Source organism: Ligilactobacillus sp. LYQ135, assembly GCF_053711055.1.
Map to the genome: position 1 here is coordinate 163,618 of NZ_JBSJYT010000003.1, position 41,902 is coordinate 205,519.

General features: G+C 31.2%; 38 protein-coding genes, 2 tRNA genes, 4 pseudogenes and 1 riboswitch. Of the genes and pseudogenes, 29 read left to right on the forward strand and 15 right to left on the reverse strand.

All coding sequences use genetic code 11. The features are described from left to right. The first annotated feature begins 15 nt into the window (after positions 1–15). The 5 genes from ACWCL1_RS04390 to ACWCL1_RS04410 all read left to right on the forward strand — a co-directional run bounded on the left by ACWCL1_RS04390 (position 16) and on the right by ACWCL1_RS04410 (position 10,367). Positions 16–3,924 carry a PD-(D/E)XK nuclease family protein gene (locus ACWCL1_RS04390; protein ID WP_454545702.1) on the forward strand — a complete coding sequence of 1,303 codons (3,909 nt, stop codon included), beginning with the start codon at positions 16–18 and terminating at the stop codon, positions 3,922–3,924. Positions 3,925–3,926: 2 nt separating this feature from the next. Beyond that, positions 3,927–7,952: a helicase-exonuclease AddAB subunit AddA gene (gene addA / locus ACWCL1_RS04395; RefSeq protein WP_454545703.1), complete on the forward strand. Its 4,026-nt coding sequence runs from the start codon at positions 3,927–3,929 to the stop codon at positions 7,950–7,952. 162 nt (positions 7,953–8,114) lie between these two features. Continuing rightward, on the forward strand, positions 8,115–8,300 hold the full coding sequence (rpsU, locus tag ACWCL1_RS04400; protein ID WP_003694124.1) for a 30S ribosomal protein S21: 186 nt from the start codon (positions 8,115–8,117) through the stop codon (positions 8,298–8,300). A gap of 35 nt (positions 8,301–8,335) precedes the next feature. Next, a complete protein-coding gene (locus ACWCL1_RS04405) occupies positions 8,336–8,779 on the forward strand; it encodes a GatB/YqeY domain-containing protein (protein ID WP_454545704.1) in 444 nt (147 codons plus the stop codon). Positions 8,780–8,933: 154 nt separating this feature from the next. Further along, on the forward strand, positions 8,934–10,367 hold the full coding sequence (locus ACWCL1_RS04410; protein WP_454545705.1) for a C69 family dipeptidase: 1,434 nt from the start codon (positions 8,934–8,936) through the stop codon (positions 10,365–10,367). A gap of 89 nt (positions 10,368–10,456) precedes the next feature. Here ACWCL1_RS04410 and ACWCL1_RS04415 read toward each other — a convergent pair. The 10 genes and pseudogenes from ACWCL1_RS04415 to ACWCL1_RS04460 all read right to left on the reverse strand — a co-directional run. Beyond that, a pseudogene (locus tag ACWCL1_RS04415) lies at positions 10,457–10,600 on the reverse strand (tyrosine-type recombinase/integrase); the annotation flags it as partial. Between the two features lie 839 nt (positions 10,601–11,439). Then, positions 11,440–11,820, reverse strand: coding sequence for a transporter (locus ACWCL1_RS04420; RefSeq protein ID WP_454545706.1), 381 nt, complete (start codon positions 11,818–11,820; stop codon positions 11,440–11,442). 111 nt (positions 11,821–11,931) lie between these two features. Beyond that, positions 11,932–12,240, reverse strand: coding sequence for a hypothetical protein (locus tag ACWCL1_RS04425; protein WP_454545707.1), 309 nt, complete (start codon positions 12,238–12,240; stop codon positions 11,932–11,934). 244 nt (positions 12,241–12,484) lie between these two features. Continuing rightward, a complete protein-coding gene (locus tag ACWCL1_RS04430) occupies positions 12,485–12,940 on the reverse strand; it encodes a hypothetical protein (RefSeq protein WP_454545708.1) in 456 nt (151 codons plus the stop codon). 136 nt (positions 12,941–13,076) lie between these two features. After that, complete coding sequence (locus ACWCL1_RS04435) at positions 13,077–13,472, reverse strand: HsmA family protein (protein WP_454545709.1); 396 nt, start codon at positions 13,470–13,472, stop codon at positions 13,077–13,079. 76 nt (positions 13,473–13,548) lie between these two features. Continuing rightward, positions 13,549–14,019 (reverse strand): hypothetical protein, encoded by a 471-nt coding sequence (locus tag ACWCL1_RS04440; RefSeq protein WP_454545710.1) that lies wholly within the window; start codon positions 14,017–14,019, stop codon positions 13,549–13,551. Positions 14,020–14,061: 42 nt separating this feature from the next. Further along, positions 14,062–14,442 (reverse strand): hypothetical protein, encoded by a 381-nt coding sequence (locus ACWCL1_RS04445; protein ID WP_454545711.1) that lies wholly within the window; start codon positions 14,440–14,442, stop codon positions 14,062–14,064. Between the two features lie 12 nt (positions 14,443–14,454). Continuing rightward, the gene (locus ACWCL1_RS04450; RefSeq protein ID WP_454545712.1) at positions 14,455–14,781 is read right to left on the reverse strand and encodes a helix-turn-helix domain-containing protein; all 327 of its coding nucleotides are present in this window, start codon (positions 14,779–14,781) and stop codon (positions 14,455–14,457) included. 972 nt (positions 14,782–15,753) lie between these two features. Next, on the reverse strand, positions 15,754–16,164 hold the full coding sequence (locus ACWCL1_RS04455) for a hypothetical protein (RefSeq protein WP_454545713.1): 411 nt from the start codon (positions 16,162–16,164) through the stop codon (positions 15,754–15,756). 210 nt (positions 16,165–16,374) lie between these two features. After that, the gene (locus ACWCL1_RS04460) at positions 16,375–17,661 is read right to left on the reverse strand and encodes an FAD-binding oxidoreductase (RefSeq protein WP_454545714.1); all 1,287 of its coding nucleotides are present in this window, start codon (positions 17,659–17,661) and stop codon (positions 16,375–16,377) included. 144 nt (positions 17,662–17,805) lie between these two features. Between ACWCL1_RS04460 and ACWCL1_RS04465 the strand changes: the two are divergent. Further along, positions 17,806–18,072, forward strand: a pseudogene (locus tag ACWCL1_RS04465) (TMEM175 family protein). A gap of 178 nt (positions 18,073–18,250) precedes the next feature. Then, on the forward strand, positions 18,251–18,376 hold the full coding sequence (locus tag ACWCL1_RS04470) for a hypothetical protein (RefSeq protein WP_454545715.1): 126 nt from the start codon (positions 18,251–18,253) through the stop codon (positions 18,374–18,376). Between the two features lie 42 nt (positions 18,377–18,418). Here ACWCL1_RS04470 and ACWCL1_RS04475 read toward each other — a convergent pair whose 3' ends face one another. Beyond that, the gene (locus tag ACWCL1_RS04475) at positions 18,419–18,607 is read right to left on the reverse strand and encodes a hypothetical protein (protein ID WP_454545716.1); all 189 of its coding nucleotides are present in this window, start codon (positions 18,605–18,607) and stop codon (positions 18,419–18,421) included. Positions 18,608–18,806: 199 nt separating this feature from the next. Between ACWCL1_RS04475 and ACWCL1_RS04480 the strand changes: the two genes are divergently transcribed. Beyond that, positions 18,807–19,055, forward strand: a complete 249-nt coding sequence (locus ACWCL1_RS04480; protein WP_454545742.1) for a GlsB/YeaQ/YmgE family stress response membrane protein — start codon at positions 18,807–18,809, stop codon at positions 19,053–19,055. Positions 19,056–19,107: 52 nt separating this feature from the next. Here ACWCL1_RS04480 and ACWCL1_RS04485 read toward each other — a convergent pair. Then, positions 19,108–19,698, reverse strand: a pseudogene (locus ACWCL1_RS04485) (sugar O-acetyltransferase); the annotation flags it as partial. A gap of 211 nt (positions 19,699–19,909) precedes the next feature. On the opposite strand from ACWCL1_RS04485, the gene ACWCL1_RS04490 reads away from it, so the two are divergent. The 5 genes from ACWCL1_RS04490 to ACWCL1_RS04510 all read left to right on the forward strand — a co-directional run bounded on the left by ACWCL1_RS04490 (position 19,910) and on the right by ACWCL1_RS04510 (position 24,360). After that, on the forward strand, positions 19,910–21,883 hold the full coding sequence (locus tag ACWCL1_RS04490) for a SpaA isopeptide-forming pilin-related protein (RefSeq protein WP_454545717.1): 1,974 nt from the start codon (positions 19,910–19,912) through the stop codon (positions 21,881–21,883). 150 nt (positions 21,884–22,033) lie between these two features. Beyond that, positions 22,034–22,288: a hypothetical protein gene (locus ACWCL1_RS04495; protein WP_454545718.1), complete on the forward strand. Its 255-nt coding sequence runs from the start codon at positions 22,034–22,036 to the stop codon at positions 22,286–22,288. A gap of 144 nt (positions 22,289–22,432) precedes the next feature. Next, positions 22,433–23,848 (forward strand): amino acid permease, encoded by a 1,416-nt coding sequence (locus tag ACWCL1_RS04500; protein WP_454545719.1) that lies wholly within the window; start codon positions 22,433–22,435, stop codon positions 23,846–23,848. A gap of 236 nt (positions 23,849–24,084) precedes the next feature. Then, positions 24,085–24,176, forward strand: a tRNA-Ser gene (locus ACWCL1_RS04505). A gap of 96 nt (positions 24,177–24,272) precedes the next feature. Beyond that, positions 24,273–24,360: transfer RNA gene (locus tag ACWCL1_RS04510), tRNA-Ser, on the forward strand. Positions 24,361–24,450: 90 nt separating this feature from the next. Here ACWCL1_RS04510 and ACWCL1_RS04515 read toward each other — a convergent pair. Both ACWCL1_RS04515 and ACWCL1_RS04520 read right to left on the reverse strand, forming a co-directional pair. After that, positions 24,451–24,775, reverse strand: a pseudogene (locus ACWCL1_RS04515) (tyrosine-type recombinase/integrase); the annotation flags it as partial. A 71-nt stretch (positions 24,776–24,846) separates the two neighbouring features. Then, a complete protein-coding gene (locus ACWCL1_RS04520; RefSeq protein ID WP_454545720.1) occupies positions 24,847–25,599 on the reverse strand; it encodes a CPBP family intramembrane glutamic endopeptidase in 753 nt (250 codons plus the stop codon). Positions 25,600–26,056: 457 nt separating this feature from the next. Here ACWCL1_RS04520 and ACWCL1_RS04525 point away from each other — a divergent pair, with 457 nt between their 5' ends. The 7 genes from ACWCL1_RS04525 (at position 26,057) to ACWCL1_RS04555 (ending at position 30,683) form a co-directional block, all read left to right on the forward strand. Beyond that, positions 26,057–26,512 (forward strand): DUF441 domain-containing protein, encoded by a 456-nt coding sequence (locus tag ACWCL1_RS04525; protein ID WP_454545721.1) that lies wholly within the window; start codon positions 26,057–26,059, stop codon positions 26,510–26,512. 15 nt (positions 26,513–26,527) lie between these two features. Next, positions 26,528–27,397 carry a CvfB family protein gene (locus ACWCL1_RS04530; RefSeq protein WP_454545722.1) on the forward strand — a complete coding sequence of 290 codons (870 nt, stop codon included), beginning with the start codon at positions 26,528–26,530 and terminating at the stop codon, positions 27,395–27,397. Positions 27,398–27,484: 87 nt separating this feature from the next. Further along, positions 27,485–27,862 carry an N-acetyltransferase gene (locus ACWCL1_RS04535; protein WP_454545723.1) on the forward strand — a complete coding sequence of 126 codons (378 nt, stop codon included), beginning with the start codon at positions 27,485–27,487 and terminating at the stop codon, positions 27,860–27,862. Then, positions 27,834–28,595: a segregation and condensation protein A gene (locus ACWCL1_RS04540; protein WP_454545724.1), complete on the forward strand. Its 762-nt coding sequence runs from the start codon at positions 27,834–27,836 to the stop codon at positions 28,593–28,595. Before ACWCL1_RS04535 ends, ACWCL1_RS04540 begins: the two co-directional genes overlap by 29 nt. 1 nt (position 28,596) lies before the next feature. Next, positions 28,597–29,181: an SMC-Scp complex subunit ScpB gene (gene scpB / locus ACWCL1_RS04545; protein ID WP_454545725.1), complete on the forward strand. Its 585-nt coding sequence runs from the start codon at positions 28,597–28,599 to the stop codon at positions 29,179–29,181. Between the two features lie 2 nt (positions 29,182–29,183). Beyond that, positions 29,184–29,915, forward strand: a complete 732-nt coding sequence (locus ACWCL1_RS04550) for a pseudouridine synthase (RefSeq protein ID WP_454545726.1) — start codon at positions 29,184–29,186, stop codon at positions 29,913–29,915. A gap of 64 nt (positions 29,916–29,979) precedes the next feature. Further along, a riboswitch (FMN riboswitch) is annotated at positions 29,980–30,096 on the forward strand. A 53-nt stretch (positions 30,097–30,149) separates the two neighbouring features. Beyond that, positions 30,150–30,683: an ECF transporter S component gene (locus tag ACWCL1_RS04555; protein ID WP_454545727.1), complete on the forward strand. Its 534-nt coding sequence runs from the start codon at positions 30,150–30,152 to the stop codon at positions 30,681–30,683. Between the two features lie 64 nt (positions 30,684–30,747). Here the strand turns inward: ACWCL1_RS04555 and ACWCL1_RS04560 are convergent, their stop codons facing one another. Continuing rightward, positions 30,748–32,304: an Nramp family divalent metal transporter gene (locus tag ACWCL1_RS04560; protein WP_454545728.1), complete on the reverse strand. Its 1,557-nt coding sequence runs from the start codon at positions 32,302–32,304 to the stop codon at positions 30,748–30,750. Positions 32,305–32,475: 171 nt separating this feature from the next. On the opposite strand from ACWCL1_RS04560, the gene ACWCL1_RS04565 reads away from it, so the two are divergent. The 9 genes from ACWCL1_RS04565 (at position 32,476) to ACWCL1_RS04605 (ending at position 41,805) form a co-directional block, all read left to right on the forward strand. Beyond that, positions 32,476–33,516: a helix-turn-helix domain-containing protein gene (locus tag ACWCL1_RS04565; protein ID WP_454545729.1), complete on the forward strand. Its 1,041-nt coding sequence runs from the start codon at positions 32,476–32,478 to the stop codon at positions 33,514–33,516. Next, the gene (locus ACWCL1_RS04570; protein ID WP_454545730.1) at positions 33,494–34,939 is read left to right on the forward strand and encodes a RecQ family ATP-dependent DNA helicase; all 1,446 of its coding nucleotides are present in this window, start codon (positions 33,494–33,496) and stop codon (positions 34,937–34,939) included. Before ACWCL1_RS04565 ends, ACWCL1_RS04570 begins: the two co-directional genes overlap by 23 nt. 79 nt (positions 34,940–35,018) lie before the next feature. Beyond that, complete coding sequence (locus ACWCL1_RS04575) at positions 35,019–35,621, forward strand: SAG1386/EF1546 family surface-associated protein (RefSeq protein WP_454545731.1); 603 nt, start codon at positions 35,019–35,021, stop codon at positions 35,619–35,621. Positions 35,622–35,694: 73 nt separating this feature from the next. Next, the gene (gene cmk / locus ACWCL1_RS04580; protein ID WP_454545732.1) at positions 35,695–36,372 is read left to right on the forward strand and encodes a (d)CMP kinase; all 678 of its coding nucleotides are present in this window, start codon (positions 35,695–35,697) and stop codon (positions 36,370–36,372) included. A gap of 80 nt (positions 36,373–36,452) precedes the next feature. Beyond that, on the forward strand, positions 36,453–37,652 hold the full coding sequence (gene rpsA / locus ACWCL1_RS04585) for a 30S ribosomal protein S1 (protein ID WP_454545733.1): 1,200 nt from the start codon (positions 36,453–36,455) through the stop codon (positions 37,650–37,652). 88 nt (positions 37,653–37,740) lie between these two features. Then, positions 37,741–39,051, forward strand: coding sequence for a ribosome biogenesis GTPase Der (gene der / locus ACWCL1_RS04590; protein ID WP_454545734.1), 1,311 nt, complete (start codon positions 37,741–37,743; stop codon positions 39,049–39,051). A 183-nt stretch (positions 39,052–39,234) separates the two neighbouring features. Further along, positions 39,235–39,510, forward strand: coding sequence for an HU family DNA-binding protein (locus ACWCL1_RS04595; protein WP_454545735.1), 276 nt, complete (start codon positions 39,235–39,237; stop codon positions 39,508–39,510). A gap of 92 nt (positions 39,511–39,602) precedes the next feature. Next, the gene (locus ACWCL1_RS04600; protein ID WP_454545736.1) at positions 39,603–40,865 is read left to right on the forward strand and encodes a tetratricopeptide repeat protein; all 1,263 of its coding nucleotides are present in this window, start codon (positions 39,603–39,605) and stop codon (positions 40,863–40,865) included. Positions 40,866–41,475: 610 nt separating this feature from the next. Continuing rightward, a complete protein-coding gene (locus ACWCL1_RS04605; protein WP_454545737.1) occupies positions 41,476–41,805 on the forward strand; it encodes an IS3 family transposase in 330 nt (109 codons plus the stop codon). Positions 41,806–41,902: the final 97 nt, after the last annotated feature.

The following is a 41,902-nucleotide window of genomic DNA, read 5'->3' on the forward strand; positions in this document are numbered from 1 at the left end:
AGAGAGGGTAAGTTTATGGGTGTTCAATTTATTTTAGGAAAAGTATCTGCTGATCATGAAAAAGCATCACTTGATCAATTAAAGCAGTGGCAAAGTGAAAATCCCAATGGTAACTTTTTTTACTTAGTTCCTGAACATATTAAATTTGAATCGGAAGTAAGTGTATTAAAAAAATTACAAGATGAACAACAAACTAATTTTTTTGCAACTACTAATGTTCAAGTACTTTCCTTTACTCGATTAGCATGGTATTTTTTAAGAGATTCAACAGTTTTAAATCGGCAAAGTTTAAGTGAAACGGGGTTAACAATGATTATTGCGCATTTATTGAACAAATTAAATGCACAAGATTTAGTGATTTTTAGTAATGAACAAAATCAACCTGGATTTGCACAAAAATTAGCTAAGCAGTTATTAGAATTAAGACTAAGTAACTTTGAACCAGAAGATTTAGAAAAATTGAAGGAAGCTGCTTCAAAGCGACACCAAGCCAATTTAGCTGATAAACTAAGTGACTTAGCAACAATTTATCGCGAATTTTTAAATTATAAAATTGATGAACAAAATATTCTCGATGTATATTTAGATTCAGCGAAGTTATTAGAATTATTAGAAGAAACATTAAATAAATGCGATTTAAGTAATGTATATTTCATTATTAATGGTTTTCAAGAATTTAATGCACGAGAATTAAAAATTATTTCTGCATTAATGCAAAATGCACACGATGTTTCCATTAGTTTATATTTAGACGATGAAGCTTCTAAAAAAATGCCTCGAACTAATGAAATTTTTTATCAAACTGCCAAACTATATCGTCAATTAATAACAGCAGCAAAACCTCAGAAAGTACAATTACGGTGGGCTACAGATAATCGGGTAAATTCAAGTCTACAAAAATTTGAACAATACTGGATCGATTCACATAAAATTTCCGCAATCATGAATGATCATGAGTTAACACCAGAAGAAAAAAATGATATTAAAGTTACTCAAACGATTGATCGTATTAGTGAATTAAAGTGGGTTGCAGGTCAAATTAGACGACTAATTGCTGAAAGTGAACAAACGGATCATCCTTACCAGTATAGTGATTTTCTGATTTTAACACCTGATACTGATAAGTATCAAAATATGTTGGAACCTATTTTCGATCAATTTAAAATTCCAGTATTTACAGATTTAACCCAAACGATGGTTTCGCATCCTTTAGTTGAGTTTATTTTAGCGGTATTTGATATTCAAAAATATGGGTTTAACTACCAGTCAATGATGCGCTTTTTAAAAACAGAACTATTTGTTCCGCTTCAAATTATTACGGGAAAGACCTTGGAACGAATGAAACAAAAGCAAAGTGACATTCAAATTGATAAAGATGCAACTGAAATTAAAATGCGACAAACAGCAACATTTCGAAATACATTAGATGTTGTTGAAAATTATATTCTTGCAAATGGAATTCAAACAAAAAAGCAATGGGAAGAAGAATGGATTGTTTCAAAACTACCACTTAAACCTAATGAAAGCCAAGCGCAGTTACTTCAACGCGAGCGTGAATTAGTAATCAATCGCAATGCAAACGAGTTAAGACGGCAAGTTCTAGATTTATTTGATAGTTTTGATCATGAATTTAAACAAGTTAAAAGTGGACGTGATTTTGCAATTGTTCTTTTTAACTTTATGGAAAAAGCCCATGTAGCTGAATGTTTGCAACGCTGGCAACAAGCAGCGGTAAATATTCAACAAGAATATGCTCAAGAAAAAGAAGTTACTTTACATGGAAGTGCTACTGATCCAACGCGTTCACAACAAGTATGGGATGGATTTTGTCAGTTACTAGATGAATACGTACTTGCATTAGGTGATGAATCATTTGATCGTGAAATGTTTGTAAATATTTTTCAAAGTGGATTTGAAAGTGCAAAGTATAAAAGAGTGCCATCAACTCTAGATCAAGTTATTTTTTCAAAAACAAGTGTTTTACAAATGCTTAATCGAAAAATTACTTTTATTATTGGAGCTACAGATGATGTCATGCCAATGAAACTAGATTCCTCAAAGCTACTTTCAGAAGATGATCGTGACATGATTAATAGTGTTGCTGATAAAGTAAAAATTAGTGATGACAAGTATTTGCCAGAAACTTGTGAATTAAAGATGGCAGCCGAACCGTTTACAAATTATCTTGCATTTTTAAGTGCAAGTGAAAAATTATATTTCGTATATCCAATTAATGATACTGATGGGACAGACTTGAAAATTTCACCATATGTATCATCAATTTGTGATGCACTAAATTTACCAGTTACTAAATTAGGAATAATTGCACCAAATTATGGACCTGAAATTATTAATTACGTTGGAAATTATGTCACTACTGCAAGTGAACTTTTAAATGTATGTCGTGAATTAAAGCGAAATCATGAAGAACTTTCTCCACAGTGGCAAGCAATTTATCAGTATCTCACAGAAAAAGATCCAGAAAGAATAGCACAAGTTTTTTCAAGTTTGTCATATCAAAATGAAGTTTTACCGCAACAAGAAGTCAGTGAAGATGGTCACAAACAACTAGATAAAGTTTTAGTTGATCAACTTTATGGTCAAGAAATTTTTGGTTCGATTTCACGGTTAGAAACATATTATAAAAATCCATATGAATACTTCTTGAAGTATGGTTTAAAACTAAAACCACGTTCATTATATGAACCTACAAGTGCAAATGTTGGAGATTATTTCCATGAAGTAATGGCAGGGATTATTGATGAATTACAACAAAATGGACAAACATTATCTGAGATGAGTTCAGCTGAGTTTGATCAAATTTTAAGTAAGGTTTTACAAACGACAGATTTACTTCCTGAATTTAAAGTATTTGCGCAAAATGCACGGAATCGTTATTTACAAGGAAGACTGAAAAAATCAACGCGCAAAGTATCTCGTGCCATTTATCGCCAACATCATCATCGAAAAGTCTTTTCATTAAAATCAGAAGCTACATTTGGCTTTGGAAATGATGCAGTCTTGCGTGGAAAAAGATTTTATGCAATTGATGTTGGTGAAACTATTCATCCGCAAATGAAATTGCAAGGAAGATTAGATCGAATTGATTTAGTTGAAGATGAAAATAAGCAATTATACTACAATGTTGCAGATTATAAATCAGGTCCAATTAGTGCTAAATTGGATAAATTTTTAATTAAATCATTAAGTGGAATTTCATTGCAATTATTAACTTACTTAGCAGTTTTACGGGATAATCAACACCAACTTTTAACGTTACTTGATAGTAATCAAGCATTAAAGAAGCAGTTAGATGATAGTAATAAAAAATTATCATTAGGAAGTGCAGTTTACTTCCATTTAGGAACACCTGCATACAAACAAATTGATTACCAAAAGGTCAATACTGTAAATAAATCAAATGAATTCTCAGATCGAAAGTTTATTTATGATGGGATTTTTAGAGGCGGAGAAGAAGGTTTAGATTATATCAAGGCCTTAGGCTCAATCTATCAAAATTCACAAAAAGAAATTGACTTAAATAATTATAATCTTGGATTATTGAAGAGTGGTAAATTAGATAAGCGAAGTCAAAAGAAAGTATATGACATTAAGCAATTTAATGATTTGCTAAATATGGATCTATATAAAATTAGTCAAGCAACAAATGATATCTTTGCAGGCGTAATTGATTTAGCACCTTATAAACTCAATAATTTATCTGGATTAGATTATTCAGACTATTTGCCAATAATGACATTTGATACTTTAATCGGAAATCAGTATCGTGATTTAAATGATTTAACGCATTATTCAGAAGAGCAAATTTGGGATGAAATTTATGAAGAAAGTAAATTGTGGAATCAAATTAAAGCAAAAGTTGATCCTGAAAATAATGATGATAAAAGTGAAGGAGCGAAATAAAAATGGCGGATTTTAAAGATTATGCAACTTCCAACCAGTTAAAAGCAGTTGTTAATCGTGGACATGATATTTTAGTTTCAGCTTCTGCTGGATCGGGAAAAACTAAAGTATTAGTTGAACGGATCAAAGACGAAATTATTAATGAAAATGCTAATATTTCTCGAATGTTAATCATGACATTTACAAATGCTGCAGCTAAAGAAATGAAGGAACGTTTGACTAATATTTTGCAAAAAGAATTGGATACGCAACTTAAATTGCAAAAAAATCCACATTTAATTGAGCATCTTCAAAAACAACTTACAGCTGTAAATATTGCCGATATTAGTACGATTGATGCATTTTGCTTACGTTTCTTAAAAAAATATTATTATGCAATTAATCTTGACCCTAATTTTCGTGTTCTTGCCGATGAATCTGAACGAGATGTTTTACGTGAAGATGTTTGGGAAAATGTTAGGGAACGTTTCTACCAAAATTATGAGGATCTAACTAACAAAGAAGAACGCACGATTCAAGAAGAGGAATTATTAACTAAATATAATGACTTACTTCAATTATTTACAGGCGATCGGCGAGATGATGCATTAACTGAAGTAGTCTATCAATTAAATGATTTTGCAAGTGCAAATGAAAATCCGGATAAATGGCTTCAAAGTGCAGCTGATAATTATCTGTTTGAAACGGAAACATTTACGCAAACTTCTATCTGGGAAGTTATTAAGCCAAATATTGTTAACTTACTTCAGGATATTAATGACAATTTAAGTTCATATTGGAGTGAATTTGAGGCATTTCAAGTTCCTTTGATGCGGGAATTTTATAATCAAACAGAAAAAGAAATTAACAAATTAAATGAAAAAATTGATGCAGACCAAGCAGAAATTGTAAAAAATATAACTCAAATTAAAAATATTATTGCCAAAATTGAAGATAATAAAATTTCATGGGATGAAATGCGTAATCAAATTAATGAGCTAAAGTTTACGTTTAAAAGATATACTAAGAAGCAGGATTTCCCAGCTGAGGATGAGTATGTTGAACAAATTAATCATAATAAAATTAAGCGTAATGATGCCAATAAAGAATTAAAAGATTTACGAAATAGTTACTTGATGTATTCTGATAAACAACTAAAAGAAATTTTACGGCATGCATATGGAGTCGTAGAACTAATTGTTGACTTAGTTAAAAAATTTCGAACAGCATACTTAGATGAAAAACTAAGACGGCATGCGTTAGAATTTAGTGACCTTGAACATCTTACATTGAAAATCCTTCAAGGCAAAACGCCAATTCAACAAAAAATTCGTGAAGAACTTAGATTGCATTATTCTGAAATTATGCTGGATGAATATCAAGATACAAATGGCGTGCAAGAAGCGATCGTTCAAGCGATTGCTAATCACAATATTTTTATGGTAGGGGATGTGAAACAGTCTATTTATCGTTTCCGTCAAGCAGATCCTAATTTGTTTATGAAAAAATACCAAGGATTTAAATCTAGTGAGCGTTCAAATGACGTTACTAATGGTGAATTAATTGTTTTGCAAGAAAACTTTAGATCAATTAAAAATATTGCCGATTTAACTAACTTGATCTTTATGCAAATTATGGATGAAGATTTAGGTGAAATTAATTATGATGATGCGGCCTTTTTAAAGGCAGAAAATCCCGCTTATAAGGATGAAACCCTTAAATTAAATGACGTTCCAGCTACCATGATGATTTATTTGTCAAAACAACAAGCAGATGTGGAAAATGTTTTTCAATTAGATGAAAAAACGCAAGGACAATTTGTAATGATTGCAAATAAAATTCATCAAATGATGGCGGATAAGGTTGAAATTTTTGATCGTGATCAAGGACGAAAACGGTTATTACAATATTCCGATATTGCAATTTTATCATCATCTCATCAAGATAGTTTATTAGTAAATGATGAATTTAAACGACTTGGAATTCCTACCGATGTGGATGAAACGAATAATTACTTTAAGACAACTGAAATTCAAATCATGGTTTCATATTTAAAGGTTATTGATAATCCACACCAAGACATTCCTTTGGTGGCTGTACTGCGTTCACCAATGTATTGTTTTGATGAGAATCAATTAGCATATTTACGGGTAAATCATCCAGATGGAGATTTCTTTAGTGCACTAACAGATTATCAAGGAAAATATGCAAATAACAAAGCTGCTTTAAAACCATATGATGAAATTAAGCAAGCACAATTGTATGAAAAAATTAACCGTTTCACAGATGATTTAACTACATTTAGGGTACAAGCTAAAAGAAGTGAATTAGCAACTCTTATTTGGAATATTTATACAACAACAGGCTTTTTAGATTTTGTTGGTGGTATGCCAGGAGGATCGCAACGTCAGGCAAATCTTCATGCTTTATATGAGCGGGCAACAGCTTATGAAAAAACAAGTTTTAAAGGACTTTTTCAATTTATTCGTTTTATTGAAAGAATGGATAAGCAACAAAAAGATCTTCCTGAAATGAAGTTGCAGGTTAATAATGATGCAGTTAAATTTATGACTATTCATAAAAGTAAAGGCTTGGAATTTCCAGTAGTATTTGTAACTGATTTAAGTAAAAAGTTTAATCTACAAGATATTAATAAGAAATATGTGCTTGATGATCAGTTAGGTATTGGAATTGATATTGTTGAATCTTCTAAAGTGACATTGAAGCGGGATTATAACATCGAAATTAGAGAAGATGATGCAGTTGAAGTCCAAGAAAATACACCAATTCGGTTAGCGATTAAAGATCAACTTAAACGTAAAGCACTTGCAGAAGAAATGAGAAAGTTATACGTTGCATTAACGCGAGCAGAACAACAAATTTATTTAGTTGGATCATATGCGACGATCGATCAATGGGCGCAAACGTGGAGTGCAGCTAATCAAGATACTGAACTTGTAATTGCAGAAAATAAGCGAATTGATAAAAGTAACTATATGGATTGGATTGGTCAAGCAATTGGAAGAAAAACTAATTTAGTTGATGAAACGACGGTCTTTCAATTAGATGATAATCAAATTAAAGCAGAGCCTTTAAAGCAAGCATATAGTGATACGAATAAGTATTTTAGAACGCATCATAGTTTATCGAAAATTCAAGAAAACCAGTTAAACTTCAAAGTTGATTTATGGTCAAGTGATGCAATAGGCTTTATTCGCGAAAAAGAACAACAGTCAGTTGATGAAGATGAGCAAATTTTACAACACGATGTTGTTCAACCATTGAACGCTGATGCAAGGCAAATTTTAGATTTTAAATATCCGCATTTTGATTTGACATTTGAACCAGCATATCAAGCTGTTACTGATATTAAGCGATTATTTGAAGATCCCGATAATGATTTAATGTCGCAATTAAGGACAGAATCATTTAATGGAGATCAAGTAAATTTAACACTTTCAGATAAAAATAAAACTGAAACTGTGGTGCATGCTTTTGGCAAACCAAAATTTGTAACCACTGAAATTAAAGCATCACCGGCACAAGTGGGATCAGCAACGCATCTATTGTTCCAAAGGCTTAGTTTAATACCACCAATTACTTCTGCAACAATTGAAAACTTACTTTCAGTTTTAGTAACAGAAGGATCGATAACGCCAGAAGTTGCAGCTAAAGTAAATATAGATGGTATTGCTGCATTGTACCAAACAAATTTAGGACAAAAGATGCTAGCCAATAATCAATCTGTTAAGCGTGAAGTGCCATTTTCTTTATTATTACCAGCCAATATTTTGATGGATGACTTAACTTTTAACACGGATAAAAAGGTTTTAATTCACGGAATTATCGATGGATATTTTGAAGATGAACAGACAGGCGAAATTTATTTATTTGACTATAAAACAGATCATACTTCATTAGCACAAATCAAGAAAGATTATTATGGACAACTAAGTCTTTATGCACTTGCTTTAGAAAGTATTACTGGTAAGCAAATTGCACATTGTTATTTATATTCTGTGATGCATCAGCAACTAATTGAAGTTTAACTTTAATAATTAAAATAAAATTGCATAATTTTATTGAAAAACGAGAAAATATAGCTTGATAGAAATTGAAGTATTATTGTATAATGTAAGCGAACTGTTAAGATGAAGTACTCAGGTACTTATTTAGACGGTTACTTTAAAGCTCGGAGGGAGGGAAACAGCATGTCAAAAACAGTCGTTCGTAAAAACGAATCTCTTGATGACGCTCTTCGTCGCTTCAAACGTTCCGTTTCAAAAACAGGTACTTTGCAAGAATATCGCAAACGTGAATTCTACGAAAAGCCAAGTGTAAAACGTAAGAAGAAATCAGAAGCTGCACGTAAGCGTAAAAACAAACGTCGCTTCTAATGTAAAGCTTGGTTAGCTCTAAGGAGGCAATTGTGATGAGCTTATCTGATTCATTACAAAAAGACATGATTGCTGCAATGAAAGCAAAAGATAAGGAAAAATTAGGTACTATTCGAATGCTTAAAGCAGCGGTAGCAAACGCAAAAATTAATGCTGGTCATGACTTATCTTCTGAAGAAGAGATTTCCGTTTTGTCCCGTGAGTTGAAACAACGTAAAGATTCACTTGAAGAATTCAAAAAAGCTGGACGTGAAGATTCAGCTAAGAAGATTGAAAAGGAAATCGAAGTTGTTGAAAGTTACTTACCAAAACAATTAAGCGAAGATGAAGTAAAGGACATTGTTCAAGAAACAATTAAAGAAGTTGGAGCAACGTCCAAAGCTGATTTTGGTAAAGTTATGGGAGCTATTATGCCTAAACTTAAAGGTAAGGCTGACGGTAAATTAGTTAATGAAACTGTTAAGTCATTACTTAACTAAAAGAGGGAAACTGTGGGTAAAACCACAGTTTTTTATTTATTTAAATAATTGATTTTAAAGCCAAGTTTCTTGTGCATATCAATTATAATGATTGAATACGCTTCAAATTTTGTGCTAAAATGACAATAGTTTATATAGAAATGGGGCATATATTATGGAACAAATTGAACGAGCTTGTACATCAATGCTAGTAGGAAAAAAAGCCAGTGCAGATGGTTCAGTTATGATTGCACGTAATGACGATACATTTTTACCATTAACACCACAACGCTTTTATATGCATCCTGCATGGCATGGAGAAAAGGGCAAAAAGATTAAATCATGGTTGAATGGCTTTGAAATGGAATTACCAGAAAATGGTTATCGCTATAATGCCGTTCCAAACGTAGATTACAAAAAACGTGGATACTATGAAGAAAGTGGAATTAATGAAAAAAATGTTGCAATGTCAGCAACTGAATCAACATATGGTAATGAACGGGCATTAGCCTTTGATCCACTTGTAAAAGATGGTTTAGATGAAGACTGTATTGTAAATGTAACATTACCATTCATTGATTCTGCACGCCAAGCAGTTCAATTTTTAGGTAAGTTAATCACTAAATATGGTTCACCCGCTGGTAATTCTGTATTATTCGCTGATAAAAATGAAGCATGGTACATGGAAATTGTAACTGGCCACTTATGGTTAGCACAAAGAATTCCAGATGATGCTTATGCAGTTGTAGCTAATGAAGTTGCAATCCAACAAGTTGATTTCAATGATACAGAAAACTTCCAATGGGCAGATGGTATTCAAGAATTTGTTGAAGAACATCATTTAAATCCAGATAAAGAAGGTTGGAACTTCCGTCATATCTTTGGAACATTTGATGAAAAAGATCGCCACTACAATACACCACGTGTATGGTATGGTCACCATTTATTTAATCCAGAAATTGAAGAAGATCCAGAATCTGGTGAGTTACCATTTATTATGCGGACTTCACATAAATTTACTCCTGATGACATTGAAGCATATTTGGGATCACATTATAATGAAACTCCATATGATCCATATGGACATGGTTCAGATGAAGACAAGTATCGTTACCGTCCAATTGGCTTAAATCGGACACAAAATGCACACGTACTTCAATTACGTAATGATGTACCAGAAGAACAACAAGCAGTTATGTGGTTATGCTTTGGTTTCCCAGAATTTTCACCATTTGTTCCATTCTATACGAATGCTAATGATACGGATCCAAGTTTCTCACAAACACCAATGGAAATGGACGTTGACTCAGATTCTGCATACTGGATGTACCGCCACATGTCAATGTTAGTAGAAAGTCATTACAGTAAATTTGTTCAAGATAACCGTGATTACTTGAAAGAATGTCGGCGCATTCAACGGCGGATGATTTGGCAAATTGACCAAGAAGCTGAAAAACTTCATGGTGAAGAATTAACAGAATTCTTAACACAAAAGAACTACGAAATTGTAGCTAAAATGAAAGAAATGACGAAAGATCATATGAATAAGTTAATTATGAAAGGAATTGAACTTTCTAAGTTAACGTTCAATATGGATAAAAATCTATAATTTAAAACGGTAAACGTTGTGATATCAGCGTTTACCGTTATTTTTTTGCCTTAATATTTGGCATGAAATTATGCAAGTGTGCCAAGCTTTTATAATTCATCAAGTTTATCGACTAATTGTTGGTGAGCTTTTTTAGTAACAGATGAATCTTCGTGACCAACTCGTTGTTGAATGACATATAATGGAACACCTAATTCCGCTAATTTAGAAATATGAGTGTGCCGAAATAGGTTCAATTAATGTGATAAACAGAGCTCTCATGAAAAGAGAACTTTATTATGTCTTTCAACAGTTACTTTATAATTTATTCTATCCCACATAAATATCTTTTCAAGAAGAGTTTTTTTAGTATCAACCGTTGTAAAATCGTAAGAACTTAAAGTTTTTTCTAAAAAGGTATAATTGTATTATTTATTTCATCAATATAGTTTATTTTTGTTCGCTTTTCTCTAATTTTATATAATAAGTTTTGTCAGGGTAAAAAGTTCGAATAGGCTTCTTTTTTGATGTAAAAATATTTTTAATGATTCCCCAACAATAACGAATAAATGGGATAATTAAGATAATAACATTAGTTGAATTATTAATGTACATAATATCTCCCTTTCATTTAATTTTGTATTCACATCACAGATAGCTTCATAACGTAATCCTTTATTTTTAATCTTCTTAGAATCTTTTTCTATTCCTAAAATTTCAGAAACAATGTCTGTAATAACAGAATTAATATAATTATCTAAGATATCGCCATGATCATATGGATTAATTAGCGCGTTTAAAATAACCAAATCTTTAACGGTATATGAATCTTGAATTTCAAGATTATAAACTTTTTGTCGCCAATTTAATTCACCATGAATTTCATATGAATGATTTATTTCTTGTTTTTTTTAATTCAGTTTTATTGTTTGAAGAATTATCAAAAAAATTTTTTATAATATTAAAAAGATCACTAGACTCGCTCATTATTTTTCTCCTTTGTTATAAAAACTCAATCATATCCTCATTTACTCTCAATTCTCTACATAAATTATTAAATAATAATTCTCGAAAGAAGAGAGTGATGTTTTATTTATTGTTGAACGCTAGTGTTATTATTTTCAGCAGCATGTTGTTGAAATAAGAAAACGCATGAAATAATTAACAAAACAATTGCTGGGAACGCAAGCCATGCTGTAAGACCGAAACATGCACTACCGATTGTGCCTAAGATTGCCCCTGTCATTTTGATGCCATGTTTGTGTGACTGGTAAATACAAATCGCATTTAATAAAACACCAATCCATGCCATACCATAGAAAAACACAGCAATGCCATCAGCCATCCCAGTAGTAGCTCCGGTCGCATCAGAAAATACTGCACCAAAAACCACAAACCAAGAAACAGAGAATAAAACACAATTAATAATATTAAAAATGGCTGTCCATGTATTAATTTTTAACTTCTTAACCATTAATAATACCTCCTAAATATAAATTCTAGCTTTTAACGTCATCAAGGATTGGGCGAATCCTATAAATTAGTTATTGTTTTTTTACATTAGATAATATAATGCACGAAAGAATTAATGATATAAACGCAGGGAAATAATAAAGGGGATGAATGGGTTTAATATGTAGCCTAAATTTCCCATAATTCCAAGAATGCCACCACTTATCTTTCCGTATTCGCTTGATTGATAAACACAAATTGCATTTAATACGATTCCAACAAAGTACATCATATAAGAAATAAATAGGGTTATTTCCACTAAATTCCCTGGGCAGTTATAGCCAAGGGAATAAAGGATAATAAAGAAAGATACAGCGAGTATAACGCAGCTAAAAATATTAGATGTTATAGTCCATGTATAAAGTTTAAATCTTTTTTTCAATCATCAGATTCCTCCCTTGAAAAGTTTATTAATTCGTTAAATTATTGGCAGGCAATTAATTTGTGAATGACATTGCTTAAATCCCAAAGACCTAATGACAGTGAAGAAGATATTCGAATCCAAGCTGTAACAGAGTATTCTGATAGCGAAAAGCTTAAGTATGATTTAGAAGAGGCTCTAAACAGTCCTAGAATTTAACCGACATAGTCGGTTATTTTTTTATAAAAAATTAGTCAGATTAATATTATCGTTCTTGTTGTTCAAGTTGATGTTGTAATTGAATTTCACCAGATGTTTTCATATTATCTGGTGTAGATTGTAAGGCTTCTAATTCTGACATACCTTCATATTGCATTTTGTAAGCAGCGGGGGACATTCCATATTTATTAACAAATTCAGTTAATGTTTGCGGTTCCCCTTGAGCGTCTTGTTGATTGCTATTTGATTGTTGTTGAACGCTAGATGATTGTGTAGTAACAGTTTGCGAACTACTTGTTGCGACAGCTGATGAAGCGATTGAAGAACTGCTGCTCATGCTTGAACTACTTGAAGAACTAGAACTTTTCTTTGATTTGCTGTTCTTCTTAACTTTTTCAGTCTTAGCTTTACTGTGTGTGTCTGAATGTTTATCTTGGTTGCCACATCCAGCTAAACCAAATCCTAATAATACTGTGCTACAAATTAATGTTAATTTTTTCATGTTATAAAACTCCTAAAATAATATTCTTCACTCACTCATTTTTTAGGTGTTTTTATAAATATTACATCATATATTGACTCACACCAAATTCTCTACATAAATTATTAAATAATAACCCTCCGAAGAGGGCTAGTGTTTAATGCATCATTCCAATAATCATTCCAATTAAGTAAGGAATAAGCCAAATACTCCAAACAACGATACTGAATTTGTGGAACTTTTTAAGTTGTTCAGGGTTTTGCTTAATAATTACGACCGTTGCCCATACAGCATGAAAAAGCATTAGTAAAATGGCAGCTAATCCAGAAATACCATGAATAGCTAAAAGGGTAGGGTTCAAAGTAAATGTATGGCTTCTAGCTATTGATTCCATTAACGTAGTTCCAATTGTATCGCAAATTAAACCACAATAGAAAATAACTACGTGCCATTTTTTTAACACTCCAGCATGATGTTCAGACCAAACACCAATAGTATAAAAGAATAGTGCTAAAGTAATAATAATAATTGCTAAGAGTAATTTAATACTCATAATCAACATCTCCTGGATGAATAATTTCCTAGCTTTTACTGTCATCAAGGTATTGGACAAAAATTACTTTTAGTTATTAGTTGTTAAACTGGTATTCTTTGTGTGATTTAGTTTTAGAATGACCAATGGAATCTGATCCAAATTTAACTTTAATAAATAAGCCTTGACTGCAATCATCATTGGTTATTTTACTATGGTTGAGTAATGGTAATTGAACCATGAGCTGAACTTTGTTTAAGTAATTTGTTTTTGTATGCTCAGGTAGATTAATGAAATCTTTATTTACATATACTGTGATATTAGTATGGCCTGTATATGTAATGCTATTGATATATTTAGCGAATTCTGAATCGTGACGACCTTGTTGTGCTTCCTTTTTTTCTTTTGATAATGTATTTGCTATCTCTTTATTAACAGATGTTTTTTGTTTAGAGTTACGCTTTAATGATATTTCATGTTTAGAGTTATGCTTATAATCATCTTTACCATATCCTACTAAAATTAGACCTAATAAAATAATAATGCAACTTAAAATCATTCTCTTCATAAAATAAAACTCCTAAAATAATATTCTCCACTTACTCATTTTTTAGATATTTCCAATTTTATGCTTTAAAACATTTTCAACCAATGAAGAATCAGGTAAAGAATTTTCTTTTGCAAAATTCAAATAATTGATGTTGATAGATTCTACTCCAGTGGTTGCAATATATTCATTTAAAATTTCATTGACCATAAATTCATTGGCTTGACGTTCCATTTTATAACGAGCTGTTTTCGTTTTTGTGTAAATAGAATATTCACCTTTATTTTTAGCAGCGTGTAGAGTATATTTTTGATTGATATCATTTAATGTACAATCGATGATAATTAAATTAATTTCATCAAAATATATTGCTGGAGTATCTAATTTAGTATCAGATAATTTAACAGATACGCCTAATTCTTCAATCATTTTATTAATATCCAAAAATACCATCTCTTAATCTTTACTATCTAAATATGCTTTTATAATTCCTTTCAAGGCTTTGCGATCATGCTCAGTTAATGGTTTGCCATCATAAGACATAGCATTATCAAGAATGCGTTCAATATCTGTATCAGGCTCTTTATCTTCGCGACCTAAAAGGTAGTCTACAGATACTTGGAAGTAGTCGGCAAATTTTTCCAAAGTAGTAGCATTAGGCTGCTTGCCAGATTGTTTTAGATTATAAATATAATTTTGACTGAGTTCTAAGTCGTCAGTAACTTGTCTCAAAGTTTTTGAATGCTCCTTGGCTAATTTTTTTATCCTATCAAATATTGTCATATCAACATTGCTCCAATTTTTATAACACGAACTACAAAAATGTGTATATTTTTCATTGGCAAAAACACATAAGTGTAGTATATTGTTTGTAAGTTAATTAGTAGTAAAAAACGTCAGCAAAAATAAAAGGCTAATAAAACAATAAACTTGGCGGTTAAATTGGTTTAATAGGCTTTAAATTGCGGTTAGTACACTTATATACTACACTTTTGTGTTGCTTAGGTCAACGTGATTCTACAATTTTTATTACAAATCTTCTTACGGTAGTGGGTGAGAGGTATTGAAAAAAAGCAGAATAAACCTGCTAGAAAGGAAGAAGCATATTGCATCAATTACCATTTAACCCATTTACATTAGTTAACCAAATCCTGTGGTCATTTATTTGCACACTTCCTGTAAGTACAATTTTAAGTTCTGCAATGGACAAAATGTATGAATTCAATTATTAATTTTTGGCACAGATTATGTGATGCATTTCAAAGTCAAAACAAAATGATGATGATAACATACATCTTATATAATTAAAATAGTTTAAATTTTTCTTTAAGGCATTGATTGTGAATGACAACTAGGGTAGTTCTATTAGAGGTCCCTAAATTTAAATTATACCTTTTACTTAAAGCTCTACAATATGTGGGGCTTTTAATTGACGGTGTATGTGTCCTATTTTTTGTTTTAAAGAACATCACCTTTGATAAAGTTGCCAAGCTTTGTAATTTAATGATATTTTATTGAGTTATCATTGATAATGAAATAGAATGAATAAACGCTCAATCCTAGTAAAGATAGGATGTTGAGCGTTTATTGAATATATAATAAAACACCATTGAATATTAACGTTCAATGGTGTGATATCAGTGTTTACCGTTATTTTTTGCCTTAATATTTGATACAAAAGTCACATAAAAAAAACTCAAATTTTAAATGAAATAAATTTAAAATTTGGGGGTATATTATTACTAAAAATAATAACTATTTTTGTGTAACATTAACTTTTTTTCCAGGACGTTGACGGAATAAGAAAACGCATGAAGTAATTAATAAAATAATTGAAAGAAGAGTGGGTAAAGTGGTTACTTCGGTTTCTGTTAGTATAAAGCAAATACTACCAAGTATTCCTAAAATTGGACCAGTCAGTTTAGCACCATGTTTATATGAAAGAAAAGCACAAATAGCGTTTAATACAATTCCAATCCATGATATTACATACATTACTTCAAGATTATTATAATGAAGAACAATATAAAATACACGATCAATACTAATAATATCTTTGACGATAAAAAAGGTAAATATGACAAGTGACCAAACTGCCATAATTGCAATACAATTAATAATATTGAAAATAGCTGTCCACGTATTAATTTTAAGTTTTTTATCCATGATAATAACTCCTAAATATAAATTATCTGATTTTTATTCTATCGGACTCAGACTATAATATTATATCAAATTTCGAATAAAATATAATGATAATTTGTAAAAATGGAACAATTTATTTTCATTAAGAATGAATTTTAGAAATTAAAAAGTTTTCTTAAATTTAATAAAGAGGAAAAAGAAAAAGCCAAAGGTAATCTTTGGCTTTTATTACTAAAAAATAAATCCTTCTGATAAAATCATCTTTTTAGGTACTTGTTGTTCAATTAAGATTTTTTCAACACTCTTCATCATAGGTTCAGGACCACACAAGAAACAATTAATTTTGTTATTATGCTGTAATTCAGGAATTGCTTCTCGCAAACTTTTTTCATTAAGATGACCTTTTTCAGATGTATTATGAATAATGATTTTAACATTAGGATGAGTATTTAGTAGTTGTTTAATTTCTTTATTAAACACTGCTTCATTGTCAGAATGAACACTCCATAAAAGATAAGCTTTTCTATTAGCAGGGAGTGAGTTTAATAATCCCAAGCATGGAGTTACCCCAATCCCACCTGCAATTGTCAAAATTGGATAATCATTACTAGGTACAGCAAAATGGCCAAATACACCTTTGATTTTAATAGAAGCTCCTGGTTTTACGCTTGCTAAACGTTTGGTGAAGTCTCCATATTCCTTAATTCCCAAAGTAATTAAATTGTCATTATCTTCAGTTTTAACTACAGAGAATGGATGATATTCATTAATTTTAGTAAAAGGAGCATTAATGAATATAAACTGACCACTCTTAACATTTACTTTTTTACCCTTACTATATTCGAGAACAAGTCTATATGTAGTACTATTCATTTTTTCTAATGATTTTACTTTGTATTTCGGAGCTGCGAGTTTTTTATATATTCCATAATATAGGTATAGGAATTCAAAGATAGTAAAGTAACCCACAAAGAAGCACATAAATCCTGAAAGTTGATTAAATTTCGGAATCAAATACACATGTAAAAAAATAAAAACAACGATTAAGGGTGCAAATGAATGGATTAATAAATTGAATTCTCGATTAAACTTTAAGGTTGCTGCAATTTTGCGAATTACATCGACAATTTTATTAATTCCAGGAATAATCAGCGATAAAATTTGATTCGAAAGAAAAATTAGTGCTAAACACGTGATTGCAATGGAACTATAAAGTGCAATGTTCCCAAGTGTTCCAGCAATTCCATGTAAATGACTTAAGGAGTCATGCATCAAAGAAAAAACTACAGCAAAAATTGCCATAATTCCATGAATGAAGTATAGTTTCTTCAGTTCAATTTTATGCTCAATCCACTCAGGACGTAATCCTAAAATAGAATCAACTATAAATAAGCAGTATGCTAATTCCCCAAATAAATATTTAATTTGCATTTTTCCTAACACGTATAGGGGAATCATCATTATAATAGGAAATATTACTAAAAATATCATTGTGGTATTCTTAGTTTTATTTTTCATACTATCACCTCATAAATTATTTAGAACTAAATAATGATACATGAATATGATCGCTAAATCTAGTAATTTATATAAATTAAAAATTGTCATTTAAAAGAAAGTGTGTCATTCTATTTTATGTGAAAATATAAAAGAGATGAGAGAATGAAAAAGGAAAGACTGGTTTCTTTTACGGATGCAATTCTTGTAATTATCATGACAATTTTAATATTAGATTTAAAAGAACCATTTTCACTTACATTATCAATGGGCATTGCGAAATAGTTATTTTGTTTATACATTATCATTTTTTTGCTTGGAACTATGTGGGTAGGATTCCATAATGAATGGCAATATGTAAAGCGGCTCTCTCCAGCAATAGTTTGGTGTAACCTGTTTTTACTTTTTTGGACATCCTTTTTCCATGTGTAACTAAAACTGTGAGTGAGCATTTTTATAATAAAACAGCTCAAGTAATGTTGGGGATAGCAGTAATTTTAACCACATTATGTAATTTATTACTAAGTTTCTTAATAAAAAAAGAAAATGATAATAAAAACTTGAACCGAATGATTGAGTATCATTTGAAGTAGCTTTGGATAGATTTTTAGTGAAAATAGTGGGACTAGTTATTGCTCTTACGATTTATCCGCCTGCAATGATGGATAGTGTATTAATTACAGCTGGATTAATTGCAATTCCTGCTCATCTTTTAGAAACTAAATTTTTTAAGTAAATTACTAAAAAAGTCAGCATTATGCTGACTTTTTGTGATTTATTAATCTTCTTCAAGATTAGCAAAATTTTTAGATTTTGATCCATATTTTTGCAATTGAGTAATATCTTTTTTTAAGTTTGCATTCTTATAAATTAGATAACGAATTGTTGTTAGTAATCCAATAATTACTATAACAAGTGATGATACAAGAATTCCAACGGGGGATGTAATCAGTGCTAAATTTTCCATAGTAAGATTTTTCCTCCTAAAATATCTAAATATAATGTAAATAAAAAAATATTAATGAAGCATAACAATACTTTCTCCTCTGAGTATACGAAAATCAAAATAAATAATCAATAGTGTAAGCATAAAAATTGTTGCTAAGCATCAATTTTTGATAAAATTAAATTCTCCCATAGAAGGAGGATAAATAATGTTACATTAGATTTGGATTATAATCGTTGGCACACTCATCGGCGCAATTGCTGGATGGATCATCAGACAAGGTGGTTCAATGAACGGTTTTATCGATATTGTTGCCGGACTTATTGGCTCATACTTTGGAGAGCTAATTCTAGGTTTCCGAGGATGGAAGGTAGCAGGAATGACGATTTTTCCTTCGGTAATCGGAGCGGTAGTATTAGTTGCTAGCATGTTATTGGATTATTGCAAAAAATTTTTAATTAAAAATTAGGTGTTATTAAATAGATATTGTGGGGTAAAAGATGCATTAATTTGCATCTTTTTTATTTAAAAGGATTTACAAAAAGGGCACTTTTGATAAAGTTTAATTGTTTGTTAAAAAACAGGTGATGAAAATATATATAAGTGTGAATATAGAAGATGATTGCATATGTTCTGAATGGAATCATATGAATTTTCAGGAACATCTTTAGTAACAACAGTTCCTGCACAACTACTGAGTTTTTACCGATAGTAACACCTGAAAGGAAAGTTACATTTCCACCTAACAAAACATTATCTTTGATAATAATTGGATGTGTAATTTCTAATCCGAAATTTAGAATTTCAGCATCTAAAGGATGTCCAGTGGTAAAAAGATTAACCCGTGGGCCAAATATGACATTGTTTACAATCATTACTTTGGCACAATTTAAAATAATGTAGTCAAAATTTGCATAAAAATTATCGCCTATCTCAATATTAATTCCATAATCACAGCGAAAATTTGGTTCAATAAAGCAATTTTTACCAACTTTTCCAAACCATTTTTTGAAAAAGTCTGCACGTTGTTTTGAATCAGTAAATGAAACTTGATTATATTGTTTCATTAGTGTATGTGCTTTTTGACGCATATTTACTAAGTTAATTTTACCTGCATTATATAAATTTCAATTAATCATATTATTAAAATCCATTGACATAATAGGTTATCTCCATTTATTTTTATAAATTAATTATATAAGATGTTACGTTAAAACTTAAATAATTATTAAGAAAGTGTATAGAATTTATGTAACACAGTCAATTATATTAAAATCATATTCGGCAAGTATTTTTCTTTGGTTGGGAAAGGAGAAAAATACAATGAAGAAACTTTCTAAGTTGCTTCTAAGTATTGCAACAGTTGTTTGTTTTGTATTGGGCATGCAACAAACAATTGAAGCTAAACAAATTGATGTTAGTGGTTTGAATGCAAATGATGCAGTTGTTGTTAATTCTGACGGTCAAGTAGTAGATCCAAATACTGCACCAGGCACTCAATTTAATGTGAAGTATGAATGGTCCATTCCTGATAATGTAAATGTTTCTGCTGGTGATACTGCAACGGTTACGTTACCAGATGGTTTAGTAGCTTCCTCAACTGTAACTGGCGATATTAAATTATCAGATGGTACAGTGGTGGGAACTATTTCAATTCAACAAGGATCAAATCAAGGAACCATTACATTTAATAATGCACTTCATAATACTTATGGTAAGCATGGTGTTTTGACAATTTCTGCTACTAAAAAAGATTCTTCATCTGGGAATTCACGCGATTGGATGGTCAATAAAACTGGGTGGATTGATCAAGGTTCGATGCAAGGTGGAGCACCAACAAAAATTTACTGGGATGTAGTTGTTAATCCAGATAGTGAGAATTTAAAAAATGTTGTTGTAATTGATACTTTAGGACCAGGCCAATCTTTTGATGCAAATAGTGTAGTTGTTCATTCAATTAAATATGATCAAAATGGTAATTCTCAACAAATCGGTGTGATAAATAACGTTAAAACAACGGTAAATGGTGATGAAATTACGTTTGATTTAGGTGATATTTCAGGCCCGGTTGAAATCACATATCAAACGACTATTAATAGCTTAGATCCCAATGGTTCAAATATATGGGAAAATTCAGTTAAAGTAACTGGAGATGGAATTTCTGGAAGTCGTACGAACTATGCCACAGTATCATGGGGAGCTGGCGGGACAGCTGATAGTTATGAAGGTAAAATCGAAATTACTAAAGTTGATCAGGCCGATCATAGTAAATTTCTTCCAGGCGCCGTTTTTGAGTTAAAAGATTCTTCGGGTGCAATAATTCGTAATGGGTTAACTACAAATAGTAATGGTAAAATAAACATTGATAATTTGCCAGATGGTACTTATGAATTAATTGAAGTTCAAGCTCCAGCTGGATATGAACTAGATTCTACTCCAATCACAATTGAAATTAGTAAAAAGGCTCAACATGATGCTGATGTAACTGTAACTAATAAAGCTACAAAGCCAGGTATTAGTAGTTCATCAAGTTCAGCATTATCATCAAGCTCAAGTAGCGCAGTAGCAAGTTCGTCAAGTTCAGTGCTATCATCAAGCTCAAGTAGCGCAGTAGCAAGTTCATCAAGTTCAGTGTTACCGTCGAGTTCAAGTAGCGCAGTAGCAAGTTCATCAAATTCAGTGTTACCGTCGAGTTCAAGTAGCACAGTAGCAAGTTCATCAAGTTCAGCGTTACCATCAAGCTCAAGTAGCGCAGTAGCAAGTTCATCAAATTCAGTGTTACCGTCGAGTTCAAGTAGCGCAGTAGCAAGTTCATCAAGTTCAGCGTTACCATCAAGCTCAAGTAGCGCAGTAGCAAGTTCATCAAATTCAGTGTTACCGTCGAGTTCAAGTAGCACAGTAGCAAGTTCATCAACAAGCTCAGCGTTACCATCAAGCTCAAGTAGCGCAGTAGCAAGTTCATCGAATTCAGCATTGCCATCAAGTTCAAACAAGAAGTTGTCAGTGAGCTCTTCGAAGCAGCAAAGTTTAGACAATTCAACAAATGGATTATCATCTAGTGTGAATAAGTCAGAAGTTAACTCATCTGTAAGTACTGCTAAATTAAATCAAGGTGGACAAGTTAACGTTGCTGTTAAAAATGGATCTAGTAAATCAAATAGTAGTTCAAGTTCACAATCTAAATCCGTGTTACCTCAAACAGGTAGTGATCAAAAAACTGGACTAAAATTAATAGTAATTGGAGTTATGTTACTAGTAATTACAGGGATCGTATTAGTAAAGCGTAAAGAAAATTAATAATACTATTTTTAAGAAAATACTTGCCGTATTGTTAGGGTTAAAGTCGTCGTTTTAGACGGCTTTTTTTAAGCGTAAAATTTGAATCTAGAATTCAGCGAATATAAGATTAAATTAATAAAATGTTGAGTTTTAAGGAAGGTGGTTGTGATGAATAATCATCGATTAATTTTTAATATTAAAGATTTAGAATTTATAAAGAGAAATTACGTGGGCATTTATATTCTCCTAAAATCAAAATTAAAATTTTATAATAAAGAACAAAAAGTTTGGCAAACAGAAAGCAAAAATGATTTTCAAGAATTATGGAATAGATTTACCTTTGAAATTGGCAAAGCAACATCTTCAAGTGGGAAAATTTCAGCTAAAGGTCAAAGATTACAAAAAATATGGAGTCAAGCTTAATTAAAAGAAAATCTGGATGGGTAGTAAAAATTAAAACCATACAGGTTTTTTATTTTTAATCATAATAATTGATATTGCGCAGTTTTATCAATTATTGTATTCTAATATTAGAATATAATTAAAAAATGCTTAGGAGTGAAGAGAATGGAGTCAAAAAAAACGGAGGTTAAACTTAAACGCTCAATGTCGGCTGGTCAACTAGAAATGATTTCCTTAGGGGGAGCAATTGGAGTTGGATTGTTTATGGGATCAACTTCAACAATTAAGTGGACTGGTCCCTCAGTAATTTTAGCCTACGCATTAGTAGGTGTTTTACTATACATAATTATGCGGGCATTAGGCGAAATGCTGTATGTTAATCCAGGAACAGGATCATTCGCAAGTTTTGCTACAGAATATGTTCATCCAATGGCAGGATATTTGGCTGAATGGTCTAATGTGATTGAATACATTATTGTTGGGATGAGTGAAGTTGTTGCTGCAACTGAATATTTGAACTATTGGTGGCCAAATCTACCCGATTGGTCTGCAGGATTAGTTGTAATTTTCATGTTAACGGCAGCTAATTTACTTTCCGCTAAAACATATGGTGCTCTTGAGTTTTATTTTTCAATGATTAAAGTAGTAACTATCATTTTGATGATTATTTTAGGAATGCTTATTATTGTATTTGGAATTGGACATAATGGAATTCCAATCGGATTTAGTAATTTATGGAGTCATGGAGGATTTTTCCCTGGTGGCTTTAAAGGATTTATGTTCTCATTAGCAATTGTTGTGGGATCATATCAAGGAATCGAATTACTTGGGATTTCTGCAGGTGAAGCTAAGGAACCAAGAAAAGCCATTGTTAAATCAGTTAAGTCAGTTATTCTTAGAATTTTGATTTTCTATGTAGGTGCCATTTTTGTCATTGTAACAATTTACCCATGGGATCAACTAGGATCAATTGGATCACCATTTGTTGAAACATTTGCTAAAATTGGGATTACAAGTGCAGCTGGAATTATTAACTTTGTAGTTTTAACGGCAGCAATGTCTGGTGCTAATTCTGGAATTTATAGTTCAAGTCGCATGTTATTTAAGTTATCACATGAAGGCGATGCACCTAAATTTTTAGGAAAACTTTCTAAAAGAATGGTTCCAAATAGAGCAATTTTGGCAATTTCTTTTGGAATTTTACTTGGATTTATTCTAAATACTATTTTAGCAGCTGTTAATAAATCAACTGCAAATCTTTTTGTTATTATTTTTAGTTCTAGTGTTCTTCCAGGAATGGTTCCATGGTTTGTAATTTTATTGGCAGAATTACATTTTAGAAAGAATAATCCGCAAATTATGGAAAAGCATCCATTTAAATTACCGCTATATCCGCTTTCAAATTACATCGCATTAATTTCAATGTTAGTTATTGTGATTTTTATGTTTATTAATCCGGATACACGAATTTCAGTCAGTGTAGGAGCCGTTTTATTAATCGTATTAGTGGTTGTTTATATTTGCAGACATGGTTTAAAAAATCCAAAATCTGATTCAAATTCAGATATGGATACAAATTAACTTTGCATGTATTATATTTGTTAATGGATGCAAAACGTTATATTATGAAAATGGTTGAGGGAAATCTTTCGTTCTAGTAGGAGAGTGAAAGTAATTCAACTGAAGTCTTCGTTCCTCTAAGGAAAGGAACGGAGCTTTTTTTATTTATATTTAAATGTAAATAAATTTGTTAAAAATAATACTTGACAAAAAGAATCATATTTTATAGACTAGAAAAGTACTCGTAATTATATTATGGAGGATTACCCAAGTCTGGCTGAAGGGAACGGTCTTGAAAACCGTCAGGTCGGGGCAACTCGGCGCGAGAGTTCGAATCTCTCATCCTCCTTTAAATTGTTTAAAATAAAAAAACGCCTACTAGCGGGCGTTTTTTATTTTAATGATTGTATTCTTTTAAATTTACTGATATAATTTCCTTTGTTATGGAGAGTTGGCAGAGTGGTAATGCAGCGGACTCGAAATCCGCCGAACCGGCAATAACCGGCGCGCAGGTTCAAATCCTGTACTCTCCTTTTAAATGAATCATATGCTTTAATATAATACGCAAAAACGCCTAAAAATAGGCGTTTTTATTTTTTATGAATCATATGTTTTAGTATGTTTTAAAAATTTTTGTGCACACTTTGTGCACACTCCATGTTTAATTTATCTAAACTAGATGAAATTAAATCATCGGTTCGTGTCTTAAATTCATCAATTAAATATGAGTAAATTCTGGTTGTAGTAGTTATATCTGAATGGCCTAATCTTTTTGCAATGGCATAAATGTCAATTCCTTCTGTAAGTAGGCGACATGAGTATGTCTTAAACTATGGAAATGAAAACCACGCTTATTTATACTAATTTCACTAAGACAATCTCTTAATGTTTTATTAACTGCGGAAGAAGTAGGATAGTACCATATTGATTAATGAATACCATTTTTTGTTTATTTGCTTTAAATTTTTGGTGTCTTGATACCTGGCAATTTATTATAGAATATATATTTGAATTAGTTGTTAATTTAGTTTAATTTTCTTATTAAATTCGTATATGCATAAACTAGATATTAATATTATTGGAATGAATGCTAATGATAGTACTGCCCATGAACTTGATGAACCACTACTATTAATATTAGGTTGGAAATCGACTAAACTATGTATTAATACACAAGTCCAAATTCCATTAGTTTTCAATCTGATAAAACAAAACATCAAGCCTATAGCAATCGCATAAAAGATTTGTTGGAATGTCGTGTTAAAAGATTGATAAGATAAATTTGATAGATGGAAAAGTCCAAAAATTATTGAAGAATATATAGAAGCTTGTAATAAACTATATTTTTTATTTTTTAATAATTGTGAAAATCCATCAAATAACAGTAAACGTACTAAAAATTCTTCAAAAATACCTGCACTTAACGCGATAACAAGACAATTAGCAATGTTTAAAAGAGAACTACTAAAAATAGTTTTAATATTGCTGATTGGATGTACTATAATTGTAAAAAATAAAATAATTAATATTAAAAAGATGACATTTATAATAGGCGTTTTTGGTTTGGCGTCATCTTTTAATATTTTAAATGTTTTAACATATTTAAATATTAAAAGTGACATAATTGTAATAAAGATAAGAACCATTAAATTTCCCAATATACCTTTTATCATTGATAGAAAATAGTCTACTAAAAGGTATACTAGATAAATTACAAAGGATAGTAATATTTTTTTAATAGCAGAAGTTTGTTGAATTTTATTTGGTAACATACTATTAACCTCCGTTTTTTATTTTTCCTAGCTTTTAACGTCATCAAGGATTGGACATTATATTATCTAAATCTATTTTTTCCTTGCTTTAATTTTGAGAGCTATTATATTATTGTCTTCGTTGTTTAAGTTGATATTGCAGCTTTAAATTTTAAATGTTATCCAGTGTAGATTGTAGTTTTCTAATTCTGACATATCTTTATAAGATTGATAATTTGATCCCAATAAGTCGTCAAATTGATTATTTTTTATTATAGCAAACACGTAAAACTCATAGAAGATAAAATATTGGAAGAAATGGGATTAAATAAAGATAAAAAATGTAAAAGTGACAAATCAACTTAAATAATCAGGAATTAATAGTGAGATTTTTAATTCTATATTTTCCATTTTGAAAAATATATCAAAATTAGCTAAAATAGGAATATTAATATTGAAGCGAAAAGAGGGATTATATATGGAAAGCTGGTTATTTCTATTTTTAGTGTTAGCAATTGCATTATTTGGGAAAAATAGTTCATTAATTATTGCAACAGTAGTTGTAATAATTCTGAAGTTACTTCCATTTACTAGCAAACTAATGGAAACTGTCCATGGTAAGGGAATTAATTGGGGAGTTACAATTATTTCTATTTCAATTTTAATTCCAATTGCTACTGGTGAAATTACATTTACTGATTTAGTAAACGTCTTTAAATCACCAGGTGGATGGGTTGCGATTGCCTGTGGGATTTTAGTTGCAATGCTTTCAAAATGGGGAGTTAACCAACTATCAGTTTCTCCTCAAGTTACAGTGGCATTAGTTTTTGGAACAATTGTTGGAGTTGTTTTCTTCAAAGGGATTGCGGCAGGTCCGGTGATTGCAAGTGGAATTACATATGTGATTATAACGCTTTTGCATCTTAAGATTTAGAATAGGTAGGTAAAAATGTTAAAAGATATTCTTGCACATAATATAACAGCAACAGTCACAGATGAAAATGATAAATATATTTTTGCTCAAAATGAGGGCCTTACATTCAAGCTTGATAAAAAAGAATTATTAAAAATGCCTAAAATGGGTTCTAAAATTTCTGGATGGGCATATGAAAATGAAAATCATGAATTACAATTGACTAAGAATTCTCCTAAAAGTGGCATTGATAAATATGCTTGGGGAACAGTAGTTAAAGTTCAACATAATTTAGGTGTATTTGTTGATATTGGTTTACCCAATAAAGATATAGTTGTTTCAATGGATGATATGCCAGCATTACCAAATCTATGGCCAACTAAAGGAGATCGTTTAATGATCAGCTTAGTTGTAGACGATAAGGACCGAATTTGGGGTAAATTAGCAACGGATTCAATGTTTCATGGTGCCAGTGATAAAGCTGGTAATGAAATGAAGAATAAAAATGTAACAGCGACAGTTTACATGCTTAAATTAAATGGAACTCATGTGATTACAGATGACTACCAATTAGGCTACATCCATCCATCTGAACGAGAAGAAGAACCTCGGTTAGGAGAAGTTGTAAATGCACGTGTAATTGGTGTAAACTCACGCGGAGAACTTAATTTATCATTAAAACCACGTGCTTTTGAAGCAATTAGTGATGATGCACAAATGATCTTAGCAGCATTACAACATTCACCAAATAAAACTCTTCCATATACGGATAAAAGTAGTCCAGATGGAATTAAAGCATATTTTGGAATTAGTAAAGGTGCTTTTAAACGAGCAATCGGGCATTTAATGAAGGCAGGTTTAGTTCAACAAAAAGACGGAATGTTGATTTTTAATGAACAAAATTAAGGAATTGTCAACTTTTATTAATTATGGTACATTACTTGAAAAGAGAGAATTGCGTAAGAGGAAAGTGTAGTAGGAGATTTTTGAAGCATGCTAGTAAAATACAAAAATGATTATAAAAAAATAGCAATGGGACTACTATCATTTATTCCAGATTTAAAAGATTTTTCACGACTCGAAGCTGAAATTAAATGGTATCAAGAAGATGATAGTCGTGCTTTATATTTATGGAAAAATAATAATAGCGATTTTACAGGAATCATTGGGATTGAAATTAGTGATGATATTATTATGGTTCGTCAAATTGCATTATCTCCATCTGAACGAAATAAAGATTTATATTATAAAATGTTAGATGAGTTAGCTAATTTATACCCTGAACACAAAATGATGGGTAGTCTTGATGTTGCTGCAATAATCACTAAATGGGAGCAACGAAATGAAATTCAACAAAAACAATCTAACTGATGATCAGTTAACCTTTAAAGTTGAAAAATTTGAAGGTCCATTAGATTTATTATTGCACTTAATCAAGCAAAATAAAATGGATATCTATGATATCCCAATGGCTGAAATAACAGATCAATATATTAATTATTTACATCAAATGCATAAATTAAAGCTTGATGTTGCAGGTGAATATTTGGTTACAGCTGCGATGTTAATTAATATCAAAAGTAAGATGCTTTTACCTACTGAAAAAGAGGAGATTACAGATGAAGATGAAATGTTTGAAGATCCGCGAGAAGAATTAGTCCAACAATTACTTGTCCATCAAACATTTCAAGAAGCGGCTAATCAAATGCAAACATTAGCACATCAACGGCAACAATTATATGCACGTGATCAAGCTGAAATTCCTGCAGATGCATATATTGGAAAATTAAGTGACGAAACAATGTCTGCTGATTTATTACAACATGCATTTGCTCGTATGATTGCACAAAAACAAGTTTCAAAACCAATTCAAAGAAAACTTGAAACTGAAAAGTACACAATTAAAGGTGAGATTAAACGAATTCGTCATCAAATAAGTCAAATTCAAGAGCCAATTCGGTTTGAAAGCTTATTTAGTGAACACGTTGAAACCGAAGAATTAGTAACTACTTTTTTAGCACTGTTGGAATTAGCTAAACAAGGCGAGTTAGTAGTGATGCAATCAATTCAATTAGGTCCAATTATGTTAGAGAAGGGAATTTAAAATGCTATCAAATCAAGCGAAAATAGAAAGTTTGATCTTTGTAAGTGGAAATGAAGGGATTACAATTACAGAACTTTCGCACTTATCTGGATTACTTAAACCAGCAGTTAAAGATCAAATTGCTCAACTTCAACATAAGTATAAAAATGATTCTAGTTGTAGTTTTGAATTATTACAAGCAGGCGAAAGCGTAAAAATGGTTACTAAAAAGCAATTTGCCTCGCTTATAAAAAATTACTTTGAAGCTCCAGCAACCACTACACTTTCTCAAGCTGCAGTCGAAACATTGTCGATTATTGCATATAAACAGCCAATTACGCGCGTTGATATTGAAGAAATTCGTGGTGTAAAAGCTAGTAGTATGATTCAAAAGCTCTTGGCTTTAGAGTTAATTAAAGAAGATGGGCGGTTAAATGTTCCTGGACGACCAATTTTGTACAGTACAACAGATGAATTTCTTGATTATTTTGAATTACATTCTCTTGATGATTTACCACCACTTCCAGATGAAAAGAATGATGATAGTGAAGATAATGAGCAAGATTTGATGGAATTATTTGAAAAAACCATTGAACAGGAGGATTAAAGTTGGCTGAAAGATTACAAAAAATAATGAGTCAAGCAGGAATCGCTTCACGAAGAGCAAGTGAGAAGTTGATTTTAGCAGGAAAAGTTAAAGTCAATGGGAAAACAGTAACCACACTAGGAACTAAGGTTACTGGCAATGACGCGGTTGAAGTTAATGGAAAGTTAATTGAACAAAAGGAAACGAAAGCCTACTTTTTATTTTACAAACCACGTGGAGTAATTTCGGCAGCTAAAGATGATAAGGGACGCAAGGTAGTAACTGATTACTTTAAAAATATTCCGCAAAGATTATATCCAGTAGGAAGATTGGATTATGATACTTCCGGTTTACTTATTATGACAAATGATGGTAAATTGGCAAATATGTTAATGCATCCACGTTATAAGATCAATAAAACATACGTTGCCAAAGTAAAAGGGATTCCAAGTAATGATGAACTAAAACAACTAAGATTAGGAGTTCGATTGGATGCAAAACATAAATCAGCTCCAGCAAAAGCACGGATTATTTCTTCAAATAAAAAGAATAATACTGCAATTGTTTCATTAACTATTCACGAAGGCCATTACCATCAAGTGAAGTTAATGTTTGAACGAATTGGTCATCCTGTGAAAAAGCTTAAACGTGAAAAATATGGATTTTTGACATTAGATGGACTAACTGCAGGACAATATCGTGAATTGTCACATAATGAAATTAGAAATCTTGAGAGATTAGTTAAAGGTAGATAATAAAATTATATATTTTAAAAGCGAAAATAATGTGTTATACTTCTAGTAAATAAAATAATAGTTTATGTATTTTCAAGGCAGGGTGTAATTCCCGACCGGCGGTAAAAGTCCGCAACTCCGTAAGGATTGAATTGGTGAAAGTCCAATACCGACAGTAAAGTCTGGATGGGAGAAGATACTTTATTTAGCTATATTCCGAGTATCTCCTTCTAAGTCAATTAGGAGGTTTTTTTAATGGATAAATCAACTAAAAAGCTAGTACTAGCAGCAGTTTTAGGAGCAGTTTCTTTTATTTTAATGTTTATTGCATTTCCAATTATTCCAATTGTTCCATACATGAAATTAGATTTCTCAGATTTAGTTATATTGATCGGTGCATTAATTTATAACAAAAAAGAAGGGTATGTAATTTTAGGAATTAAGGAAATTTTATACTTACTTTTTGTCGGTCTATCGCTTGCTAATATAGTTGGTGTATTAGCCGATGCACTTGCTGGTTTTATTTTAATCAAGATACTTGGTGATAAAATTTTGGCTAGTAATTGGAAATATTTAATAATTAAAGAAACTTTAATATTATCAATAACAATGAGCTTAGCCAATGCATTCATTTTATTGCCTATATATACAAATGTAATTGGAATGAAATTAACATTTCCAATTTGGAAAATAGTGCTTATTGGGGTGATCCCTTTTAACATTATTAAAGGCATTATAGTAGGATTGTTGTTTAGATTGGCAGCTCTCAAAGTTAAAACTCAACTATAGTTAGAAAAAAGACTGTAATTTTTGTTACAGTCTTTTTTCTTTAAATAATAATTATTTATATTTTTTATAAACGTTTCTTTTTTTCTCTATTAAAATCAAAAATGATCCAAATTAATAATGCAATAATTCCAACAATTAAAATAGTAGCAATAGTATTAGCTAGTTCAATTTGGCTTGCAGTCGGATTATTACCGAAAAATTCTTGGATAGAATCAGGTAAACCTTTTAAGTTAAGGAATGTCAATAAAATAACTGAGAACCAACCAATAATTTTAACCCAAAGTGAATTTTTAAATGGTCCCATTTCTTCTTCACTATTAGTTAAAAGAAGTAAAGGTAACATTGAAAAAGGAAGGGCAATTGCAAGGAAGACTTGTGAATCATTCATTAAATTATTTAGTGCTTCATGTTGATTCAAAGTTGACATTCTTGCAGTCATTGAAACACAAATTAAAACAGGGATAACTGAAATTAAACGGGTAATTAATCTTCTTGCCCATAAAGGAATTCTTAAATGAATAAATCCTTCCATAATTACTTGCCCAGTCAATGTACCTGTAATCGTTGAGTTTTGTCCAGATGCAAGTAATGCAATTGCAAATAATGCAGATAATGCACCAGTTTTAGCAATACTAACTAAAACATGATTTTGTAACATTGAAGTGTCTGATAAAGCTTGATACAATCCAAAGAATGATGGATCTTTGACAGCACCAGTTTTGAAAACCGCTACTCCCATTACTAAAAGTAAAGCATTAACAACCAATGCTACAGATAATTGAATGTTTGAATCCCAAGCTGAAAATTTAACTGCAGTAGCAACTTCTTCTTCATTGTTATGATCAATTTCACGGGTTTGAGAAATTGCTGAATGAAGGTACAAATTATGAGGCATTACTGTTGCCCCGATAATACCTAAGGCACCTTGAATTGGGGTCATTCCATTAACAACTGGCTTACTTGAAAAAGTTTCAGCTGTTGGAATAATTCCCCGAACAACTGCTCCCCAATTAGGATCAGAGAGGGCAACTTCATAAACAAATACAAATAAAATTACCATAATAAGTGCAACAACAAGTGCTTCGATTTTACGGAATCCAACCTTTGTTAAGGCTAATAATAATAAGACATCAAATACGGTTATAAAAACTGCAACGATTAATGGAATTCCAAACAATAAATATAGCGCAATGGCTGCACCAATAACTTCAGCAATATCTGTTGCCATGATTGCTAATTCAGTTAATATCCATAAAACGATTCCCAATGATTTGCTAGTGCGTTGTCTGATTGCTTGGGCCAAATCAGTTTGAGTAACAATTCCTAATTTTGCTGCCATGTATTGTAATAACATTGCAATAAAACTAGACATTAAGATCACTGACATTAGTAAATATTGGAAATTTTGGCCACCTGTAATTGAGGTTGACCAGTTACCAGGATCCATATATCCTACGGCAACTAATGCTCCAGGTCCTGAATAGGCTAATAAAGTCCGCCAGAATCCTTTTCCTTTTGGAACCTTAACAGTGCCATTGATTTCTGATAATGAAAGATCACTATCGCCATCAACATGCTCGATAAGCTTATGATGCTTATCTCGTTTCTCCGTGTTTACCACATCGAAAACCACCTTTCGCTTTGATTACAATAGGTATTATACTCTTATTTAAGTAGAATTAATAGTATTTTTAGGTATGCCCAACAATTAACTAGATAAAAATATGCGTAAACTCAGCTATGTAGGATATAATAAACTTATTACAATTTGTCTAGTAAGGAAGTGAATTACTTGATTGAATATTTATTGAGATTTTTTAGTAAAACCCAGCCAAGAAAAGCAAGTGTTTTAAGACAAATCTTAATCAATAAAAAAACTGGTTCAGTATTATATTGGGCTTTCAGATACGATTATTTAGATTATTTAAATCTTTATCCTCAATTAAATATTATTGAATATAATCAATCAATTGATTTGCTTATAAAAAAAGGGTATCTGAAGAAAACTTCTGCAGGTGAAATTTTAACAAATGAAGGCGCCAATCAATTAAAGCATTTTTCAAAACGTCATTATTTTATTGAAAGACCAGATTTATTTCAACGGTATGATTATGAATTATGGAATGCGATTTTTTTAATTTTAGTGCAAGTAGCCTCGGAATTTAGTTATCATAACCATCAATATTATGTTGCAAGTGAAAACTTACAAGCACAATTTTTAGTAAAAAAGTGGTTAGGACACTTTGGATTTGAAACATTAAAAGGTGAAATTCAAAATTTACTATCAGCTTTTTTGGATAATCAAGTTGAACTAAAAGCAAATGTGTTTGCAGCAAAATTAATTGGTCATCAGCAAAATGGATTGACTAACCAACAAATTGCAATTCAATTACAATTAGCAGAAACTGATGTTGAATTGATCTGGCGAGATTTATCGTTGCAATTTGCAGATTTTTTAATTAATCAAAACACTCCACTAAAAAAATTAGTAGAAATGACACAGCTATCTGGAATTTTGTCTAATAGTATCTATGAAACAAAGCGACTATTTAGTCTTGGACTTAATGTTGAACAAATTAGTTTCAAAAGACACTTAAAGGTAAGTACAGTTGAGGAACACTTGATTATTTTGGCGATTAGTGACGTTCATTTCCCATTTAATCTTTTTTTATCAACTGATGAAATTGAATTTTTAAACAAAGTATTTAAAACAACAGATATTGATAAGTGGAGCTATCGCATCTTGGCAAATCAAGAAAAAAAAATTCCGTTTATTAAGTTTCGTTTATATGCAATAATGAGGACACATGATGAAAGAAGAAAATCTATATAAAGTATTACAAGAATATTTTGGCTTTTCAAAATTTAAAGATGGGCAAAAGGAAACTTTACTTAACTTACTACAACAGCATTCAACTTTATCGATTTTGCCAACAGGAACAGGCAAATCGCTGTGTTATCAATTTTATGGTAAGTATACTAAGCAAGCAGTTTTAATTATTTCGCCATTAATTTCATTAATGCAAGATCAAGTAGAACAAATGAAATATAATAAAATTTCAAACACAGTTGCATTAACTTCAAAATTAAGCGGGAATGAAAGGGATTATGTACTTAAACATCTTAATCAATTTCAATTTATATTTGCATCTCCTGAAATTTTACAAACTGCATATATTTTCAATCGAATTAAGCAAATTAATATTGGATTAATGGTAGTAGATGAAGCTCATTGTATTGCTCAATGGGGACCTGATTTTAGACCAGATTATTTATTATTAGGAGAAATTCGTAAAAAATTAAATAATCCATTAGTTTTAGCCTTAACAGCAACTGCTACCCCTGATGTTGCTAGTGAAATTAAAAAGCGGTTAAACTTTACTTCAAATGACGTTGAAATTCGTTATTCTGTTGATCGTTCAAATATTTATCTTACAACTGAGATTTTATCATCAGCATCTAAAAAAGATGAACGCTTACTTGAATTAATATCTCAAATTAAAGGTCCAGGACTAATCTATTTTTCTAGCAAACGCAAGGCCGATGAGATTGCTCAATTAATTAATCAAAAAACAAGTTTAATAGCAGCATCGTATCATGCAGATCTAAATATTGAAGATCGTTTTTCAATTCAGCATCAATTTATTGATAATAAATTAGATGTAATTTGTGCTACTAGTGCTTTTGGAATGGGAGTTAATAAAAAAGATATTCGTTATGTTATTCATTACCATTTACCTGGAGATCTGGAAAGTTATGTGCAAGAAATTGGACGAGCTGGACGTGATGGTAAACAAAGTATTGCGATTCTACTTTATGCGAAAGGCGATGAAGAGATTCAACGCCAAATTCAACTAGGGTCAATTCCAAATGATCATGAAATCGACTACTATTATAAAAATCAAAAATTACTAGAAAATATCCAAGATGAAAACTTATTACCACTAAAAACATATATATCATTAGGAGTTAATGAAAATAATTTGCAAAATTTTTTTGCTAAACGCAAAGAAGATAAAAATAAAGCACTTTTTCAAATGTTACGATATGTGAGCACAGATGGATGTAAAAGACAATTTATTTTAAATTATTTTCAAGATCAAAAATCAATTAGGCATTCTGAAAAATGTTGCCAAAATAATGGGCGGTATGATCTAAATAAGTTAGCATTAGAATATGTTAATTCCAGTAAAAAAGAAGTAATTTCAATTATGCCATATCAACAAAGATTAAAAAAAATATTTCATATCGAATAATATTAAACAATTTTTTATAGATATTTCTGACTCACTTGTGGTAATATAACTTAGGATATATTAGATATGGGGTGTAATTTTGAGTCAAAAAAAAGCAAATGACCATTCAAAAAAACCTTGGGAAAATACTTTTGAAGAAGAAAAAGATGACCAAGGTAACTTGTCTAGAACCGCAAGAAGGCAACACACAAAAAATAATACAACGTTAACAACGTCTTTATTGATAGTTTTTATTGTTATTATTATTGGAGTGGTAGGTCTCTATTTTTTATCGCAGAAAACGGCTAAGCAAAATACAACTAATAGTGACAAAATAGAAGTTGTATCATCTTCAAAGAAGAAACATTCTTCATCAAAAAAGAAAAAATCATCTAAAAAAGAAAGTAAGAAGAGTTCTAAATCAAGCTTAGTCGTTGAAAGCAGCTCAAGTAATCAAGTTGTTGAAAGTAGTAGTGCAGTAGTTTCGCAAGCTACTTCTCAACAAACAACTGCAAGTTCACAATTTCAAACGCAAAGTAGTACTACTGCTACAAGCGGAAACTATGCCACAGTTCAAGCTGGTCAAGGAGTTTATCGGGTTGCAGTAAATAATGGATTAACTGTTCAACAGTTAATTGAATTAAATCCAGGACTTACATCAAATACACAATTGTCTCCTGGACAGAAATTACGTATTAAATAAATTTTTTAAACATTTAAGAGAGGTTGTAATTCCAACCTCTAATTTTTTTGAAGAAACATGATAGGAGAAGAACATGGATAAAATTCAAGTTGCAATTGATGGACCTGCTTCTGCAGGTAAGAGTACGGTTGCTAAAATCGTTGCCAAAAAATTAAAGTATATTTATTGTGATACAGGGGCAATGTATCGAGCAGTGACATATGCAGCAATTAAAAATGATATCAAGTTAGATGATGATCAAGCATTGAAAAATCTTTTAAATGAAATAGAGATTAAATTTGTCCCCGCAGAACCCGAACAAAGAGTGTTCGTGAATGATGAAGAAGTTACCCGTGCAATTAGAACTCCTGAAATTACTAATAGCGTTTCACTTGTATCTGCTCAACCAAGTGTACGTGCAGAGTTGACATTTCGGCAACAAGAAATTGCTCAAGCAGGCGGAATTGTAATGGATGGACGTGATATTGGGACCACTGTACTACCTAATGCTCAAGTAAAAATCTTTTTAGTTGCAAGTGTTCATGAACGTGCCATAAGACGGTTTAAAGAAAACCAAGAAAAAGGAATTGATACACCATTAACCGTTCTTGAAAAAGAAATTGAAGAACGTGATTACAAAGATTCTCATCGTGAAATTTCGCCATTGACACAAGCAAAAGATGCAATTTTGGTAGATACAACTTCCTTAAATATTGACGAAGTTGTTAACAAAATTCTAGAAATTATTAATGAGAAGGTAAATGTCAACTAAAATCGGCAATAATACTGGAAATATTTATAAATATCAGTTAAAATATTAAATAGAGTTAGTCGTTAAGGAGGACACTGTCCATGAGTGAATCAGAAAACAAGGATTTATTAGAAGCTTTAAATAGCGTGAAAGTAGTAAATGTTGGCGACGTCGTAAAAGGCGAAGTTTTAGCATTTGATGAAAATAAGCAAGTTATCGTTGGTATTGAAGGAACAGGTGTTGAAGGCGTAGTTCCTGCCCGTGAACTTGGCATTAAGGCAGACGAAATTGAAGACAAAATTAACGTCGGCGACATCTTAGATTTAGTTGTAATTTCTAAAATTGGTTCTGACAAAGAAGGCGGTAGTTTCTTATTATCACAACGTCGCTTACAAGCTCGTAAGGTTTGGGATGAAATCGAAAGCAAATTTGAAAAAGGCGAAACAATTACAGCACCTGTAACACAAGTAGTTAAAGGTGGTTTAGTTGTAGATGCTGGTGTGCGTGGATTTATTCCTGCTTCAATGATTTCAGATCGTTATGTTGAAGACTTAAACCAATATAAAGATAAAGAACTTAATTTAAAGATTGTTGAAATCGAACCAAGTGAAAATCGCTTAATTTTATCACATAAAGAAGCTGCTAAAGAAGAACGCGAAATGAAGCGTAAAGAAGCAATGGATAAATTAACTGCTGGTGAAGTAGTTGAAGGTAAAGTTGCACGTTTAACAAACTTTGGTGCTTTTGTAGATCTTGGTGGTGTAGATGGTTTAGTACATGTTTCAGAAATTTCATATGATCATGTTAACAAGCCTTCAGATGTATTAAAAGTAGGACAAGATGTTAAGGTTAAAGTATTAGATGTTGATGAAGAACATGGCAGAATTTCATTGTCAATTAAACAAACATTACCACAACCATGGGATGAAGTTGGCGAAAAAGTTGCCGAAGGCGATGTTCTTGAAGGTACTGTTAAACGCTTAACAAGTTTTGGTGCTTTTGTTGAAGTAATGCCTGGGGTTGAAGGATTAGTTCATATTTCTCAAATCTCACACAAACACATTGCAACTCCAAATGATGTGTTAGAACCAGGTCAAAAAGTTAAGGTTAAAGTATTGAGCGTTGATCCAGCTGCTCATCGTTTAGCTTTATCAATCAAAGCTTTACAAGAAAAACCAGCTGCTGAAAAGAAAGCTCCTAAAAAAGAAGACAATAATGCTAAAAAAGTTGAAATCCCAGAAGAAGAAACTGGCTTTACTTTAGGTGACATTATTGGCGATGAATTAAAAGATCAACAATAATTAAACTTAATAATGTTTATTAATGAATGAGGCCATGACAAATGTCACAGCCTCATTTTTGTGTTATTAACGAAATGGAGGGAAGATAATGGCAAATCCTATTGTTGCAATTGTTGGTCGTCCTAATGTAGGAAAGTCAACAATTTTTAATCGGATTGCAGGAGAACGAATTTCAATTGTTGAAGATACTCCTGGAGTAACACGTGACCGGATTTATACTCATTGCGAATGGCTCGGTAAAAAATTTAATATGATTGATACTGGTGGAATTGACATGGGTAATGAACCATTTATTACCCAGATTAAAGAACAAGCTGAAATCGCAATTGATGAAGCTGACGTAATTATTTTTGTTGTAAGTGCTAAAGAAGGTGTTACTGATGCTGATGAAAAGGTAGCTAAAATTCTATATAAAACAGATAAGCCAGTATTTTTAGCTGTAAATAAAGTCGATAATCCTGAAATGCGTAATGAAATTTATGATTTTTATTCTTTAGGATTTGGCGATCCAATTCCAATTTCAGGAGTACATGGAATTGGAATTGGAGACTTACTTGATAAAGTAATTGCTGCTTTTCCAACTGATGCAGATCAAGTTGAAGATACTAGCATTAAGTTTAGTTTTATTGGACGGCCAAATGTTGGTAAATCTTCACTTGTAAATGCGATGTTAGGTGAAAATCGAGTAATTGTTTCAAATATTGAAGGAACTACTCGTGATGCAATTGATACAAAGTTTAAAACTGCAGATGGTACTGAATATACAATGATTGATACAGCGGGAATTCGTAAAAAAGGAAAAGTTTATGAAAATACCGAAAAATATTCAGTTTTACGTGCAATGCAAGCTATTGATCGTTCAGATGTTGTTTGTGTCGTTTTAAATGCTGAAGAAGGCATTCGAGAACAAGATAAACACGTTGCAGGATATGCACACGAAGCTGGACGTGGCGTTATTATTGTAGTCAACAAGTGGGATACATTGAAAAAAGATAATTATTCAATGAGTAACTTTGAAAAAACAATTCGTCAAGAATTTCAATATTTAAGTTATGCTCCAATTGTTTTTGTATCAGCAAAAACGCATCAAAGATTAAATACATTACCTAAATTAATTAAAGAAGTAAATACTAATCATGAACGAAGAGTATCATCTTCAGTTCTTAATGAAGTGATTTTAGATGCAATTGCACATAATCCAACTCCAAGTGATAATGGGAAACGTTTACGAATTTATTATGCGACTCAAGTATCAACTAAGCCACCTACATTCGTAGTCTTTGTAAATGATCCTGAATTAATGCACTTTTCATATGAACGTTTTTTAGAAAATCAAATTCGAGCATCATTTAATTTTACCGGTACACCGATTCATTTAATTATAAGAAGAAGAAAATAATTATTAAACGGTTACAAAGTATCTAATTTTATTTAATTTATCATGAAAACCCTTGTTATATTGGGTTTTGTATGCTATCTTAATTATTGAGCAATGATTTGTTAGTCATTGTGTCAATCATTAATTTGATATTATATAACATGTTTTATAACAACTGTTATTTGTTCGAGGAGGTGGAAACACATGGCAAACAAAGCACAATTAATCGAAAAAGTTGCTGAAAAAACAGGTTTGACAAAAAAAGATGCTACAACAGCTGTTGATGCAGTATTTGGTTCAATCCAAGATTTCATGGCAAATGGCGAAAAGGTTCAATTAATCGGCTTTGGTAATTTCGAAGTACGTGACCGTGCAGCACGTAAAGGTCGCAACCCACAAACAGGTGCAGAAATCGAAATTCCTGCAAGCAAGGTTCCAGCATTTAAGCCAGGTAAGGCACTTAAGGATGCTGTTAAATAATTACCAATGAACCTTTTAAGACTGTGATGATTGTCGCAGTCTTTTTTTATGTTAAAATATGAGGATAATTTCAAATTAAAGGAGCGACATAAATGACATATGCTGAAAAAACGCTTGATTTGATTGAAAACGGACAAATTGAGGAGGCTAAAAAAGCATTTAGTTGGTCTTTACGAAAAGACAGTGATGATATGCTTTATAGTCTTGCAGAAGAACTTTATTCATTAGGATTCACTTCAATGGCCAAGCGTGCATATCAAAAGTTATTAGAACGGCATCCTAATGCAGATGAATTTCGAACTTCCTTAGCAGATATTGCAATTGGTGAAGGTAATGATGATGAAGCACTAAGTTATTTAGCAGCAATTAAACCTGACTCAGATGCTTATTTAGAAAGTTTATTGGTTGCTGCAGATTTATACCAAACTCAAGGAATGTTTGATGTAAGTGAACAAAAATTGTTAAAGGCATACCAATTAGCTCCAGATGAGCCAGTTATTCAATTTGCATTAGCAGAGTTATATTTTGACATCAAAAATTATCGTAAAGCAATTAATTTGTACATTGCTTTAGTCAAAGAAGGAATTACAGAGTTATCAAGAGTTAATTTGGTGCAAAGATTAGGTGTTTCCTATGCTGAAATTGGAAAATTTGAACAGGCCTTAGGATATTTGGAACAAATTCACGAGGAAGATATGGAGGATGATACAAGTTTTCAATTGGCATTTACTCAATTAAAATTAGGTAATGATGATGAAGCATTAAAAGAATTGAAAAAATTAAAAGAAAAGTCGCCGGATTATGCAACTTTATATTCAGCATTGGCTGAAGTTTATGAACATCAAGGTAACTTAAAAGAAGCATTAATTACATTACAAGAAGGTATGAGCGTAGATGAGTTTAATTTGCAATTATATATTAAAGCTGCTCAACTTGCGCAAGAACTTGGTAAAGTTGATGATGCAAAGCATTACTTGACTATAGCCTTAAAACAAGATCCAGACAATCCTACAGTGATTTCTGAACTAAGTCGTTTATTTATCAGTTTAGGAAACCATGAGGATAATATTAAATTACTTAATACCTATTTGAAGGATAATGAAATTGATCCTTCATTTTACTGGTTACGTGGTAAATCATATGCAATGTTAGATGACTATGCCCATGCAATTGATGATTATAAAGCAGCATTAAAAGATCTTAGCAATTCTGAAGAGTTCTTACGAGATGCTGCTGTATTTTTCAAAGGAGCAGGTTTACGTCAAGTGGCTCTTCAATGTGTTGACCAGTATTTAAAAATTAATCCAAATGATTCGGAAATGGCTGAATTGCAAGAAGAACTTTTAGATCAATAAACTTAATATAAGTAAAAGAGCAATGACAATGATGTGCACCCCAAATCTTGGACAAAATAATTCAAGATTTGAGGTGTTTTTTATGCGCTTTTCAAAGGAAGATATGTATCAAAAAGGATATGGGCATTCAAAAATCCAGGAATATTATCCTATTTCAAGACGACATTATATTTACTTGATGAAAATATTAAACCGTTATGGACACCACTTGGCTTGATAGGCCTCATCATAAGTGGAAAGAAGAAAAATTAGACGCCATTAGACGTGCATGAATCCTTTAAATCTGGGGTTATCTTCAACTAGAATGTTAGCTAATTGGATTAATGATTATCAAGAAAATGGTTATAATGTAATTAATAAACCAATAGGAAGACCGAAGGAAAAGACCATTACAAAACATAATCAAAAAACTTAAGAAAGAATTATTGTATCTAAGAGCGGAAAATACTTATTTAAAAGGTTGACAAACGAAAATCAGAAAAAGCAAAAATAATTGAACAACTTCGTTGTCAATTTCCATTAGCTGATCTATTAAAGATTGCCAAGATGAGTCGTTCGACATTCCTATTATCAATTATCTCATCAAAAAGATCGTCAAAATCATAAGGTTATGCACCAAATTAAGGAAATCTTTAACCAACATCATGGAAAAAATTATGGTTATCGACGAATAACGTGTGTATTACGTCGTAATGGTGTAATTATTAATCATAAGAAAGTAAAACACTTACTGTCAGTTATGGAATCATTTGGAAAGACAATTCATAAGCGAAATCGTTATAGTTCATATAAAGAAACAATTGGCAAAATCATAGATAATAAAGTTAAACGTCAATTCAAGGCAAACCAACCAAAGAAAAAATGTTATACCGATGTTACTGAATTTAAATTGCGTTCTGGAAAAAAAGGTTTACTCATCACCAATTCTAGATGGATGTAATGAAGAAATTATTGCCTATGATGTTTCAACTTCTCCAACACTACATCAAACCTTTAATATGTTAAATAAACTTAATTAATATGGATCATTAGATGAA

What these genes read in the sequence shown, in the direction of transcription:
- ACWCL1_RS04390 (WP_454545702.1), top strand. Translation starts at nt 16, where the DNA reads ATGGGTGTTCAATTTATTTTAGGAAAAGTATCTGCTGATCATGAAAAA.
- addA (WP_454545703.1), top strand. Translation starts at nt 3,927, where the DNA reads ATGGCGGATTTTAAAGATTATGCAACTTCCAACCAGTTAAAAGCAGTT.
- rpsU (WP_003694124.1), top strand. Translation starts at nt 8,115, where the DNA reads ATGTCAAAAACAGTCGTTCGTAAAAACGAATCTCTTGATGACGCTCTT.
- ACWCL1_RS04405 (WP_454545704.1), top strand. Translation starts at nt 8,336, where the DNA reads ATGAGCTTATCTGATTCATTACAAAAAGACATGATTGCTGCAATGAAA.
- ACWCL1_RS04410 (WP_454545705.1), top strand. Translation starts at nt 8,934, where the DNA reads ATGGAACAAATTGAACGAGCTTGTACATCAATGCTAGTAGGAAAAAAA.
- ACWCL1_RS04420 (WP_454545706.1), bottom strand. Translation starts at nt 11,820, where the DNA reads ATGGTTAAGAAGTTAAAAATTAATACATGGACAGCCATTTTTAATATT.
- ACWCL1_RS04430 (WP_454545708.1), bottom strand. Translation starts at nt 12,940, where the DNA reads ATGAAAAAATTAACATTAATTTGTAGCACAGTATTATTAGGATTTGGT.
- ACWCL1_RS04435 (WP_454545709.1), bottom strand. Translation starts at nt 13,472, where the DNA reads ATGAGTATTAAATTACTCTTAGCAATTATTATTATTACTTTAGCACTA.
- ACWCL1_RS04440 (WP_454545710.1), bottom strand. Translation starts at nt 14,019, where the DNA reads ATGAAGAGAATGATTTTAAGTTGCATTATTATTTTATTAGGTCTAATT.
- ACWCL1_RS04450 (WP_454545712.1), bottom strand. Translation starts at nt 14,781, where the DNA reads ATGACAATATTTGATAGGATAAAAAAATTAGCCAAGGAGCATTCAAAA.
- ACWCL1_RS04455 (WP_454545713.1), bottom strand. Translation starts at nt 16,164, where the DNA reads ATGGATAAAAAACTTAAAATTAATACGTGGACAGCTATTTTCAATATT.
- ACWCL1_RS04460 (WP_454545714.1), bottom strand. Translation starts at nt 17,661, where the DNA reads ATGAAAAATAAAACTAAGAATACCACAATGATATTTTTAGTAATATTT.
- ACWCL1_RS04475 (WP_454545716.1), bottom strand. Translation starts at nt 18,607, where the DNA reads ATGGAAAATTTAGCACTGATTACATCCCCCGTTGGAATTCTTGTATCA.
- ACWCL1_RS04490 (WP_454545717.1), top strand. Translation starts at nt 19,910, where the DNA reads ATGAAGAAACTTTCTAAGTTGCTTCTAAGTATTGCAACAGTTGTTTGT.
- ACWCL1_RS04495 (WP_454545718.1), top strand. Translation starts at nt 22,034, where the DNA reads ATGAATAATCATCGATTAATTTTTAATATTAAAGATTTAGAATTTATA.
- ACWCL1_RS04500 (WP_454545719.1), top strand. Translation starts at nt 22,433, where the DNA reads ATGGAGTCAAAAAAAACGGAGGTTAAACTTAAACGCTCAATGTCGGCT.
- ACWCL1_RS04520 (WP_454545720.1), bottom strand. Translation starts at nt 25,599, where the DNA reads ATGTTACCAAATAAAATTCAACAAACTTCTGCTATTAAAAAAATATTA.
- ACWCL1_RS04525 (WP_454545721.1), top strand. Translation starts at nt 26,057, where the DNA reads ATGGAAAGCTGGTTATTTCTATTTTTAGTGTTAGCAATTGCATTATTT.
- ACWCL1_RS04530 (WP_454545722.1), top strand. Translation starts at nt 26,528, where the DNA reads ATGTTAAAAGATATTCTTGCACATAATATAACAGCAACAGTCACAGAT.
- ACWCL1_RS04535 (WP_454545723.1), top strand. Translation starts at nt 27,485, where the DNA reads ATGCTAGTAAAATACAAAAATGATTATAAAAAAATAGCAATGGGACTA.
- ACWCL1_RS04540 (WP_454545724.1), top strand. Translation starts at nt 27,834, where the DNA reads ATGAAATTCAACAAAAACAATCTAACTGATGATCAGTTAACCTTTAAA.
- scpB (WP_454545725.1), top strand. Translation starts at nt 28,597, where the DNA reads ATGCTATCAAATCAAGCGAAAATAGAAAGTTTGATCTTTGTAAGTGGA.
- ACWCL1_RS04555 (WP_454545727.1), top strand. Translation starts at nt 30,150, where the DNA reads ATGGATAAATCAACTAAAAAGCTAGTACTAGCAGCAGTTTTAGGAGCA.
- ACWCL1_RS04570 (WP_454545730.1), top strand. Translation starts at nt 33,494, where the DNA reads ATGAAAGAAGAAAATCTATATAAAGTATTACAAGAATATTTTGGCTTT.
- cmk (WP_454545732.1), top strand. Translation starts at nt 35,695, where the DNA reads ATGGATAAAATTCAAGTTGCAATTGATGGACCTGCTTCTGCAGGTAAG.
- rpsA (WP_454545733.1), top strand. Translation starts at nt 36,453, where the DNA reads ATGAGTGAATCAGAAAACAAGGATTTATTAGAAGCTTTAAATAGCGTG.
- der (WP_454545734.1), top strand. Translation starts at nt 37,741, where the DNA reads ATGGCAAATCCTATTGTTGCAATTGTTGGTCGTCCTAATGTAGGAAAG.
- ACWCL1_RS04595 (WP_454545735.1), top strand. Translation starts at nt 39,235, where the DNA reads ATGGCAAACAAAGCACAATTAATCGAAAAAGTTGCTGAAAAAACAGGT.
- ACWCL1_RS04600 (WP_454545736.1), top strand. Translation starts at nt 39,603, where the DNA reads ATGACATATGCTGAAAAAACGCTTGATTTGATTGAAAACGGACAAATT.
- ACWCL1_RS04605 (WP_454545737.1), top strand. Translation starts at nt 41,476, where the DNA reads ATGCACCAAATTAAGGAAATCTTTAACCAACATCATGGAAAAAATTAT.